Origin of the sequence: Clostridium ljungdahlii DSM 13528 (assembly GCF_000143685.1) — a bacterium.
Taxonomy (GTDB): Bacteria; Bacillota; Clostridia; order Clostridiales; family Clostridiaceae; genus Clostridium_B; species Clostridium_B ljungdahlii.
Genome location: NC_014328.1, coordinates 3459073 through 3516743, shown reverse-complemented (window position 1 = coordinate 3516743; position 57671 = coordinate 3459073). Strand labels below are relative to the sequence as shown.

Annotated in this window: 64 protein-coding genes, 1 tRNA gene, 1 pseudogene and 2 riboswitches (2 of these 68 only partly in view); of the genes and pseudogenes, 53 read left to right on the top strand and 13 right to left on the bottom strand. The window is 30.7% G+C overall.

Annotated features, from left to right (window positions below):
• Nucleotides 1-385, bottom strand: the 5' portion of a protein-coding gene (gene alr / locus CLJU_RS15830) for an alanine racemase (protein WP_013239842.1). 782 nt of this gene lie to the left of the window's left edge; only the first 385 of its 1167 coding nucleotides appear in the window; the start codon lies at nt 383-385; its stop codon lies beyond the left edge, outside the window.
• Between the two features lie 165 nt (nt 386-550).
• The gene (locus CLJU_RS15825) at nt 551-1441 is read right to left on the bottom strand and encodes a D-alanine--D-alanine ligase (RefSeq protein ID WP_013239841.1); all 891 of its coding nucleotides are present in this window, start codon (nt 1439-1441) and stop codon (nt 551-553) included.
• 249 nt (nt 1442-1690) lie between these two features.
• Nucleotides 1691-1798, top strand: a riboswitch (SAM riboswitch).
• Between the two features lie 135 nt (nt 1799-1933).
• On the opposite strand from CLJU_RS15825, the gene CLJU_RS15820 reads away from it, so the two are divergent.
• Together CLJU_RS15820 and CLJU_RS15815 are read left to right on the top strand one after the other, a co-directional pair.
• Nucleotides 1934-2755 (top strand): MetQ/NlpA family ABC transporter substrate-binding protein, encoded by an 822-nt coding sequence (locus tag CLJU_RS15820; RefSeq protein WP_013239840.1) that lies wholly within the window; start codon nt 1934-1936, stop codon nt 2753-2755.
• A 523-nt stretch (nt 2756-3278) separates the two neighbouring features.
• Nucleotides 3279-4310 carry a phosphatase domain-containing putative toxin gene (locus CLJU_RS15815; RefSeq protein WP_013239839.1) on the top strand — a complete coding sequence of 344 codons (1032 nt, stop codon included), beginning with the start codon at nt 3279-3281 and terminating at the stop codon, nt 4308-4310.
• A 165-nt stretch (nt 4311-4475) separates the two neighbouring features.
• On the opposite strand, the gene CLJU_RS15810 is transcribed toward CLJU_RS15815, so the two are convergent.
• Together CLJU_RS15810 and CLJU_RS15805 are read right to left on the bottom strand one after the other, a co-directional pair.
• Nucleotides 4476-6635 carry a YhgE/Pip domain-containing protein gene (locus CLJU_RS15810; protein WP_013239838.1) on the bottom strand — a complete coding sequence of 720 codons (2160 nt, stop codon included), beginning with the start codon at nt 6633-6635 and terminating at the stop codon, nt 4476-4478.
• Nucleotides 6636-6686: 51 nt separating this feature from the next.
• On the bottom strand, nt 6687-8849 hold the full coding sequence (locus CLJU_RS15805; protein ID WP_013239837.1) for a YhgE/Pip domain-containing protein: 2163 nt from the start codon (nt 8847-8849) through the stop codon (nt 6687-6689).
• Between the two features lie 204 nt (nt 8850-9053).
• Between CLJU_RS15805 and pdxR the strand changes: the two genes are divergently transcribed.
• The 26 genes from pdxR to CLJU_RS15675 all read left to right on the top strand — a co-directional run bounded on the left by pdxR (nt 9054) and on the right by CLJU_RS15675 (nt 33764).
• The gene (gene pdxR, locus CLJU_RS15800; RefSeq protein ID WP_013239836.1) at nt 9054-10502 is read left to right on the top strand and encodes a MocR-like pyridoxine biosynthesis transcription factor PdxR; all 1449 of its coding nucleotides are present in this window, start codon (nt 9054-9056) and stop codon (nt 10500-10502) included.
• Nucleotides 10502-11050, top strand: a complete 549-nt coding sequence (locus CLJU_RS15795; RefSeq protein ID WP_013239835.1) for an NUDIX domain-containing protein — start codon at nt 10502-10504, stop codon at nt 11048-11050. Before pdxR ends, CLJU_RS15795 begins: the two co-directional genes overlap by 1 nt.
• Before the next feature lie 99 nt (nt 11051-11149).
• Nucleotides 11150-11956 (top strand): energy-coupling factor transporter transmembrane component T, encoded by an 807-nt coding sequence (locus tag CLJU_RS15790; protein ID WP_013239834.1) that lies wholly within the window; start codon nt 11150-11152, stop codon nt 11954-11956.
• The gene (locus CLJU_RS15785) at nt 11953-12678 is read left to right on the top strand and encodes an energy-coupling factor ABC transporter ATP-binding protein (protein ID WP_013239833.1); all 726 of its coding nucleotides are present in this window, start codon (nt 11953-11955) and stop codon (nt 12676-12678) included. Before CLJU_RS15790 ends, CLJU_RS15785 begins: the two co-directional genes overlap by 4 nt.
• A gap of 111 nt (nt 12679-12789) precedes the next feature.
• Nucleotides 12790-12962, top strand: a riboswitch (cobalamin riboswitch).
• Nucleotides 12963-13138: 176 nt separating this feature from the next.
• Entirely contained in the window at nt 13139-14656 is a 1518-nt protein-coding gene (locus CLJU_RS15780; RefSeq protein ID WP_013239832.1) for a cobyric acid synthase, read from the top strand.
• Nucleotides 14657-14706: 50 nt separating this feature from the next.
• Nucleotides 14707-15660 carry an adenosylcobinamide-phosphate synthase CbiB gene (gene cbiB, locus CLJU_RS15775; protein ID WP_041705543.1) on the top strand — a complete coding sequence of 318 codons (954 nt, stop codon included), beginning with the start codon at nt 14707-14709 and terminating at the stop codon, nt 15658-15660.
• A gap of 32 nt (nt 15661-15692) precedes the next feature.
• Complete coding sequence (locus CLJU_RS15770; RefSeq protein WP_013239830.1) at nt 15693-16931, top strand: pyridoxal phosphate-dependent aminotransferase; 1239 nt, start codon at nt 15693-15695, stop codon at nt 16929-16931.
• A gap of 21 nt (nt 16932-16952) precedes the next feature.
• Complete coding sequence (locus tag CLJU_RS15765; protein WP_013239829.1) at nt 16953-17615, top strand: NAD(P)-dependent oxidoreductase; 663 nt, start codon at nt 16953-16955, stop codon at nt 17613-17615.
• On the top strand, nt 17612-18484 hold the full coding sequence (gene hemC / locus CLJU_RS15760) for a hydroxymethylbilane synthase (protein WP_013239828.1): 873 nt from the start codon (nt 17612-17614) through the stop codon (nt 18482-18484). The genes CLJU_RS15765 and hemC overlap by 4 nt, the downstream gene beginning before the upstream one ends.
• A gap of 10 nt (nt 18485-18494) precedes the next feature.
• Nucleotides 18495-19955: a uroporphyrinogen-III C-methyltransferase gene (cobA, locus tag CLJU_RS15755; RefSeq protein WP_013239827.1), complete on the top strand. Its 1461-nt coding sequence runs from the start codon at nt 18495-18497 to the stop codon at nt 19953-19955.
• 5 nt (nt 19956-19960) lie between these two features.
• Nucleotides 19961-20935 carry a porphobilinogen synthase gene (hemB, locus tag CLJU_RS15750; protein ID WP_013239826.1) on the top strand — a complete coding sequence of 325 codons (975 nt, stop codon included), beginning with the start codon at nt 19961-19963 and terminating at the stop codon, nt 20933-20935.
• A gap of 23 nt (nt 20936-20958) precedes the next feature.
• Nucleotides 20959-22293 (top strand): cobyrinic acid a,c-diamide synthase CobB, encoded by a 1335-nt coding sequence (locus CLJU_RS15745; RefSeq protein WP_013239825.1) that lies wholly within the window; start codon nt 20959-20961, stop codon nt 22291-22293.
• 90 nt (nt 22294-22383) lie between these two features.
• Nucleotides 22384-23460, top strand: coding sequence for a nicotinate-nucleotide--dimethylbenzimidazole phosphoribosyltransferase (gene cobT / locus CLJU_RS15740; protein WP_013239824.1), 1077 nt, complete (start codon nt 22384-22386; stop codon nt 23458-23460).
• A gap of 38 nt (nt 23461-23498) precedes the next feature.
• Nucleotides 23499-24119, top strand: a complete 621-nt coding sequence (locus tag CLJU_RS15735) for a precorrin-8X methylmutase (protein ID WP_013239823.1) — start codon at nt 23499-23501, stop codon at nt 24117-24119.
• 25 nt (nt 24120-24144) lie between these two features.
• Nucleotides 24145-25227, top strand: coding sequence for a cobalt-precorrin-5B (C(1))-methyltransferase CbiD (cbiD, locus tag CLJU_RS15730; protein ID WP_013239822.1), 1083 nt, complete (start codon nt 24145-24147; stop codon nt 25225-25227).
• Between the two features lie 22 nt (nt 25228-25249).
• Nucleotides 25250-25867 carry a precorrin-6y C5,15-methyltransferase (decarboxylating) subunit CbiE gene (cbiE, locus tag CLJU_RS15725; RefSeq protein WP_013239821.1) on the top strand — a complete coding sequence of 206 codons (618 nt, stop codon included), beginning with the start codon at nt 25250-25252 and terminating at the stop codon, nt 25865-25867.
• Nucleotides 25868-25884: 17 nt separating this feature from the next.
• Nucleotides 25885-26451: a precorrin-6Y C5,15-methyltransferase (decarboxylating) subunit CbiT gene (cbiT, locus tag CLJU_RS15720; RefSeq protein WP_013239820.1), complete on the top strand. Its 567-nt coding sequence runs from the start codon at nt 25885-25887 to the stop codon at nt 26449-26451.
• Between the two features lie 179 nt (nt 26452-26630).
• Nucleotides 26631-27296, top strand: coding sequence for a cobalt-factor II C(20)-methyltransferase (locus CLJU_RS15715; protein ID WP_041705537.1), 666 nt, complete (start codon nt 26631-26633; stop codon nt 27294-27296).
• Nucleotides 27297-27308: 12 nt separating this feature from the next.
• A complete protein-coding gene (gene cobM, locus CLJU_RS15710; protein WP_013239818.1) occupies nt 27309-28085 on the top strand; it encodes a precorrin-4 C(11)-methyltransferase in 777 nt (258 codons plus the stop codon).
• Nucleotides 28066-29070 (top strand): cobalt-precorrin 5A hydrolase, encoded by a 1005-nt coding sequence (gene cbiG / locus CLJU_RS15705; RefSeq protein ID WP_013239817.1) that lies wholly within the window; start codon nt 28066-28068, stop codon nt 29068-29070. Before cobM ends, cbiG begins: the two co-directional genes overlap by 20 nt.
• A gap of 58 nt (nt 29071-29128) precedes the next feature.
• Nucleotides 29129-29851 carry a precorrin-3B C(17)-methyltransferase gene (cobJ, locus tag CLJU_RS15700; RefSeq protein WP_013239816.1) on the top strand — a complete coding sequence of 241 codons (723 nt, stop codon included), beginning with the start codon at nt 29129-29131 and terminating at the stop codon, nt 29849-29851.
• Between the two features lie 37 nt (nt 29852-29888).
• Nucleotides 29889-30710, top strand: a complete 822-nt coding sequence (locus CLJU_RS15695) for a sirohydrochlorin cobaltochelatase (protein WP_013239815.1) — start codon at nt 29889-29891, stop codon at nt 30708-30710.
• Between the two features lie 12 nt (nt 30711-30722).
• On the top strand, nt 30723-31499 hold the full coding sequence (locus tag CLJU_RS15690; RefSeq protein WP_013239814.1) for a cobalt-precorrin-6A reductase: 777 nt from the start codon (nt 30723-30725) through the stop codon (nt 31497-31499).
• A 12-nt stretch (nt 31500-31511) separates the two neighbouring features.
• Nucleotides 31512-32369 carry a GHMP family kinase ATP-binding protein gene (locus tag CLJU_RS15685; protein WP_013239813.1) on the top strand — a complete coding sequence of 286 codons (858 nt, stop codon included), beginning with the start codon at nt 31512-31514 and terminating at the stop codon, nt 32367-32369.
• Nucleotides 32370-32504: 135 nt separating this feature from the next.
• Complete coding sequence (gene cobO / locus CLJU_RS15680; protein WP_013239812.1) at nt 32505-33020, top strand: cob(I)yrinic acid a,c-diamide adenosyltransferase; 516 nt, start codon at nt 32505-32507, stop codon at nt 33018-33020.
• Nucleotides 33021-33467: 447 nt separating this feature from the next.
• A complete protein-coding gene (locus CLJU_RS15675; protein ID WP_013239811.1) occupies nt 33468-33764 on the top strand; it encodes a DUF2325 domain-containing protein in 297 nt (98 codons plus the stop codon).
• Nucleotides 33765-33827: 63 nt separating this feature from the next.
• Here the strand turns inward: CLJU_RS15675 and CLJU_RS15670 are convergent, their stop codons facing one another.
• The 3 genes and pseudogenes from CLJU_RS15670 to CLJU_RS23365 form a co-directional block, all read right to left on the bottom strand.
• Nucleotides 33828-34622 carry a metal ABC transporter permease gene (locus CLJU_RS15670; RefSeq protein ID WP_013239810.1) on the bottom strand — a complete coding sequence of 265 codons (795 nt, stop codon included), beginning with the start codon at nt 34620-34622 and terminating at the stop codon, nt 33828-33830.
• A gap of 19 nt (nt 34623-34641) precedes the next feature.
• On the bottom strand, nt 34642-35304 hold the full coding sequence (locus CLJU_RS15665) for a metal ABC transporter ATP-binding protein (RefSeq protein WP_013239809.1): 663 nt from the start codon (nt 35302-35304) through the stop codon (nt 34642-34644).
• A 267-nt stretch (nt 35305-35571) separates the two neighbouring features.
• Nucleotides 35572-36943, bottom strand: a pseudogene (locus CLJU_RS23365) (ISNCY family transposase).
• Nucleotides 36944-37157: 214 nt separating this feature from the next.
• On the opposite strand from CLJU_RS23365, the gene CLJU_RS15655 reads away from it, so the two are divergent.
• A tRNA-Glu gene (locus CLJU_RS15655) sits at nt 37158-37232 on the top strand.
• Between the two features lie 86 nt (nt 37233-37318).
• Here CLJU_RS15655 and CLJU_RS15650 read toward each other — a convergent pair.
• The 3 genes from CLJU_RS15650 to CLJU_RS23055 form a co-directional block, all read right to left on the bottom strand.
• The gene (locus CLJU_RS15650) at nt 37319-38500 is read right to left on the bottom strand and encodes a tyrosine-type recombinase/integrase (protein ID WP_013239805.1); all 1182 of its coding nucleotides are present in this window, start codon (nt 38498-38500) and stop codon (nt 37319-37321) included.
• Between the two features lie 125 nt (nt 38501-38625).
• Nucleotides 38626-39084, bottom strand: a complete 459-nt coding sequence (locus tag CLJU_RS15645; protein ID WP_013239804.1) for an ImmA/IrrE family metallo-endopeptidase — start codon at nt 39082-39084, stop codon at nt 38626-38628.
• Between the two features lie 25 nt (nt 39085-39109).
• Nucleotides 39110-39496, bottom strand: coding sequence for a helix-turn-helix domain-containing protein (locus CLJU_RS23055; RefSeq protein ID WP_013239803.1), 387 nt, complete (start codon nt 39494-39496; stop codon nt 39110-39112).
• A gap of 158 nt (nt 39497-39654) precedes the next feature.
• On the opposite strand from CLJU_RS23055, the gene CLJU_RS15635 reads away from it, so the two are divergent.
• The 15 genes from CLJU_RS15635 to CLJU_RS15565 all read left to right on the top strand — a co-directional run bounded on the left by CLJU_RS15635 (nt 39655) and on the right by CLJU_RS15565 (nt 49132).
• Entirely contained in the window at nt 39655-39885 is a 231-nt protein-coding gene (locus CLJU_RS15635; RefSeq protein WP_013239802.1) for a helix-turn-helix transcriptional regulator, read from the top strand.
• 59 nt (nt 39886-39944) lie between these two features.
• Nucleotides 39945-40463, top strand: coding sequence for a putative PII-like signaling protein (locus CLJU_RS15630; protein WP_013239801.1), 519 nt, complete (start codon nt 39945-39947; stop codon nt 40461-40463).
• Entirely contained in the window at nt 40441-40722 is a 282-nt protein-coding gene (locus CLJU_RS15625; RefSeq protein WP_013239800.1) for an excisionase family DNA-binding protein, read from the top strand. The genes CLJU_RS15630 and CLJU_RS15625 overlap by 23 nt, the downstream gene beginning before the upstream one ends.
• Before the next feature lie 49 nt (nt 40723-40771).
• Nucleotides 40772-41170: a hypothetical protein gene (locus CLJU_RS15620; RefSeq protein WP_013239799.1), complete on the top strand. Its 399-nt coding sequence runs from the start codon at nt 40772-40774 to the stop codon at nt 41168-41170.
• Nucleotides 41163-41375 (top strand): hypothetical protein, encoded by a 213-nt coding sequence (locus CLJU_RS15615; protein WP_013239798.1) that lies wholly within the window; start codon nt 41163-41165, stop codon nt 41373-41375. Before CLJU_RS15620 ends, CLJU_RS15615 begins: the two co-directional genes overlap by 8 nt.
• Before the next feature lie 15 nt (nt 41376-41390).
• A complete protein-coding gene (locus tag CLJU_RS15610; RefSeq protein ID WP_013239797.1) occupies nt 41391-41573 on the top strand; it encodes a hypothetical protein in 183 nt (60 codons plus the stop codon).
• Between the two features lie 15 nt (nt 41574-41588).
• Nucleotides 41589-41822 (top strand): hypothetical protein, encoded by a 234-nt coding sequence (locus CLJU_RS15605; RefSeq protein ID WP_013239796.1) that lies wholly within the window; start codon nt 41589-41591, stop codon nt 41820-41822.
• 54 nt (nt 41823-41876) lie between these two features.
• A complete protein-coding gene (locus CLJU_RS15600; protein WP_013239795.1) occupies nt 41877-43862 on the top strand; it encodes an AAA family ATPase in 1986 nt (661 codons plus the stop codon).
• A 26-nt stretch (nt 43863-43888) separates the two neighbouring features.
• On the top strand, nt 43889-44842 hold the full coding sequence (locus tag CLJU_RS15595; RefSeq protein WP_013239794.1) for a recombinase RecT: 954 nt from the start codon (nt 43889-43891) through the stop codon (nt 44840-44842).
• Nucleotides 44842-45570 carry an MBL fold metallo-hydrolase gene (locus CLJU_RS15590; RefSeq protein ID WP_013239793.1) on the top strand — a complete coding sequence of 243 codons (729 nt, stop codon included), beginning with the start codon at nt 44842-44844 and terminating at the stop codon, nt 45568-45570. The genes CLJU_RS15595 and CLJU_RS15590 overlap by 1 nt, the downstream gene beginning before the upstream one ends.
• A gap of 12 nt (nt 45571-45582) precedes the next feature.
• Nucleotides 45583-46539: a phage replisome organizer N-terminal domain-containing protein gene (locus CLJU_RS21795; RefSeq protein ID WP_013239792.1), complete on the top strand. Its 957-nt coding sequence runs from the start codon at nt 45583-45585 to the stop codon at nt 46537-46539.
• 43 nt (nt 46540-46582) lie between these two features.
• Nucleotides 46583-46993: a hypothetical protein gene (locus CLJU_RS15580; RefSeq protein ID WP_013239791.1), complete on the top strand. Its 411-nt coding sequence runs from the start codon at nt 46583-46585 to the stop codon at nt 46991-46993.
• A gap of 146 nt (nt 46994-47139) precedes the next feature.
• Nucleotides 47140-47556 carry a DUF1064 domain-containing protein gene (locus CLJU_RS15575; protein ID WP_013239790.1) on the top strand — a complete coding sequence of 139 codons (417 nt, stop codon included), beginning with the start codon at nt 47140-47142 and terminating at the stop codon, nt 47554-47556.
• Entirely contained in the window at nt 47549-48190 is a 642-nt protein-coding gene (locus CLJU_RS15570; RefSeq protein WP_013239789.1) for a putative metallopeptidase, read from the top strand. The genes CLJU_RS15575 and CLJU_RS15570 overlap by 8 nt, the downstream gene beginning before the upstream one ends.
• Before the next feature lie 249 nt (nt 48191-48439).
• Nucleotides 48440-49132, top strand: coding sequence for a hypothetical protein (locus CLJU_RS15565; protein WP_013239788.1), 693 nt, complete (start codon nt 48440-48442; stop codon nt 49130-49132).
• A 452-nt stretch (nt 49133-49584) separates the two neighbouring features.
• Here CLJU_RS15565 and CLJU_RS15560 read toward each other — a convergent pair whose 3' ends face one another.
• Both CLJU_RS15560 and CLJU_RS15555 read right to left on the bottom strand, forming a co-directional pair.
• Nucleotides 49585-49926 carry a hypothetical protein gene (locus CLJU_RS15560; protein ID WP_013239787.1) on the bottom strand — a complete coding sequence of 114 codons (342 nt, stop codon included), beginning with the start codon at nt 49924-49926 and terminating at the stop codon, nt 49585-49587.
• A gap of 2 nt (nt 49927-49928) precedes the next feature.
• Nucleotides 49929-50144, bottom strand: a complete 216-nt coding sequence (locus CLJU_RS15555) for a helix-turn-helix transcriptional regulator (RefSeq protein WP_013239786.1) — start codon at nt 50142-50144, stop codon at nt 49929-49931.
• 269 nt (nt 50145-50413) lie between these two features.
• On the opposite strand from CLJU_RS15555, the gene CLJU_RS22650 reads away from it, so the two are divergent.
• The 9 genes from CLJU_RS22650 (at nt 50414) to CLJU_RS15515 (ending at nt 57169) form a co-directional block, all read left to right on the top strand.
• Nucleotides 50414-50557, top strand: coding sequence for a hypothetical protein (locus tag CLJU_RS22650; RefSeq protein ID WP_013239785.1), 144 nt, complete (start codon nt 50414-50416; stop codon nt 50555-50557).
• Complete coding sequence (locus CLJU_RS22395; RefSeq protein ID WP_063562579.1) at nt 50532-50780, top strand: hypothetical protein; 249 nt, start codon at nt 50532-50534, stop codon at nt 50778-50780. The genes CLJU_RS22650 and CLJU_RS22395 overlap by 26 nt, the downstream gene beginning before the upstream one ends.
• Nucleotides 50781-50804: 24 nt before the next feature.
• Nucleotides 50805-51341 carry a hypothetical protein gene (locus tag CLJU_RS15550; RefSeq protein WP_013239784.1) on the top strand — a complete coding sequence of 179 codons (537 nt, stop codon included), beginning with the start codon at nt 50805-50807 and terminating at the stop codon, nt 51339-51341.
• 95 nt (nt 51342-51436) lie between these two features.
• A complete protein-coding gene (locus CLJU_RS15545; RefSeq protein WP_013239783.1) occupies nt 51437-52210 on the top strand; it encodes a DUF5986 family protein in 774 nt (257 codons plus the stop codon).
• A gap of 26 nt (nt 52211-52236) precedes the next feature.
• Nucleotides 52237-53442 (top strand): XRE family transcriptional regulator, encoded by a 1206-nt coding sequence (locus CLJU_RS15540; protein ID WP_013239782.1) that lies wholly within the window; start codon nt 52237-52239, stop codon nt 53440-53442.
• A gap of 25 nt (nt 53443-53467) precedes the next feature.
• Entirely contained in the window at nt 53468-54133 is a 666-nt protein-coding gene (locus CLJU_RS15535; RefSeq protein WP_013239781.1) for a hypothetical protein, read from the top strand.
• A 614-nt stretch (nt 54134-54747) separates the two neighbouring features.
• Nucleotides 54748-54948, top strand: a complete 201-nt coding sequence (locus CLJU_RS21445) for a Com family DNA-binding transcriptional regulator (protein WP_013239780.1) — start codon at nt 54748-54750, stop codon at nt 54946-54948.
• A 218-nt stretch (nt 54949-55166) separates the two neighbouring features.
• Complete coding sequence (locus CLJU_RS21440) at nt 55167-56345, top strand: cohesin domain-containing protein (protein ID WP_013239779.1); 1179 nt, start codon at nt 55167-55169, stop codon at nt 56343-56345.
• A 29-nt stretch (nt 56346-56374) separates the two neighbouring features.
• Nucleotides 56375-57169, top strand: coding sequence for a hypothetical protein (locus CLJU_RS15515; protein ID WP_013239778.1), 795 nt, complete (start codon nt 56375-56377; stop codon nt 57167-57169).
• A 180-nt stretch (nt 57170-57349) separates the two neighbouring features.
• On the opposite strand, the gene CLJU_RS15510 is transcribed toward CLJU_RS15515, so the two are convergent.
• Nucleotides 57350-57671, bottom strand: partial view of a type II toxin-antitoxin system HicB family antitoxin gene (locus CLJU_RS15510; RefSeq protein WP_013239777.1) — the 3' portion only. Its footprint extends 80 nt past the window's final position; only the last 322 of its 402 coding nucleotides appear in the window; the start codon falls outside the window, past its right edge; its stop codon occupies nt 57350-57352.

Here is a 57671-nt window from a genome sequence, read left to right as displayed (position 1 = left end):
CGTGTATTTTTGCAGTTTTCCATTTATTTTTAGCTACTTTTGATAATTTACTTGCATATTCATAAGAAGGCACCACTGGCTCTACATTATAATCTATTATGTCATTCAAAAAAGTATCTGGGACTATGCCAAGTATCATTATGGGAGCTTTAATTCCATTTTCTCTAAGTTCTATTGCTTCATCTAACTCAGATACGGCCAATCTATTTACTCCATTTTCTAATAAAACTTGTGATACTTCTAAAGCTCCATGGCCATAGGCATTAGCTTTAACAACACCTATCAGTCCTTTATTATTACCAACTTTCAGCTTTATTTGACGTATATTATATACAAGATTGTCTAAATTAATTTCTTCCCATACAGGTCTGTAATCTTTAAACAAAACACATTCTCCTTTCGATATTGATAGATATTATCCACTCAACAATAATGTATAATTAAAAATTAAGAGTTAAGAATTAATAGTTATAGATGATTATTAATTCTTAACTTAAATATAATTTTCAATTAGTAAAAATTTATTGATGTCTATGAATGTAATTTCAAATTAGAGTGAATATTGAATTACTTTATCCAATAGTTGGGTAAAGGACATATCAATTCCACGAGCACTCTTAGGAAATAGGCTATTTTTTGTAAGGCCTGGTAAAGTGTTTAGTTCAAGTACATAAGGAATACCATTTTCAACTATTATATCTACCCTTGCATAACTTTTGCATTTGAGAACTTCCCAGCATTGAACACATATTTTTTCAACTTTTTCCTGAAGGGATTTTTCAAGTTCTACAACTATTTCATCAGAACCACCATCTGCATATTTTGCAGTATAGTCAAAGAATTCTGCATTAGGCTTTATTGCAATTACAGGAAGAGTTTTACCTTTTAACATACAGCATGTTATTTCATCTCCCTGTATATATTTTTCAATAACAACTTCAGTGTCATAATCTAGAGCTAACTTTACATTATTTTCAATATCTTCTTTTTTCTTAACTATATTAGTAGCAACACTTGAACCACCACAGTTAGGTTTTACAACTACAGGATAGCCTATTTCATCCAATTTATCATAATCAATTTCTTCTATAGATTTAACACAAATCCATTTGGCAGTATTTATGTCTGCAGATTTTAACACTTTTTTACTCATGTCTTTGTCCATGCAAATGGCACTTGTCAAAGGTCCGCATCCTGAGTAAGGTATATCCATGGTTTCAAGTACTGATTGTATAGTACCATCTTCACCAAATTTACCGTGAAGTGCAATAAAGGCAAAATCTATATCTTTTACTTTTTCAAGAACATCTCTCTTTTTATCTATAACAATGGGTACAACTTCATATTTATTTTTATCTAAGCAGTTTACTATTTCTTTACCTGAATTTAGTGAAACCTCTCTTTCAGAAGATATTCCACCCATTATAACTCCTATTTTCATGTTAATTCCTCCACTGAACTTGTTATTTAATATTTTTCAATTACTATGTCTAATATTTATTTTATACATTTTCCATATAAAATAAAGAACCACAGGATAACTAGTTTATCCTAAATGTGGCTTTATGGATAGGGAAGAATATTAAGTTAAAAGTAAAGTAAAAAATCTTTGAGAACAGAAAATGTTACTGTTGACATCTTTAAATTTCGCTGTTATAATGTAAATCACAAGTTAACAAAATTTAATATTAACTTATCAAGAGAGGTGGAGGGACTGGCCCTATGAAGCCCGGCAACCAATGCTATTTTTAATAGTATAGTGGTGCTAATTCCTGCAGCATAAGCTGGAAGATGAGAGGATCATTGAGATTTTTAGCTCGAGGTTGTTCCTCGAGCTTTATTTGATTTTGAATTGAAAATATGATATGAAAATTTTATATCTCAGCTTAATGCTTAGAAATTGTCTATTATTTTATAATTGGAGGGAATCAAAATGAAAAAATTAATTACAGTTATTTTATCGTTAACATTGATCTTGGCATTAGCTGGATGTGGTGCGCAAAGCAGTACAAGTTCTTCAAGCAGTAGTAAAGGTGATGACAAAAAAGTAATAAAAGTAGGGGCATCTCCACAGCCTCATGCCGAAATACTAGAAAAGGTAAAACCTATACTAAAGAAACAAGGATACGATTTACAAATAGTTCAGTTTACAGATTATGTAACACCTAATAAGGCTTTGGATTCAGGAGATATAGATGCAAACTTTTTTCAACATATTCCATATTTAAATGAATTCAATAAAAAGAATAATACAAATTTAGATTATGTAGCAAAAGTACATCTTGAACCTATGGGGGTTTATTCTAATAAAATCAAGAGTTTAAAAGACTTGAAAAATGGTGCTGAAATTGCAATACCAAATGATCCTACAAATGGCGCAAGAGCATTAAAGTTATTGGCTCATGAAGGAATTATAAAAGTAAAGAGTGGAGATCTTATTTCAAAATTAGATATAACTGAAAACAAGAAAAACTTAAAATTCCAGGAACTCGATGCACCACAACTCCCAAGAACTTTAACAGAAGTAGATGCGGCAGTTATAAATACAAACTATGCACTTCAAGCAAAGTTAAATCCACTTAAAGATGCTATTGCCATAGAATCTAAGGATTCACCTTATGCTAATGTAATTGCTGTTAAAAAAGAAAATAAAGACAAACCTTATATTAAGGCATTAGCAAAGGCTGTTAACGATCCATCAATTAAGAAGTTTATACAGGAAAAATATAATGGAAGCATAGTTCCAGCATTTTAGAAAATAAAGTTGTAAGTAAAAAGTTGACATATACAGCGGAGTATGTTGCTAAATTTCACTACTATAAAAAAATTTTAAAATGTAGCTTCAATTTTGGCAGCATATTCACATTGTATAAGTTCAAATTTTACTTAAAAATACTATATATAGTAATCTAACTTGAAATAAGCTTATACGTATAGATATTTTTACAATAAATAGGCGCATTTAAATATTTTCTACTAAGATTTGCCAAAATATTTAATCGTGCTTGTGGTTGTAAAAATGTCAGAAGTGTAAGTTTATTTTTTAGTTATGAATAATACATATTTTGGATTTTTAGTTTAGGATTTGTTAGAGTAAATTATTTATGTTGAATAATTTTCATATAATAATTAATATTTAATTGATAAATGTGTCTTTATATCCAGTAATAAAAAACATTAATTCTATAACAAAATTATAAAACTGGTAGAAATAATTAAGAACAATATGAGTTAATATCATACAATATAATGTGAAGAACTTTTATGGAGAATTATGTATGAAACAAAATAAAATAATTTCAAATGACTCCACAAATTACAATTTAGTTGAGGATAGTTTTAAACATAACTGTTATGGCTGGTATGCTTATTTGTATAAATATTTGTATCTTTGTTGTTATTTACACTGTTGTCCATATAAAGTACCTGCTTATTGGAATCCATTTTTTTATAAATATGGCTTGCATATGAATGATGGAATGATACAAGAACGCTATTATGAACCTCCAAATAATGATATGCACCTTGTTATAAATTCTAATAATATAAAAAAGTTATCTAAACACTTTCGGAAAACTACTGATTTAACTAATTTTAAAGGTAATAAAGTTATAAACTTAAATGGATTAGCTAATTTAAATATATCTGGCAGTTCCCAATTCTCTGAAAATAGTCTTATATTAATTAAACAATCCCTAGGTGATGCTATGCCAATAATTATAGTTGACTTAAGACAAGAATCACATGGATTTATTAACGGTATAGTGATAAGTTGGTCAGGTAACAGAAACAAAGCTAATAAAGGCTTGACTAAAGAAGAAGTTTTATTTGATGAAAATACGAGATTACAAAGCATCTTATTAAACAAACCACTATATATTGGTGATAAAATATTAATACCGAAAAAAGTTGAAGATGAAGAAAAATTAGTTCAAAGCTATGGTATGTCATATATGCGTATACCAGTAACAGATAAAGAAAAGCCTACTAATGACATGGTTGATTATTTTATAAAATTCGTTAAGTCATTGTCAAAAAATACTTGGCTACATTTTCATTGTAAAGGTGGAGTAGGAAGAACAGGTACTTTTATGGTAATGTATGATATAATGAAAAACGCTAAAAATGTTAGTCTCCAAAATATAATGGATAGACAGGTCTTACTAGGAGGAAAAAACTTACTTAGAGATGAACTATACCTAATGAACCGATCCAAACAAAGAGCTAAATTAATAGAAAGATTTTATATATATTGTGTTGAAAATGATGACAACTTTAAAACTACATGGTCACAATGGATTAGAACTTAGTGGTATATTCTAAAAAACAGGCAGTCCAAATTTAAGATGAAATTGGACTGCCTGCTGATGATAGACAAAATAAGAATATTGTGTGTTAATTGTCTTATTATAAAGATAGTATTGGAAATAGCTTGTTTTTATAGTAAAAGTCTGCTTGATATATTGTTGGTATTACTATAAACCTGATTCTTTGAATTGACTTTCTGCTTTATCAGTTAATTTGTGAAGAGGCTTTTTTAAGACAGAAATAATCAAAAATGCACCTGCAAAAGCCATTAAAGTGAGGAAATCCTTATACACATTACTCCAAATAGGTCCTGCTATAGCTTCCCTGAATCCATTTATAGCATATGTAAAAGGCCAAAGAGGTTCTAGTACTCCAAATATTTGAGGCAAGGTTTTTACAGGATAAAGTCCTCCTGCCCCTGCAATTTGAAAGACCATTATTATAACTGCAGCGGCTTTTCCAATGTTACCCATAATAGATACTAATGTAACTATAATAATAGTGAAAGTAAAGCTGCAGGTAAATGCAAATCCCATCATAAGCCATAAATTTTCTGGCTTTATCCCTACTATATATATGTCTCCTAAAGTTATAATGGTAGTTTGTATAATTGATATTATTAAAAATAGAAGTAATTTGGCAAAGTATTTATGTAACAATTTCACATTTTCTCCACTTTCGAGATCTTTACATTTTAGTGTTAGCATGGAGCATAACAACAAAGCTCCCACCCATATTGCAAGAGTAGTATAAAAAGGCGTTATTCCATATCCAAAAAGACCTGAATTATATAGTTCAACATTTTTCAATTCAATAGGTGATGATATAAAATCTGATATTTTATTAGGATCTTTTTCCATTATATTTATTATTGAAGTTAAGTTTTCATCGTTTAAGTCCTTCATTTTATCACTTAATTTGTTTAAGTTATTTTGAATATCTATTAGCTTTTTACTTAACCTATCTCTTTGATTAACTAAATTTTTACTGCTTGATATTCCTGAGTTTGCCATAAGATTTAATTCGGGTACCAATTGCCCAGTTGCATTAAGTATTGAATCAATACTATCTAAATTGGATGTCAATGTGTCTGATAATAAATTCATGGATTCATATGTTCCTGAATAAAAGATATTTGATATATTGCTTATATCTTCTGATGATTCACTACTTAATGATGAAAGTTCATATATAACTTGATTAATACTATCTTGTGAAGAGTTGCTATTTATTAAATTCTTTAACTCAGCCAAATAATTGTTTTCAGTGCTTAACGAATTTCTTAGGGACTTCAATGAGTTTATAAGATCACTTGTTATATTAGTATTTATAAATCCATTTATCTCATTTAGAATTTTAATATCAGTATCTATACTATCTATTAAAGAATTATTCAAATTACTCATATTTTCTATAATACTTGCAGCTGAACTTTTGCCAGCATCCATATTATTTATATTTTGCAGGCTGTTAAGCAAAAGTTGAACTTGATTTTCTTTTGATTCAATTTCATTTATATCTTTATTCAAATCACTTTGCATAGAATTTAGAGATTCTTTGGTAGATAAAGTCAGTGTTCTACTTTGTTCTACAATATTATGAAGACTAGTTATCTCTTTGGACAATTTTGGCAAATCTGTTTGAACTCCACTTAGATATTGCTGCAGACTTTTGGAGTTGGAATTTTCCTGTGACATATTACCTTTTATATCATTTAAGGTAGATATTGCTTGAGGTAAAGCATCCTTTAATTGTAAAATTTGAGGCTTGTCTGTTTCAAGCTTTTTACCTGTAGAGTTTAGCATTTTAAGAGCTTCCATGTTTACGGATTTTGTAAGAGAACTTTTTATAGTATCTGCTAAGGAATCTTTAGCTGAATCTGTAATTTTAGTGGCTATTCCATTTAGCTTTTCATTAGATTTATAGATTATACTAGGCTTTTCAGGTGATGCTGTAATTAAAGTGGAAAGTTTGCTGGAAAAGTCAGCAGGTATCTCTATAAGTGAATAATATTTTCCTGAATTAAGATTATAATTTCCCTGCCAGTCATCTATAAAAATCCAATTTATAGAATTATTTTTCTTTAAATTTTTAACTATTTCATTTCCAACATTTAAATTTTTACCGTTAATAGTTGTACCGCTGTCATTGTTTACTACACCTATAGGCATTCTATTTGTATTGGCATAAGGATTCCATGAGGCTTTAATGCTAATCCAAGCATAAAGAGATGGAAGGACGCACAATAATAAAATTAAAGCAAGCACTGATGGAGTTTTTATTATATTTTTAAAATCTCTTTTTAATAGTTTGAATATTACCTTCAATGTATTTCCTCCTAAAATTAATATTGTTTTAGGCATTTTCTTTCAAATGCTTTAATCTCCTATACCAGATTGTGAAAGCTTGGCTCTAAACTTATAGATTTTATTTTGCAAAGGTTTCTTTAAAAATATACCTAATAGTATAAAACACATTGAAATTAAAATCATAAACGTAAAATCCATAACTACAGTACTTATAAGAGGTCCTGCGATAGCTTCTCTGAATCCACTTACTGAATAGGTAAATGGAAATAAAGGCTGCATTATTCTAAAAATAAGTGAATCAAGCTGTATTGGATAGGTTGCTCCACTTCCTGCTATTTGAGTTATAAGCCAAACAATGGATATAGCCTTCCCCAAGTTACCAAACATAGAAACAAGGGTGTATGTTATTACAGTAAAAGTAAAAGATGAAACTAGAGCTACCATTATCATTAAAAATGTATTTACCATTTGGACATTTAGCAAAAGTTTATCCCCAATAGCAACTATAAATCCCTGTGCTAATGCAAAAACTATAAAGGTACTCATTTTACCAAGATACCTTTCTTTAAAGCTCAATCTTTCATCACCTTTAAATCTATCTGCATCTGTTTTAAAAATGGATACAAGAATAATAGATCCAATCCAGATTGAAAGTGTAGTATAAGCTGGAGCCATGGAAGATCCAAAGTTTGAAATAGTGTATATATTTTGTTCCTTCACATTAAATGGGCTTGATGCAAGGCTACCCATAAAATCAGGGTTATTTTGCAATATGGTGATTATCTGTATTATGTCATTATTAGTTACTAGTTTAAGTTTATCTGCTAAATTGTTAATAATATCCTTAAATTCCAATAATCTGTTGTTTAGTTTGCTGGATGAATTTGCTGTCAGCTCACTTCCGTTTATTAACGCATCTAAGGAATTATCTCCATGGGAAGTAAGATCTTGTATAGATTTTAAAACAGAAGAAGCTTTATCTGTGGACTCAACAAGTTCAGCCGCCGTGGAATTTAAGCTTTTTCTTACCTGCCCATTGTATGCATTGGTTTCATCTATTAATTGCTGATTTAAATTTGCAGTGTCATTTGTTATTGAATTAATCAAATCCCTATTTATTTCATTTGAACTTTCAAGTTGTTTTTGGATATCGTTTATTTTCTTTTTCTCTGTATTTAATGAATCCCTAGTATTTTTTAATGAATTTATAAGTTCTGATGTACTGTCATCGTTTTTAAAATTATTAAATTTTTCAAGAATGTTAATGGTTGAATTGATTTTATTATATAATATATCTATCTCATAATTGATTTTAGTTACAGTGGTATCTATATTTGAATACTTGGAATTTGAAACTACTGAATTAAAATTTAAGATCGAATTTTGAATCCTATATATATCAGTCTTTGAGGTATTTAAATTAAATGCAATGTTATCAAAGGTATTGTTCATGGAAGACTGAAGGGATAGCACAGATGAATTGTTTGTGTCATTACCATTTTCTAAAGTAGTTATTCTTGAATTTATCATAGGAATACCTGATTTAATTTGAGAAAGCGTTGAATTAAAATCATTTGAATCATCACTTATGCCTCCAAGAACATCTGTTATAACATCCATATTGTCACTTAATTTTATTATTGCATCCTTCAAATTTATAATGTTTTGTTTATCATTTTCTGCATTTTTACCAAAAATGTTCAAAGAAAAAAATATAGTTTGATTTACTGTATATATAAAATTTGATTTTATTTGTTCTGCTAGCGTGTTTCTTGCTGCATCAGTTATTTTAAGAGCTACAGGACTATTTTTTGTATTCACTTTATAAATGATCTCAGCTTTTTTAGGAGTATTTGATGTTATGCTTGTAATATTCCTTGAGAAATCTTCTGGAATCTTTATCATGGCATAGTATGTACCATCTATGATACCCATATCCGCGTTTCTAGCGTTTACAAATTTCCAGCCTATTTTATGGTTATCTTTTAATTTTTCTACGATTTCATTTCCTGTATTTAAATTTTTTCCGTTAAAGTTCGTACCCTTGTCCTCATTAACTATGGCTACAGGAATGCTGCTTGTATTTCCATAAGGATCCCAACATGCTTTTATATTGACCCATGCATAGAGAGATGGAAGTATGCATACACCTGCAACAATCAACATTGTCATTTTATTTTTAACAATACTTTTCATATCTCTTTTAAAAACTTGTATAATATTTCTTAGCATATATGAATCCTCCTAAAATAAATATCTAAAATAAATATATGGAAAATTATTCTCAATAATGAAATTATATAATATTTAAATATTAACTGACTAGTCAGTATTATTGAAACATTTTTTTTACTATATGTCAATAACTTATTTATTAATATTATTCTTTATTTATTAGTAAAATTGTGCAAGAATATATTTGAGGTGAAACTTGTTATGTTTTCGGAACTTAAGATAAATAAAGATAGGCTTGTATATATACAGCTAAAAGATTATATTAAAGATATGATACTTAAGGGTATGCTTAGAAGTGGAGAAAAACTTCCTTCCACAAGAGAGATGGCTTCAATGCTAAAAATAAGCAGAAATAGTGTAATGTATGCTTATGAATTTTTGCAAGATGAAGGATTTGTATACATGAAAAAAGGAAGGGGTACCTTTGTATCGGATGTAAAAGTAGATTTTCAGGAAAAGTGGAGTATAGATTGGGAAGACAAAATAAATCAATATGGCAAACTTTCCGAAAGATTAGATATAATAAAACATGAAGCAAAATGGGAAAAAGGAATGATATCCTTTAAAAGTATAGCTCCTGATGAAAAACTTTTTAATGTAGATGAATTTAAAAAAGCTTTTTTAAATCGTATGTCTATAGAAGGAGAAAAAGTGTTGAATTATGGGTATGCTAAAGGTTATAGGCCCCTTATTCAATATTTACTTAAATATATGGAAAGTAAAGGAGTTTGTACAAAGGAAAAGGATATACTTATAACAAATGGATTTACCGAAGGATTTGATTTAATATTATCTTGTCTTACGGAAAGAGGAGATAATATACTTTGTGAAAATCCAACTCATAATACTGCAATTAAAATTATGAAACTACATGGACTCAATATAACTGGAGTAAAAGTTGAAAAAGACGGAGTATGTTTAAAAGATCTTAGTGAAGAGCTGAAAAAAAATAAATTTAAGATATCATATTTTATTCCATCCTATCAAAATCCTACAGGTATTGTCATGCCTCCTGAAAATAGGGTGAAGTTATATAACATACTTAAAAGTTATAGTGTACCTATAATTGAAGATGGATTTAATGAAGAGCTTAGGTATTCAGGAACTCATGTATCACCTATAGCTGCTTTTAGCGGTAGTGGAAATAGTATTATATATATAGGAAGCTTTTCAAAGGTATTATTTCCTGGAATAAGGATAGGATGGATACTCGCGGATGAAGTACTTATAAACTATTTAGAGAGTTGCAAAAGGGCTAGGAATATTCACACTTCTTCTCTGGATCAGGCAATTTTTTATGATTACTTAAATCAAGGCAATTTTGAAAAGTACATAAAGAAAGCTCGAAGAGTATATAAGGAAAAATATGAATTCACCTTAAAGTGTGCAAGAGAGAATATACCTTGTGAAGAGATATTTGGTGAGGGGGGAATGCATATATTTATAAAGCTAAGGAATATAAGTTCCAGAAAGCTTTTAGAAAGATGCTGCAAGAGAGGAGTAATATTTACTCCTGGTGATGTATTTTATGTAAATGATGAGGGATATGATACTTTTAGGCTTGGATTTTCAAGAGTCAGTGAAGAAGATATAAAAAAAGGAATTATGATAATAGGCCAGGAGGCTAAAAAAATAGGAGGATGGACTTGATGAAAAGAATATCGGAAAAAACACTGTATAAAGGAAAGTGGATTCAATTACAGGAAATAACTTATACAGGAAAAAATAATGAGGAGTTAAAGTGGGAAAGAATAAAGAGAACCAATACTACAAATACAGTAGTAATAGTTGGCAAACTCGTACCATCTAATAAGTATATATTTATCAAACAATACAGAGCTGCTATAGATAAATACGTTATTGGATTTCCAGCAGGTCTTGTGGAAGGGGATAATATAGGCGAAAATGCACTACGAGAATTGGAGGAGGAAACTGGATATAAGGGAGAAGTAAAGTCAATGAGCCCTATGCTTTATTCAAATCCTGCACTTTTAACGGATAAGGTTACGTTAGCAAGGGTTGATATATATGAAGATTTAATGGAAAATCAAATTCCCATACAAAAGCTGGAGCCAGAGGAAGATATACAGGTAATTGCACTTCACAGAGAAGAACTTAAAGACTTTTTGATTAAAGAACAGGCAAGGGGAACTGCTATAGGAATGGGTGTATGGTATGTTTTTTATGGATTAAGCTAAGAATAATGTTTTTGTATTTAGTTGAATAATAACTGTTAGTATGATATATTTTTAACAAGGAAGCAGAAAAATTAAAAATTAGAATTGAGGGTGTAATTTATGGAGGATTGGCTTTTAAAAAAGGATGAATACGTTCCCAAAGAAGATAAAGACAAATTTATAGATAAAAGTATATTTTCTATATTACATCTATTATCTCTTATCAAAAGGAACAATAAAGTAAATAATAGCTTTATATATAATTTAAATCCTATGTTAAAACTTTCCTTTACTATTTTAAATATATTATTTTTATCGTTGTCTAAAAATTTTACTTATGTAATGCTTGTAGATGTTTATTTTCTACTAATTTTAAGTTTTTTGGATGTTCAAGATATAAAAAAAATACTGCTTTTAAGCATTTCTATTCCATTTTTTACATTTATAATGCTCATACCTTCCATACTTATGGGGAACATTAGAAATAGTGAAATGCTTTTACTAAAAGTAGCTGGTACTATAATTTCAATAAATGTTTTATCTTATACAACTAAATGGCATGATATAACTAAGGCGCTAAAGATGTTTTTTATACCAGACATATTTATTTTGGTATTTGACATAACTTTAAAATACATTTATATATTAGGTGAATTTTCTTTGGACATGTTTTATGCACTAAAGCTTAGATCTATAGGAAGAAATAGTAAAAAGTATTCTTCTATTTCAAAGATAATTGGCAGTTTATTTTTAAAATCAAAAGAAATGGGAGATGAAATGTATTGTGCTATGGAATGTAGGGGATTTACAGGAGAATATGTGTCTCACAAAAAATTTAAATTTAAGTTTTTTGATCTAATATATTTAATAGTTAATGTACTTATCATAACTATGTATTTTTACATATCTAGGGTGGGATTAAGATGATAAAAATTGAGAATGCTTTTTTTAAATATAAAAATAATGAAGTATTAAAAGATATAAATGTAACTATAGAACAAGGAGAATCCATAGCGCTTATAGGTGCAAATGGAAGTGGTAAATCTACCTTTTTAAAATTATTAAATGGAGTGGTATTTCCCACAAAGGGAAATTACTATTTTGATGATGTGAAAATATGTAAAAATGAATTGGAAAAAGGTAACTTCTCAAAGAAGTTCCATAAAAAAGTAGGATTTGTATTCCAAAACTCCGATGCACAACTTTTTTGCTCTAGTGTATACGAGGAAATTGCTTTTGGACCAAGGCAAATGGGAATGGATGAAGATGAAGTAAATAAAAGGGTAAATGACTGTCTAGAACTTTTAAATGTGAAGGATTTAGAAAACAGGGAGCCTTATAACATAAGTGGGGGAGAAAAAAAGAGAGTGGCTATAGCTGCTGTACTTGCATTAAATCCTGAAGTTTTGGTTTTAGATGAGCCTATGAGTGGAATAGACCCTAAGGGAAAGAAATTCTTAAATGATCTTTTTATCAAATTAAATAAAGCAGGAAAAACTATAATATGTTCAACACATGATTTTGAATATGTTAATGGACTTTTTAAACGAGTTCTTGTATTTTCTGAAGATCACCATATAATAAGGGATGACGCTTACAACAAAGTAATGGAGGATACTGAGTTTTTAGTGAAATATAATATCAAATAGTGTTATTAACTGTAAAACTTTAGAATTCCATGAAATTTTTATTTACTTTATGTAATATATTGGATATTTCAAGTTGACATAAAACTCTAATTATAATAAACTTAGAGTATAAATTAAATAGAAAATTCAGGTGCCTTTATAGGTGAAAAGGGAATACGGTTAAACTCCGTAGCAGCCCCCGCTACTGTATGTGATGATGAACTTTAGTTACCACTCGTAAAAGAGGAAGGTTAAAGTAAATATGAATCATAAGCCAGGAGACCTGCCTGATTGTTATTATATGCTTTCGGAGGGAGAGAAACTTTTAGTGTGGTTAACCTCAGCTTAAGCTGAGGTTTTTATGTTAAAGGCAGTTAGCTTTCTAAAGCTTACTGCCTTTTGGCTTTAATATAGATATGTGTGTATTAATTAAAATTAAACTTTTTATTATATTTAGGAAGTTTTGGGAGGAGTAATTGTTATGGCAAAAATTATGATTCAGGGAACTGGTTCTTCTGTAGGAAAAAGTATAATTGTTTCAGCCCTTTGTAGAATATTTAAACAAGATGGTTATTCAGTATGTCCTTTTAAATCTCAAAATATGTCATTGAACTCATATATAACATTAGATGGCAAAGAGATGGGACGGGCTCAGGTACTTCAGGCTTATGCAGCTGGATTGCAGCCGGAAGCATATATGAACCCTATATTGTTAAAACCAACTTCAGATAAGAAATGCCAAATAATAGTTAACGGAAAAGTGTATGGTAACAGCACTGCTATGCAATATCATAATATGAAGCTGGAATTTAGGGATATGCTTAAAGAACACTTTGAAAAGATGGAGAAGAAATTTGACATAATAGTAATGGAAGGAGCAGGAAGTCCTGCAGAAATAAATTTAAGAGATAGAGACATTGTAAATATGGGTATGGCAGAATCAGTAGATGCACCAGTACTTTTAGCAGGAGACATAGACAAAGGAGGAGTATTTGCATCCATTGCAGGAACAATGCTGCTTTTTACAGAAGAGGAGAAAAAAAGAGTAAAGGGTACTATAATAAATAAATTTAGAGGAGATAAAGATATACTGGAGCCGGGGCTTAAGATGCTTGAGGATATAGTAAAGGTACCTTGTCTTGGTGTCATACCTCATTTTAGATTGGCACTTGAGGATGAAGATGGAGCTGTAGAATTCAATAAAAGAGTTACAGCACCTATTGATATAGCCGTAATAAAGCTGCCTCATATATCTAATTTTACAGATTTAGATGCGCTTAAGAGCGAAGAAGACGTTTCCGTAAGATTTATAACATCTGTAGAAGAGTTTGGAAATCCAGATTTAGTCATTATTCCAGGAAGTAAAAATACTATAGAAGATCTACTTAAAATTAGACAGTGCGGCCTTGAGGATCGAATAAAAGAATATAGTAAAACTGGACTTGTCATAGGACTATGCGGTGGATATCAAATGCTTGGTAAAGTCATAGAAGATCCTTATGGAGTGGAGACAGATGTAGGAAAAGTAGAGGGTATAGGACTTTTAGACATAGAAACTATATTTGAAAAAGAAAAGGTTACAACTAGAGTAAATGCAAAAAGTAAAATTGACTTTCCAATAAAAAAGGATGGCGAATCTTTAACTAATAGAAAATTGGATGTATACGGATATGAAATACATATGGGAATATGCAAATATGGAAAAGATGCAAGACCATTGTTTAATATAACTGATAAAAATGGTGAAAAGGTTGACACAGAAGATGGTGCCATAAATATGTCAGGAAATGTAATTGGATCTTATATACATGGAGTTTTCGATGGAATTGATTTTAGAGAATTTATTGTAAATAAGATAAGAGAAAATAAAGGATTAGGTTATAAAAAATCTAAGACATATGAAAATCTTAGAGAAGGAGAATTGGATAAGTTAGCAAGCATAGTGCGAAAGAATTTAGATATAGATAAGATATACAATATTATGGGAATTAAAAGATAGTAATTAAATTTAGAAAAGAGGGGTTAAATTTGTCCAGTTCTTTTGTATTTATGAATTTAATAGATATTGTGATAGCAGTTGTAATTGATTGGATAATAGGAGATCCCTATTGGTTTCCCCATCCCGTTATATATATAGGAAAGCTTATATCTTATTTAGATAAAAAGGGAAGAAAGCTTTGCAAAAAAGAGGAGAGCTTAAAAGCATTTGGTGGATTAATTGTTTTCCTTGTTGCATTTGTTAGTTTTATTGTGCCTTTTGCAGTACTGCTGCTTTTAAGAAAAAATGTTATTTTATACAATATAGTAAATACATTTATTATTTGGACGACTATTTCTGCTAAATGCCTTGCTGTAGAGGCAAAGAAAGTATACTATGCCCTTAAAAAGGAAGATATTGAAGATGCAAGAACCAAGCTTTCTTATATAGTTGGAAGGGATACATCCTCTTTAAGCAGTCAGGAAATAATAAGGGCAGATGTGGAAACTGTGGCGGAAAATACTTCCGATGGAGTAATAGCACCACTTATATATGCAGCTATTTTTGGAGCACCACTTGCTATGCTCTATAAGGGAATAAATACTATGGATTCCATGCTTGGATATATGAATGAAAAGTATAGATACATAGGATTTTTTCCTGCAAAGGTAGATGACGTATTTAATTTTATACCTTCTAGAATTACAGGGGTACTTATGTGTATATCCGCTTTTGTAGTAAAAGGAAATCCTTTTAAGTCTTTTAAAATAATGATAAGGGACAGGAAAAACCACAAGAGTCCTAATTGTGCTTATCCTGAGGCAGCAGCAGCTGGAGCTATGAGAATACAGCTTGGTGGCACAAATGTTTATTTTGGTCAAGTAGTTTATAAACCTACTATAGGGGATAGACTTATGGAACTAAGTTTTAAACACATAGGACAGTGCATAATAATTATGTATTTTACCGAAATACTTTTTATGATTTTATGTGGAATAGTTATAATTGGATTACCCAGAGCGTAATTTAGAAAATCAATGATATAGGATGTGTTATTATGGAACATGGTGGAGATATATATACAGAGGGACTTTTAAAGGGAAGAAAGCTTTTGGATTTCAGTTCGAATATAAATCCACTAGGAGTACCTTTAAGTTTCAAAGAAAATATAGAAAAAGCATTAAAAGATGTAGAAAAGTATCCTGATGTGGAGTATAGACAACTTAAAAATTCAATAAAAGAGTATATAAATTTTTCATTAAATTACTTTTATCCGATGACTACCTGCTCTAATACTCCCACTTCTTCAAGTGGGAGCAAAGAGCAGCTACGTCCCTGGATAACGATTTCTAAGTATCAGGTGAAGTCAAAAACTCCATCTGATGCCAAGAACTCTGTTTACATTGAAGAAGAAAAAATATCAAGCAGCATGGAAGATACGAACATTGTATTAGGTAATGGAGCTGCAGAGATAATAGATCTTGTAATCAGCTGTTTTAAAAGCATCTGTATTGTAGTACCTTCTTTTATAGAATATGAAAAAAATGCAGCAGAATGGAACTGCCAAATAATACATTCACATTTGAAAGAGAATATGGAGTATGATTATAAAGATATCGGACAAAAAATAACAAAGTCAGAAGCATTAATTATTGGTAATCCAAATAACCCAAATGGCGGTGTAATAGATAAAGATAAGTTTAAAGAAATACTTGATTACTGCGAGGAAAATCATAAAACAATAATTATAGATGAAGCTTTTGTGGAGTTTACAGGAAAAAGAGGATGTTCTTTTTTAAGGGAATCGCAGAAATATAAATGTGTATTTTTAATCAGAGCTCTTACTAAATTTTTTGCACTGCCGGGAATAAGAATGGGATATGGTCTTTGTAAAAATGAAAATTTAATAAAAAGTATAAAATCCAAACAAAATCCATGGAACATAAACTCTTTTGCAGAAACAGCAGCTGAGAGTGTACTTAAAGATAAGAAATACATAGAAGAGTCCATTTGTTGGATAGAAAAAGAAAGAAAATTTATGTTAGATGAGTTAAAAGAGATACCTTTGTTTGAAAAAGTGTATGATAGCTACAGCAATTTTGTATTATGTAAAATGAAATATGAAGATTGTCAGAAGCTATATGGTAGATGTTTAAAAGAAGATGTTCTCATAAGAAGATGCAATAATTTTAAGGAACTTGATAGTAAATTTATAAGATTAGCGGTAAAAGATAGGTGGAGAAATGAAAGAATACTACAGGTGTTAAAAAAAATAAGTAAAGATGTAACTACTTAAGTTTTAAGGGGAGAAGAAGAGATGAAGGTAAACAACTTAGAAAATAATAATATGCTTTTGTCGCTGCTATCTCCTAAAATAAAAGTGATTATATTAGGGGGAGGACATGCAGCTTACATTAAATCAAAAACCTTTTCAAAAAAAGGATGCCAGGTTTATATATTGTCTAAAAAGTTTATGGATGATTTTGAAAATATAGGGAGCCTCCCTAATGTAAATATAATTAATGCAGAGTATGAAAAGAAGTATATAGAAGACAAGCACCTTGTAGTAATAGCTACAGATGATGTGAAAGTAAACTACAGCATAGCAGAGGATTGCAGAAAGCTATGTAAAATATATATAGATGCAACTAAGCCTGAAAATGGAAATTGCATTACACCCTGCCAGAGAAATACTAAAAATGTTTCAATTGGGATAAATACAAAAGGAGTATCACCTGTAACTTCTGTATTTATTGCAAATAAGCTGGTAGATTATATAAAAGACTATGATGAATTTGTAGAATTTACTTCTCATATAAGAAACAGCATTTGCAGTATAGATGATAAGAAAAAAATTATGAAGTTTATATGTACAGATGACTTTTACTTTTTTTATAAAAAGGGAAAGGCCCTAGATGTAATAAATATGTTTTTTACAACAGCAAATTTAAGGATAACACAGGATGGTGATAACATTTGAATTTTAAAATTGCAACTAGAAAGAGCAAATTAGCCCAGACTCAAACTGAAATAGTAATGGATATACTACAAAAAGATTATAATGCAAAGTGTGAAAAAGTGCTTATAGAAACAATGGGAGACAAGAGACTTGACATAGCCCTAAATAAAATAGGTGGAAAAGGTCTTTTCTTAAAGGAAATTGAGCTGGCACTTCTTAAAGATGAAGCAGATGCAGCAGTTCACAGTATGAAAGATGTACCTTTTGATGTGCCGGAAGATTTTGAAATAGCTGCTATTATGCAGAGAGAAGATGTAAGGGATGCCTTTGTATCTAAAGATAAAGTACCTTTTGATGAACTTCCTAAAGGAGCTAAAATTGGGACAAGCAGCAATAGAAGGGCAGAGCAGTTAAAGATATTAAGGCCGGATATAGAAATAGCTCCTATAAGGGGAAATATACAGACTAGAATAAGTAAAATAGAAAGCCAAAATTTAGATGGCATAGTTTTGGCAGCTGCAGGAATTAAAAGGTCTCACTTAGAGGAACTAGTTACTGAGTATTTTAAGGTGGAAGATATGGTACCTGCAATTGGACAAGGAGCTCTTGGTATAGAAACAAAAAAAGACAGTAAAAATAAGAGCTTTTTCAGTAAATTAGACGATGAAAATACAAGAATTTGTGTAGAAGCTGAAAGAAGCTTTATGAGGACATTAAATGGAGATTGTCATTCCACCATAGGTGCCTATGCAAAAATAGATAAAGATACTATAAATATCATGGGAATGTTCATGGTAGGAAATAAACTTATAAAAAAAGATGTAACAGGGAACAAGGAAGATTATATGGTTTTAGGTGAAAAACTTGCAAAAATGATATTGAAAGCTTAAGGAGGATACTATGGGAAAAGTTTATCTTATTGGTGCAGGACCTGGAGATGAGGAACTTATAACTTTAAAGGCAGTGAGAAAATTAAGTGAATGTACTGCAGTTATGTATGACAGGTTGGCAGGCCCTGGAATTTTAAAATATGTAAATGAGGACTGTGAAATATATTACTGTGGTAAGGAACCAGGATGCCATTATAAAAATCAAGATGAAATAAATAACATGTTAGTTGAACTTGCTAAAAAGGGACATGTAGTAGGAAGAATTAAAGGCGGAGATCCCTATGTATTTGGAAGAGGAGGAGAAGAAGCGCTGGCTCTTTTAAAAGAAAATATAGAGTTTGAGGTCATACCGGGAATAACTTCTCCAATATCAGCCTTAAATTATGCAGGAATACCTGTAACTCATAGAAAGGTAGCTCGAAGCTTTCATATCTTTACAGGAAAGACTGCTGAAAAGCTGGATATAAATTGGGAAGCTGCAGCTAAAATAGGAGGAACACTGATTTTCCTAATGGGATTTAGAAACTTGGAAGTAATATGCAGCAAGCTTAAGGAAAATGGCATGGATGAAAATACTCCTTGTGCCGTAGTTATGAGGGGAACTACTTCAAAGCAGAAAAAAGTTGTAGGAAAAATAAAAGACATAAAAGAAAAAGCTGAAGAGGCAGGACTAACTTCTCCCTGCATAATAGTTATAGGAGATGTTATAAAATTCAATGAGCAGCTTGATTGGTATGAGAAAAAGCCTCTCTTTGGAAAAAATGTATGTATCACAAGGTCAAAGGCTCAGTCACGTGAAATGAGAGAAAAACTTCTTGATTTAGGAGCTCAGGTTACTGAGATACATTCCATAGAAATAAAATATACTTCAGAAAATATCAAAGAATATTTAGATAAATTGCTGGAGTATGATTATATTATTTTCACCAGCGTAAATGGGGTGAACAGCTTTTTTGAACGACTTCTAACCGAAAATTATGATATTAGAAATATAAAAGGAAAATTTGCAGCTATAGGCCCTGCCACAGAAAGAGCTATAAAAAGTAAGGGAATTATACCTGAAATAGTAGCAGAAAAGTTTGTAGCTGAAAGTCTCCACGATAAAATGAAAGGTTTCATAAAAAAAGGAGACAAGGTATTTATTCCAAGATCTAAAAATGCAAGACCTTATTTGGCAGAAGCCTTGAGAGAAGAAGGCTGCATAGTAGATGAATGTTATACTTATGAGACAGTAGCTGGAAGCTTAACTGATAAAAATTGTTTCAATGACGTAGATACAGTTATTTTTACAAGTCCAACTACAGTTAGAAACATGATAGAACTTGTAGGGCTTTCTGCTATAAAGGAAAAACAGGTAATTTCTATAGGACCTATAACAGGTAAAGAGCTGAAAAAGCATGATATAGATTATGAAATGTCTGAAGAATATACTACAGACGGAGTTATAAAACAACTATTAGAAGGGAAGTAAAAAATATGTTTAGAAGACACAGAAGACTTAGAAAGAATCCAATTATAAGAGATATGGTTAGGGAAACTGTACTCAATCCAAGCGATTTTATTTACCCATTATTTGTGGTAGAAGGAGAAAATATTAAAGAAGAAATATCTTCACTGGACAATAATTACCACTATTCTATTGACAGTCTTCCTGAAGTTGTAAAAGAAATTAAGGATGCAGGAGTAAAAAGTGTAATTTTATTTGGAATTCCAGATCATAAAGATGAGGTGGCAACTTCAGCTTTTGAGGAAAATGGAATAATTCAAAAGGCAGTTAGAAAACTAAAAGAATTAGACCCAGAACTTTATATAATTACAGACGTATGCATGTGTGAGTATACAAGCCACGGCCACTGTGGAATACTCAATGGACATGAAGTAGACAATGATGAAACACTTAAATATATAGCTAAAATAGCACTTTCTCATGCACAAGCTGGAGCAGATATGGTAGCACCATCGGATATGATGGATGGAAGAGTTGAGGCTATTAGAAATATATTAGATGAAAATGGATTTAAAAACGTAGCCATAATGGCTTACAGTGCCAAATACTGTTCTGCATTTTATGGACCTTTTAGAGATGCAGCGGATTCAGCACCTAAATTTGGTGACAGAAAGGGTTATCAGATGGATCCAGCCAATGTAAGAGAAGCTATGCTGGAAATAGAAGATGATATAAAAGAAGGGGCAGACATAATAATGGTAAAACCAGCTCTTCCTTATCTAGATGTAGTGAGACTTGCCAGAGATAAATTTGACTTGCCGGTAGCTGCTTATAATGTAAGTGGAGAATTTGCCATGGTTAAGGCAGCAGCTAAAGCTGGTCTTATAGATGAAAAAGCTATAGTAAAGGAAATGTTAACTTGTATAAAGAGGGCAGGAGCAGGAATGATAATTACTTATTATGCTCTTGACATATGCAGATGGATTAAAGAAGATTTTAAGTAAAAAATGAAATAGGGTGATGGGTATTGAAAAGTATTATTGTATCATCAAACAGCAGTGGAGGTGGAAAGACTACAGTAACTATTGGACTTATGAAAGCACTTATGAAAAAAGGCTATAAAGTTCAAGGTTATAAAGTGGGACCGGATTATATAGATCCCGCATTTCACAGAAGCATAACTGGAACTAGTTCTAGAAATTTGGATTTATACCTTATGGGAGAAGAGGGAGTAAAGGCCTCTTTCAGTAGAGGAAAAGGAGAACTAGGAATAATTGAAGGTGTTATGGGATTATATGACGGCAAGGGAATAGACAGCAAGTATTCTACAGCTAATATAGCTGAGGTACTGGACCTGCCTGTGGTACTTGTTATGAGTCCTAAGTCTCAAAGTACTACTTTATGTGCTGAAATAAATGGAATAGTGAACTTTGAAAATTTAAATATAGCAGGAGTGATATTTAATAATATAGGAGATAGCTACTACAAACTTTTGAAAGCTGCTGTAGAAAAAAATTGCAATATAAAAGTATTTGGATACATTCCAAAGGATGAAAGGCTTTCACTTAAAAGCAGACATTTAGGACTTGTCCAAAGCAGTGAAGTAGGTGACTTAAACGAAAAAATAGACCTATGCAGTGAACTTATTTTAAAAAATGTGGATGTTGAAATGCTGCTTAGATGCTTTAAGGAAAACAAGAACTTTAAGGATGACTACCATATTGAAAATAGGAAGATAAGGACAGCGGTAGCTTACGATAAAGCCTTCAGCTTTTACTATAAGGAAAATATAGAATTTTTAGAGGAACTAGGTGAAACTATATTTTTTAGTCCCCTTGAAGATAAAAAATTACCTTCTAATATAGACTTTTTGTACATAGGAGGCGGATATCCTGAAGTTTTTATAGAGGAGCTTAGCAGCAATATATCTATGATGGAAAGTATAAAAACAGAATTAAAATCAGGACTTAGATGCTATGCTGAATGCGGAGGACTTATGTATCTGACAGAAGGCATGGAAAATGTAGATAAAAGTGCTGTCTTTGACACAGTTGGATTTTTTAAAGGAAAGGCTCACATGACTTCGAGATTACAAAACTTTGGATATGCCAAGATAGAAGTAGCTAAGGAAAATAACATTTTACCTTTAGGACTTAAAGTGAATTGTCATGAATTTCATAAATCCTATATAGATTCAGAAGAAGAAAAAATTTATAACGTGACTAAAGATACTTACGATGGAAAAATAAAAAAGTGGAACTGCGGGTACGTTAAGAACAATACTTTAGGAGCTTATGCTCACATTCATTTCTTTGGAAACTTAGATATGTTACAAAAAATTTCAGGGGCATCAAAAAAATAAAAAAATGCGTTACTATTTTTGTGCTTTTAGTGTCTTATATAGTAAAGGGTCAATTTAATAATTTTAAAAGTAAATTGAGGGGTATGTATTATGAGTTTACTTGAAGAAACTTTAAAGTGTATAGAGGGAAAAGATGAAGAGGCTGTAAAAGAGGCATGGGAAAGATTGGACAGCTTGACAAAACCTATAGGAAGCCTTGGAAAACTTGAAGAAATAGCTGCCAAAATGGCAGGAATTACAGGAAAAATACATAATAAAATACATAAAAAAAATATAGTTATTATGTGTTCTGATAATGGAGTAGTAGAAGAAGGTGTAAGTAACTGTCCTAAAGATCTTACAGTAACAGTTACTAAAAATTTTGCAAGAGGCATAACAGGAGTTTGTGTGCTTTCAGATTTTGCTAAGTCGGATATAACTGTAGTAGATGTAGGAGTGGATTATGACTTTAAAGAGCCTGGAATAATAAATAAAAAAGTGGCTTACGGCACTAAAAATATGGCTAAAGGACCTGCTATGACTAGAGAAGAATGCATAAAGGCCATTGAAGCGGGTATAGAGTCAGTAGATGATCTTGTAAAAAAAGGATATGACCTTTTTGGAACAGGCGAAATGGGTGTAGGTAATACTGCCACTAGTTCTGCAATTTTAAGTGCAATTACAGGTTTACCAGTAGACCTTACAGTTGGAAAAGGTTCTGGAATTACAGATGAACAACTTAAAAGTAAAAAGAAAGCTGTACAAGCTGCTATTGATGTAAATAAACCAGATCCAAAAGATATTATTGATGTATTGTCAAAAGTAGGTGGATTTGATATAGCAGGAATGTGTGGGTGTTTTTTAGGAGCAGCTAAAAATAGGGTACCTATTGTAATTGATGGATTTATATCTTCAGCAGCTGCCTTATGTGCTTTTAAATTAAATAAAAAGGTAGGAGATTATTTATTTCCTTCTCATCTTTCTGCAGAACCAGCTATAAGCTATGTAATGAGGGAACTGGGATTAAAGCCTATGTTAAATTTAGATATGAGACTTGGAGAAGGTTCAGGATGTCCTTTAGAATTTTCAGTAATAGAGGCTGCACTTTATACTATGGACAATATGGCAACTTTTGAAGAAGCAGATGTAAAAAATTCAGATAAATTTATAGATATAAGGGAAAAGTAGTTTTTAACTTCATATAAGGAAATGGAGAATAGATTATTATGGATTATATAAAATCACCTATGGGAATAGAGAAAAGAAGTTTTGAAATAATAGGAGAAGAAATGGGAGAATGTAATTTTCCTGAAAGAGAACTTTCTATAGTAAAGAGGGTAATACATACTACAGGAGATTTTCAATATAAAGATATACTATATATAAGAGAAGGAGCTGTAGACAGTGCCCTGGAACTTTTAAAAAAAGGGGTGACCATATATACAGATACAAATATGGCTGCAGCAGGAATAAATAAAAAGGCTCTTGCAAAGCTCAACTGTAAAGTAGAATGTTTTGTAAGTAGAAGTGAAATAGCAGATATAGCTAAAGAAAAAGAAATAACTCGTTCTATGGCAGCTGTAGAAAAAGCTGTAGAAGAAGGAGTGGAGTTTTTTGTATTTGGAAATGCCCCTACAGCACTTTATAAATTAAAGGAGCTTACTTTAGCCGGAAAGGCAAAGCCTAAATTTATAGTAGGAGCACCAGTAGGATTTGTAGGAGCTGCAGATTCTAAAGAGGAAATAGAAAAACTTGATGTACCTATGATAACTATAAGGGGAAGAAAAGGCGGCAGCAACATAGCAGCTGCTATAGTAAATGCACTTATGTATATGATAACTAGATAATTTAGCACTTTTGGGTGGTGATATTGTGCTTGACATGTATGTAAATTGTGATGGAAAAAGACTTAGATGTGGATATACTACAGGTTCTTGTGCAACAGCAGCTGCAAAGGCAGCTTGCAATATGCTGTATTTTAAAACTGACTTAAAAGAAGTAAAAATAGACACTCCAAAGGGTATTGAACTTGTGATACCTATTGAAAAAGTAAGGCATGGAAAAGATTTTGTAGAATGCTGTGTTTTAAAAGATGGTGGAGACGACATAGACATAACAAATGGCATAGAGATATGGGCAAGAGCAAAGAAAATATCTAAAGAATATAGATTAAAAGGCGGCATAGGTGTTGGAATAGTTAAAGGTGAAGGACTATATGTGAAAAAAGGTGAAGCTGCTATAAACCCTGTGCCTAGAAAGATGATTGAAAAAGAAGTAAAAGAAGTACTTCCTGAAAACTCAGGTGTAGAAATAACTATATTTGTACCTGAAGGTGAAAAAATAGCAAAAAAGACATTTAACCCAAGGCTCAATATAGTAGGAGGAATTTCTATACTTGGAACAAGTGGAATTGTAATGCCAATGTCTGAGGAAGCACTTAAGCAGTCTGTGGAACTTGAGATAAATCAAAAGATAGCTAAAGGGTGCAAAGATCTTATACTTCTCTTTGGAAACATGGGAGAAAATATGGCAGCTAGTTTGAGGCTGGATAAAAACAAGATGGTTATAATGTCTAACTATGTTGGCTTTGCACTGGGATGCTGCATGAACAAAAATATAAAGAAAGTACTTGTAATTGGACATATAGGTAAGATGAGTAAAATTGCTTCAGGATGTTTTAACACCCACAGCAGGGTATCAGATGTAAGACTTGAGACAATGGCACTGGAACTTGCTTTAATGGGAGAAGACTTGCAACTTGTAAAAAAAGTGTATAATGAAAAAACTACAGAAGGAGCTGTAGAACTTCTAGGAGATGGATATGACAAGCTTTATGAAAATATAGGTATTAAGGTAAAAAATAGAATAGAACAGTACACCTATAATTCAATCGAAGCAGATGTTATAATGTATTCAATGAAAAGAGGAGTGCTCTACAGCAGTCTTTCTAAGTAAAATTTTAATAGTAGGTGTGGTTATGAATACAAAGGTTTTTATAGTAGGCATAGGACCTGGAAATAAAGATTACATACTTCCAAAGGCTGCAGTTGTAATGAAACGTTCGCAGGCTATATTGGGTTTTGAAAGAGCAGTAGATAGTTTGGACTTTATAGAAGGCAATAAGATAAAGGTAAGAAAGTTAACGGATATACTTGATATTTTGCAATCTGGAAAATATGAAAGCGTATCTGTTACAGCTTCTGGAGATCCACTTTACTATGGTATAACGGAGTATTTAAAAAAGAATTATGATGGTGACATAGAAGTTATTCCAGGTATAAGCTCTTTTCAATATATGATGGCAAAAGTAAAACTTAGCTGGCAGGGATCTTTTTTAGGAAGTCTCCACGGCAGAGAGGAAGATTTTTTAGGCATAGTAAAGGAAAATCGTATTTCTATATGGTTTACGGATAAAAAACATTCACCAGATTATCTGTGCAGCATTCTAGAAGAAAATGCTGTAGATGCAGTAGTGCATGTAGGAGAAAATCTTTCTTACGAGGATGAGAAAATCACTTCAGGAAGTGCTGCAGAGCTAAAAGATAAAGACTTTGGAGGTCTTTGTGTAGTTGTAATTCAAAATAAAACTCTATAAAAGTGGGAGAAATTTTTATGAGATATATAAAAGATGATGAATTTATAAGAGGAAACTGTCCCATGACAAAAGAGGAAATTAGAATACTTAGCATTGCAAAACTTGGAATTGAGCCAGATTTTAGAGTGCTGGATGTAGGTGCTGGAACAGGTTCTGTAAGTGTACAGATGGCTAAGATATGCTCTAAGGGACAGGTAGTTGCGGTTGAAAAAAATGAAGAAGCACTTTCTGTAATTGAAAAAAATATAGATAAATTCAATGTAAACAATTTAACAGTTGTAAAAGGAGAAGCACTTGAGGTAGAGGAAAGCATAGAACCTTATTTTGATGCTGTATTTATAGGCGGCAGCGGAGGAAATATAGAGGAAATAGTAAAAAGATATGGTGCAAAGCTAAAAGGACATGGGAAAATGGTGCTTAATTTTATAACTTTAAATAATTTGTATAAAGCCCTTGATACTCTAAAAAGTATGAAATGTGAAGTAGAATGTATACAAGTATCAATAAATAAGACCAGGGCGAACAGTTATATGATGACTTCTAATAACAGTATATTTATAGTAAGTGCAATTCGTAATTTATAATTTGTTAAAGAACAAATAACAGATAATGATGATTTTCCTCCTAACGTCAGAAAACATTGAAATTATAGATTTGATGAGGTACGAAGGAAGTCATAATTATTTGAACTTTGATATTTGGACTTTAAACTTTATATTAAGCAGTGAGGATGTGAAAACTTATGGAAAAAGATACCTTAAAGATGGGTACTCTCTATGGTATAGGAGTTGGGCCTGGAGATGAAGAATTACTGACGCTAAAAGCTGTAAATGTAATAAAGAAATGTGAGGTAATAGTTGCACCTTCAGCAAAAGATGGAGATAGAAGCATAGCTTTTGATACAGCTAAAAATTTTGTAGATGAAAATAAAGAAGTTATAATAAAACACTTTCCAATGGGTGGAAAAGAGCAGGAAGGAAAGATATTTGAAGCTTTTAAGACTATAGAGGAAAGATTAAATGAGGGTAAAAATGTGGCATTTTTGACTATAGGTGACCCTTTTGTATACAGTACCTATATATATCTTTTAGATCACATTAAAAACAAGGGGTATAAAACAGAAACTGTACCTGGAATAACATCGTTTTGTGCTGCTGCAAGTTTAGCAGGACAGAGTATTGTTATAGGAGATGAAAGGGTTTTGATTCTTCCTGCATCTCAGGTAGATAAGATAACAGATGAGAAGTTTGTAGTAATAATGAAAGTATATAGAAAAGAAGAAAATGTATTAAATGTATTAGAAGAAAAAGGATTCAAGTACATATGTGTAAAGAGAGCTTATAGAGAAGGACAGGAAGTACTTAAAAATAGAGAAGATATACTAAAAAGCAGAGATTATATGTCTCTTATAATAGCCCAAAGAGATTAAAGGAGGAAGAACATGACAAATAAAGTTTACTTTATAGGAGCAGGACCAGGAAATGCTGATTTAATAACAGTTAAGGGAAGAGATATACTAAAAACTGCAGATGTGGTTATATATGCAGGTTCACTCGTAAGCAAAGATCATTTAGAATACTGTAGGGTTGGAGTAAAAGTATACAATTCTGCTTCCATGACCTTAAATGAAGTTATCGATGTTATAAAAAAGTATCATGGAGAAGGAAAGAAAATAGTTAGACTGCATACAGGAGATCCAACCATATATGGGGCTATAAGAGAACAGATGGATGAACTAGACAAGCTTGGAATAGATTATGAAGTTGTTCCAGGAGTAAGTTCTTTTACGGCTGCAGCAGCTGCTATAAACAGAGAATTTACCCTTCCAAGTATAAGCCAAACTATAATTCTCACAAGAGTAGAGGGAAGAACTCCCGTACCAGAGAAAGAAAATTTGGAAAGATTAGCTTCTGTAGGAGCTTCTATGGCACTGTTTTTGTCTGTAAGTATGATAGACAAGGTAGTGGAAAAATTAAAGAAAGGCTATGGAAGAAATGTGCCTATAGCAGTTATTCAAAAAGCTACCTGGGAAGATGAAAAGTGTGTTATAGGAACTTTAGATGATATCGTAGAAAAAGTAAAGAAGGAAAATATAACAAAAACAGCGCAGATACTTGTAGGAGATTTTATCAATTGCAAATATGATAAGAGCCTTTTGTACGATGAAAATTTTACACATATGTTCAGAAAGGCAAAAAATGAAAATAGCGGTAATTAGCGTTACAACTGCAGGAGATAAAATAAGTGATAAGATAAAAAAGCATTTTCCTGTAGATCTTTATTCTAAAAATAATATGGAAGGTTTTAAACTTAAGGATGCAGCGGAAACTGCCATGTCAAATTACAAGGCAGTTGTATTTATAAGTTCTACAGGTATAGCTGTAAGAGCCATAGCAAGCTTTATAAAATCAAAAGATAAGGATCCTGCAGTAGTTGTCATAGATAGTTCCTGTAAATTTGTAATTAGCCTTTTAAGCGGCCATTTAGGTGGAGCAAATGAGCTTACATGCCAATTGGCAAGTATCCTCAAAGCTGTTCCTGTAATAACTACAGCTACAGATAATATTGGGGTAAAGGCACCGGATGTCTTTGCAAAAGAAAATGGATTCATTATAAATGATTTAAAAGATGCTAAATACATAGCTGCCCTTTTGGTGGAAGGCAAAAAAGTAGGATTTATAGATGAAGATAAATTGCTGGATGTTCCTAAAGGTTACAGCATCAATTTAGATAATATACAAGGACTTTTGTGTGTTACAAATAAGTGTAAAGCCTTTGGTGATGAGAATTTTAAAAATATAAAAACACTAAAACTCATAAGAAAGAATGTTGTGCTGGGAGTTGGCTGCAGGAAAAATTTTGATTCGAAGCAGATGATAGAAACAGTTAAAAAGCTGCTTTTAGATTACAATATAGATGAGAGAGCTGTAAGGTATATTTCTACTGTAGAAATAAAGGCAAAGGAAGAAGCCATATTAAAACTTGCAGAATATTTCAAATGTGATTTAAAAATCTATTCTATAGAAGATATAAGAAGAGTACATCACAACTATAAAGGCAGTGACTTTGTTGAAAAAACAATAGGCGTAAGGGCAGTGTGTGAGCCTTGCACAGAACTTACGGGAGCATCTTTAATTACAGATAAAATAAAGGCAAATGGAATGACCTTGTGTATAGGTGAAGTACATAAAAACAAATGTTGATTTAAAAATTGTGAATTGTGCACTGTGAATTGTGCATTAAATAAAGGATGTGTGTAAAATGGGTAAACTTTATGTAGTAGGAATTGGACCAGGTGGATATGAAAATATGACTTTACGTGCTGTAAAGGTAATAGAAAATAGTGAAATAATTGTAGGATATACTAATTATATAGAGATGATAAAAGACCTAATTAAAAATAAAGAGGTAATCTCAACAGGCATGAGAGCTGAAGTGGAAAGATGCAAAAAAGCACTTGAACTTTCAAAAGACCACGTAGTTTCCATAGTGAGTACAGGTGACCCAGGAATATATGGTATGGCAGGGCTCATCTTGGAAATGAGAAAAGATGAAGACGTAGAAGTGATTCCAGGACTTACAGCTTCCTCTGCAGCAGCTTCTATAGTTGGAGCACCTCTTATGCACGATAACTGTAACATAAGTTTAAGTGACCTTATGACTCCTTATGAGCTTATAAAAAAGAGAATTGAACTTGCAGCTTCTGGAGATTTTGTAATATCACTTTATAATCCTAAAAGTAAGGGTAGACCACACTATTTAAAAGAATGTATTGATATTGTGAAAAAATACAGGAAAGGCAATACACCTGTAGCTGTAGTTAAAAATGCACTTAGAGAAGGTCAGGAGCATAAGCTTTTTACACTTGATTCTTTTGATGACAGCGTAGTTGACATGATGTCCGTAGTTATAATAGGAAACAGTAACAGTTATATAAAAGATGGGATATTTATAACTCCACGTGGTTACAAAATTCCAGAATAGAATAAAAAACTATTCTTAAAAGAGGTGATAAGATTTGATGGAAGCAAAAAGAGGAATACTTGTGGTAAGTTTTGGTACAAGCATATTGGGAACACTTAAAAACTGTATTGAAGATACGGAAGATGAAATTAAAAATGAATTTAAGGAATATGCAGTTAGAAGAGCTTTTACCTCCGGAATAATAATCAAGAAATTAAAAAATCAAAAGAAAATTTATATAGATACGGTGCCTGAAGCCCTGGATAAAATGAGAGATGAAGGCTTTAGAGAAGTTTATGTTCAGCCTCTACATATAATGCCAGGAGATGAATATGACAAGGTAGTTCGCTGTATAGATGAATATCAAGGGTCCTTTAGTAAACTGGTTCTAGGCCGCCCTGTACTTTATAGACAAAGTGATTATGTAATAGCTGCCAGGGCATTAGAAAAGCAGCTTCCACCTCTTAGCCAAAATGAAGCTGTAGTGTTAATGGGACATGGCTCTTCCCATCCAAGTAATTCTAGTTATGCTCTTTTTCAATATGTATTAGATGATTTGAAAATAAGAAATACTTTTGTAGCTACTGTAGAGGGGTATCCTGCAATTGATAATATAATACCTAAGCTGAAAGAAAATAATATTGAGAAAGTAACATTAATGCCTTTTATGTTAGTAGCAGGAGATCATGCTACAAATGACATGGCAGGTGAAGACAATGATTCATGGAAACAAATACTTAAATCTAAAGGATTTGAAATAAACACATATCTTCATGGACTTGGGGAAAACAAGGCTTTTCAGGAGATATATGTGCAGCACATTAGGGATTGTATAGAAGGCAATCCTCTTATGGATGAAAAGATGAAAGTTAAAATGTAAGGAGATTTTCATATGATAGGATTAATTCTTGGAACTTCTGAAGGTAGAAAAATACTCTCTTTGCTAAATGAATTTACTTCTGATATATTTGTATCTACAGCCACGGAATATGGTGGAGAGCTTCTTAAAGAATATAAATATGCTTATATGAACAACAAACCCCTTGATCTTAATGATCTTATAAGTGAATTAAGGGAAAAAGGTGTAAAAGTATTAGTGGATGCCTCACATCCTTATGCAGTTGAAGTTACAAAAAATGTAATTAAGGCATGCAATGAGTTAAACATAGAGTATATAAGATATGAGAGACCCTCCTGTATAGAAGAATTTAAAAGTGAGGATAAAGTTGTAGAAGTAAAGGATTATGATGAGCTTAAATTGAAACTTAAGGATATAAATGGAACTATACTAAATACTACAGGAAGTAGGAGTTTGGATAAAGTACTGGGAATGGGTCTTAATAATAGAATAATTTATAGAGTTTTGCCTTCTGTTAAAGTTATAAATGAATGTTATGATAAAAATATAGATTTAGCAGATATAATTGCTTTAAAAGGGCCTATAAGTTATGAACTAAATTGTGCCTTTATAAAAGATTATGAAGCTGAAGCCATGCTGCTTAAAGACAGCGGTAGGGAAGGTGGAACTTATGAAAAAATAAGAGCCTGTCTGGATTGTGGAATATATGCGTTTATAATTGGAAGAAAGAAAATGGATTATAATAATATTAATGTTTTTTACAATGTAAATGAACTTGTGAAATATATAAAGACAATAAAAAATTTGTAAAGGGTGTATTTTATGGAGACTTCAACAATTTATCCTGGAAGTTTTGGAGAAATACTTCAGGGAAAAATAGAAAATAGAGATCTTTTATTGTCTTGTCCAGTAAATATTTATACTAAAGTTAAACTTATAGAATGTAATAATCCCATAAGGAAAAGGTACCTAAAAAAGTCTTCTAGTTTTTTATATAATATTCTTAAATCCTGGGGATATGAAAAGTATTTTGATAGCATAGATATAGAAATAAACTCCGAGATTCCATATGGAAAGGGACTTGCCAGCAGTACGGCAGATCTTTGTGGAGTTTATTATTGTCTTATTAATATGTTTAATAAAAAATTCAATGAGGCAGAACTTGTGAAAAACTGTATAGATATCGAACCTACGGATAGTATAGTGTTCAATAAGATGACTTTATTTGATTATAAAAGTGGTAATTATAAATTTACAATAGGAGATTACTTATCTTATAATATACTTGCTTTCGAAGGAGATAAAACAGTAGATACAGTTGAATTTAATCACAAAAAATTACCTAATTTATGTGATGTTAAAGAATTAATTCCAATACTTAAAGAAGCAGTGAAAGAAAAAGATTTACATAAGCTTGCTTATGTCTCAACTGAAAGTATAGTGAAAAATCAGAAAAGACTTTATTATGATTTTTTAAACTTAGTGATGGACATAAAAGAAAAAACTTCAGGTCTTGGAATAATAGGTGCACATAGTGGAAATGTTTTAGGAATAATATATGATGATGCAGAAAAGTTTAAATTTGAAGAAAAGTTCTTAAGAGGATTAAATTTCAAAAATATAAAGATATATAAAGTAAAAGCTTTAAATGAAATTTCACTGCCAGTTGAATGTATTTAGTTTGATTACGTGATGGGAAAAATTCTATTTACAATAAATATTGACATAATAAATGCATACTAATAAACTTAAAGTAAGAGAAGAATTCAGGCATTTCAAATATGATAATTATTATAAGGAAGAGGGTTGTTTGTTATGGATAAAGGATACATTCAAGTTTATACTGGAAACGGTAAAGGTAAGACTACGGCTTCACTAGGGTTATCTCTCAGAGCTGTATGTGCTGGTAAAAAAGTATTTTTTGGTCAGTTTGTTAAAGGAATGGAATACAGCGAACTGAAAGCAAAAGAGTATTTACCTAATTTTACATTAGAACAGTTTGGAAGAAATTGTTTTATATGCGGTAAACCAAGCAAAGCTGATATAGAAGCAGCCAAAACTGGACTTAAAAAAATTGAAGAGATAGTTACAAAGGGAGACTATGATGTAGTAGTATTGGATGAAATAAATATAGCTATATTTTATGAACTATTTACAGTAGATGAGGTTTTGAAAATTTTAGATAAAAAACAGGAAAAGACTGAAGTAATACTAACTGGAAGATATGCAGATAAGAGAATAATAGAAAGAGCAGATTTAGTTACAGAAATGAAGGAAATAAAGCATTATTATACTGAAGGTGTCCCAGCAAGAGTTGGAATAGAGAATTAACTTATAGAGTTTCTAAATGAAAAATCAACTTATACAGGTCATGTAATGACAAATTTTAGTACCATAAAAACTTTTGATAAGTCTAGAGCTCGGTATTTTGAAAATCTAAGAACCTTAGCTAAACTCGTACCTCAAATATATCTAAACTCCTAAGATTTTCTAAAATACCTCGCTAAGACTTATGGAAAAGTTTTTAAAGGTGCTTTCAATTTTGTAATTACATTTTATGTATAAGTTTAAATTTTAGTTAGAAGCTCTATATAAAGTTTACAAAGCAATAGCATTTTTAAGCTCATCAATTAAAACTATTTGATGAGCAATTTTTTACAGCTTTTAACTTGTAAAGTTTTTAGCTTAGTCGCAATATAAGGTTTACAAAATAGTGATATCAGTTTATAATTGATTATGAGAATTAATATCGATTATAAACTGAGGAGAAATTAATTTATGAGTATTTTAGTAGTAGGGGGAGACCGACTTGGGAATATAGAAGATAAATTGAGAGAAAAGGGATTTAATGAAATTGGCCATGTTACAGGAAGAAAAAAAGGTGATAGAAAAATAAAAATTCACGAAAATACAGATTTGGTATTGGTGCTTATAGATTATATAGGACATAATATGGCTAATATAATAAAGGAAAGATCCAGAAGAAATAATGTAGAAGTAATGTTTTGCAAACGTTCCTGGCCAAGTATAAGAAAGAATATAGAAAAGTATACTACAAGAATAGTAAACCAATGAGCTTAAGATATGTATAAGTATTTAAATTTATAAATACCTAAACATATCTGAGAACAGAGAAAGCTATTTATTGAATAACCTTTTACCTATAATAACAACTAAAAGCAACACAACTGAAGTAATTGCTATAGTACCACCAGGGGCACTGTTTATATAATAGGATAAAAATAATCCAATCATTATGTCTAGAAATCCAAATATTATTGAGAATAAAAATGTAATTTTAAATCCTTTGTGAAGTTGAAGGGCTGCAGCCACGGGCATAGCTATCATGGATGAAATTACAAGAATCCCAAGAATTCGTATAGAAACAGAAATTGTAGCACCTACCAAAAGGGCAAATATGTAATTTATAAGCTTTACTTTTATTTTGCACACTTTTGCTCCATTTTCATCAAAGGTTATATACAATAGTTCATTATGTAAAAGAGTTAAAGTTATAACAGAAATTATGCTTAATATAACTACTGTGTAAATGTCATTTTCAGATACAGTAAGTATACTTCCAAAAAGAAAGGAGTTTACATCTGCATTGGCTTTTCCAGTACTTATAAGTACAATGGCAATACCAACAGATAATGTAAGGACTATAACAAGTATTAATTCAGCATATTTCTTATAATAATCTCGTAAAAACTCTATTACGAGTCCTGCAATGGAAGTAAATATAAAAGCAGTTAGTATTGGATTGAATCCAAAAACTAGACCTATTGCAACTCCAGCGAGGGATGAATGAGATAGGGTATCTCCAATCATAGAATATCTTTTTAAGACTAAAAATATGCCTACAGCAGGACAAAGTATAGATATAAATATACCTGCAATAATTGCATTTTGCATAAAACCGTATTGTAACATCATTTTCCTCCAGTAAAATTTAATTAAAATCAGATAGATTATGTACTTGTTTGTATTCTTCAACAGTATACATTTTTAAATTGCCATCCTTCATGGTACAGATATGGGTAGAGTTTTCCAGAGCAGCTTTTAAGTTGTGTTCTACAGCTAGAACCGTTATGGATTGGTGTCTATTTAAATGTTTTATTATACTGTATATTTCTTTTTGACTTGGAACGTCTATTCCAGTAGAAGGTTCATCAAATATTAGGAGTTTAGGGTAGCCAATGAGAGCTCTTGCTATGAATATTTTTTGACGCTGGCCACCAGAAAGATTCCCTATCAGTTTATTTTTAAAATCACTCATTCCAACAGAACCAAGACATATATTTGCAGATTTTTTATTTTTTATTTTTAAAATTTTACTATGACATCTCATTAGTTCTGAAACTGTAATTGGAAATTCAGAATTAAAATTATCTACTATTTGAGGTACATATCCAATTTTTTCAGCTGCTACGTGTATACTGCCACTTAAAGGATTTAACAGTCCCAAAATCAATTTTACAAGGGTGGTTTTAGCGCTTCCGTTTTCACCTAAAATTGAAACATAGTCTCCGTCTTGAATATTCAAGTTTACTTTATTTATTAAATAAGGACATTTACCTGTGTAGGAAAATGTCAGATCTTTAATTTCTATCATTAATGAGTTCCTCCATTTATATTAAATGTACACGATAGGTGCAGTACATATAAGACCGACATATACTATTATATAACTAGTTGCGAACTAGTTGCAACTAAAAATATTAATTAATTTCTAATTTAATCTTTAATGGTTTTAGTTGTGCATTTCAAATGAAGGCTATCTAGAGTATAGCTTTTAGAAAAAAATATTGAATAAAAAAGGTGTGTAAACTAATTTTGAAAATGTCCCAAAAAGTTTTAAGTTAAAGAGTTTTTTAGTTTTTTAAGCTATGTTTTCTTTTTGTCTATGGGCTTGCTTATTGCAATAATGTTCAAATGAAGCCTGCTTCCATGGATGGCTCATCGGTGGTATGTAGTGTTTCTTTGGAGTTTTTGAAGTCTTTGCAAGATCAAAATTTTTTGATGAAGGAACATGTTCTGGAAGCAATTCAAGTGCATAAACCTTTTCGTTTACACAAAAATATAGATCATTGTTAAATGCCTTTATTACTATACCGCAGGTGCCTTTATGGTAATATACTGGGTGACCATTAGCATCTACTGGAAGATAATATCCTTTATTGTATTTTACACAACTCCCATTGTCTACTTTCCTACTAGCAAGTACACCAAGAATTAAGTTAATTTTTTCAATATCAGGTTGCACTTCGAATACAGATTTGATATTATCAATAGGTAAAGCAAATTGAGCATTGAATTTTTTTATGTAGGAGTTTAAAAATTCATTTGCCTGCTCAATTGTGCTTATACCAGCCAAACGCAATTCGATTGGAAGTCTTGATTGCAGTGTTTGGAACATTCGTTCCACGCGTCCCTTGGCTTGGGGGACACTGCTTGTTTTAATCTCGATTCCTAGCTGTTTGTGGGCATAACCGAATTGAGTAAAAGTATCCTCTTCAATAGAAGGGGATTTTTCTTGTTATACTCAAAAACTGTACGCCTATCGGTGTAAAACATATAAGGAATACCATAGGTTTTCAGTATTTGCTCAAGTACATGGTAATAGCCATTCAGTGTTTCTTGAGCATCGAAATAGGCACCTACAATATCACCTGTGGCATCATCTACAGCTATATGGAGCTGACTTTTTTCTCTACCAAACCAAGGGTGAAGAGAAGCATCCATCTGAAGCATTTCTCCAAAGTAGGCACATCTCGGACGCCTAGGATGGGCATCTTCGATAGCAAGAATAGAACTTTGAATAACTCTAGCTTGCTTTTTTGACTTTGTAGATTTTTGCATATCTTTAGTTTAGTGTGTAGAGCTTCCTTAGAAGTACGTTTTGCTTTAGGAGACAGGATAAATTCCTGTAAAAGAATGGAACGTATAGTGTTTGATGAAACTTTGATTCCTTCAAATTCTTCTAAGAGCTCTGAAAAATGAGTTAAATTGGTGTCTTTATATTTTGTTCGATATAGGTCAACAATAGTATGTTTTGTAGAATCATCTAAAGCATGGACAGGCTTTCTACCACGATTTCCATGTATAAAAAAGGCTTTTCCATGCTTTTTGTACCCTTTAATCATTCTGTTAATGTGCCTAACAGTACAATTAATCTGTACAGCAGCTCTTTGCTTCTTACCATTGCTCTCTACTAATTTCTTGATTATGTTATACTTTGCATTCTCATTCATTGTTAAAACTACCTTTCTGATTTTGTCCACCTCACTTCTTAGTCATGAGGTTTTATTATACTATAAACTTATTTATTTGGGACATAATCAAATGCGGTATACTAAGACATTATCACAATTCAATCATATAATATTAAATAAAAAGTGAAAAAAGTGTTGACTAATTGTTAAGCAGGATATATAATATTAAATGTTGATTGCGAAAATTAAATATGGTCCCTTGGTCAAGCGGTTAAGACGTCACCCTCTCACGGTGAAATCAGGAGTTCGATTCTCCTAGGGACTACCAAAGATGAAAGAATGGCTTAACTACAATGGTTAAGCCATTCTTGTTTTTTGATTTAAGGTGTGCTTTTTTAAAATTTTACACCATTTTTACACCATAGTTTTAATATCAGCTAAAATGTCTGCTGATTTCTCTTTTTCTTTTTTTAAAACATGAGTATAAATATTGGCAGTTATTTCAATACTGCTGTGACCTAATAGCATAGAAATAGTTTTTAAAGGTATATTATTTTCAAATTGCTTAGTAGCATACGTATGCCTTAAAGCATGAAATTTTTTGTGAGGAATGTTTAAGGACCTTAAGAATTTTGACCATGTCTTGTCCAAATTTCCAGCATTAATTAAATTACCTTGTTCACTTAGAAATATGTAGTCCAAGTTGTCTTTGCAGTAGCTACTACCAGCTTTTAGTTTTTCTGATTTTTTAATTTTAATTGAAGCTTTGATTATTTCTACTAATGATGCTGGGAGTGGAATTGTTCTTTTAGAGTTTTTGCTTTTGGGTTCTTGAACTATAGTTTGTTTACTTCTTTTATTGTTATCATCAAAAATTGTAGTAGTTGCCACAGTTCTTCTAATATGGATTTCTTTTAACTTATAGTCAATGTCATTTTCTTTTAAGCCAATTATTTCTCCACGCCTCATTCCTGTTGATAAAGAAAATAGAGCAATGTATTTAATTTTAGAGTTTTCAGCTTTAATGATTTTTGTTAGATCTTCATTATTAAATACAGGTATATGCCTTTCAGATACTTTATCTGAGTTTTCTTTTGGAATAGCAACCTTTTTGCCACTACATGGGTTCTTGAGAATATACCCACAGTCAACCGCATAATTTAAAAATTGTTTTAAAAATTTATTTACATAGTTAATTTGATTGCTGCTTTTACCTTGTCTAAATAGCTTATTATAATATCTCTGTATTTGTATTGATTCCAATTTATCTAAACTCATACATCCTATAGGAGAATTTTCTATGTAATTTCTATATAATCCTTCATATCTTGCAAATGTAGTTGGTTTTATATTACCAGACATTTTTACAACTTCAAATAGCCAACTTTTTAATGTTTGTGCAAGCCACATATTTTTTGCATCTTTTAAACCAGCATTCATTTTATTTATGTAGTCTAGTTTCTTTTTTTCAGCTTCTTTTCTGCTTTTACCAACAAATTGTTTCCTAATTCTTTTCCCATCAGCATCCATACCAATATCATAGTTTATTCTATAATATTTTTTTCCATTAGAAGTAAAGTTTGTTTTTGTTGCCATTTAAGTACCTCCTTGACAGAACTTTTGTTCGATATAAAATTAAAAAATATATAGGAGACACTGCTCCTGATAAAATCTTTACTTATGCATTTTTTTCCTTTGAGTTAATATTAAAATCAATTCTTTTAGAACATTTTCGCAATAAATAGCGTTGGTTCAAAATAAATAATGTAATTATCTATTTTATAATGTACACCATATTTTTCTTTATAATGTTGGATAGCTTGTTCCAAAAATTTTTCTGTGACATTTAAATATTCAGCTAAATCATGTTTGCTTCTAATACCTTTTTCAAAAGCATTTATTAATTGTACAATTCCTACTAGTTTTTCGTATCCCCAATTTCTAGCCATTTTTTCTTGTTTTATTTTGTTTATATTTTTCTTGCCGAGGATCTCTCCAGAAGTTTTATGGTGATGGCCTAATTCTTCGGCAAGAACACATACCTTTTCTTTGGTTGTTTTTATGTCTTTAGATACAGCTATAGTATTATCTGCATACAATCCCTTATGTTTTCCTATGTTCATCTCAAAGACATCTATACCTTGTGATTCTACTTCCTCAAGAAGTTCGTCATATGTCATAGAATCCCTCCGTATCGAAAATAAGTTATTTGTCTTTATTCTTCCTTTTTTGAACAACAAATTCTATAAAATTTTTTATATCTTCAACATCATCATCTGTTATATCTTCACCATCAAAATGTGCTGCCAATGTTCTTATTTTATTTTCTTTCACTAATTTTGATATCTTTTCTTCTGGCGTATCTTCTTTAGAATCAGGAAAGGTTTTATCATCTGAATTCCCAAGTAAGTAATCTACTGACACATTGAAGTACTTGGCTAATTGGTTAATAAAATCCACATTAGGGGTTCTTAAATTATTTTCATATCTTGATAAAGTTGATTTTGTTGTATTCAAAGCTTTTGCTAGGTTTTCTAATGTTATATTTTTTTCACGTCTTAATTCTTTCATTCTTTGAGTGAAAGTTGCCATAATAACACCTCTTTAAAACAATAATATCATTTAGTTGCCAATAATGACAACTTAGTTGCCAAAAATAAAATATTTTTATTAAAATTAATTGACAAGTTGCCAAACGTATAATATAATAAAGTTACCAAATAGGTAACAAATGAAATGAGGTGAAATAAATGGCACGAAAGGTTAATTTTAAATTAAAAGGACTGAGGATGGAATATAATTTAAAACAAGCTGATTTGGCAAAGAAAATTGGTATATCAGAATCTACTTACAACAGGAAAGAAAATGGTATTACCGATTTCTCAGAAACTGAAATACGAAAAATTAGCCAAATATTTAAACGAGATCCGGCATTCATATTTTTTTACGATATTTTTTTTGATAATAAAGTTGCCAAATAGACAACAAATGCAATGCTTAACTTATGCATTGATTTTAACAGTAAAAGGAAGTGAGATAAATGCCAAGAAAAGCTACGAAGGCAGCAGATAACGTATATTATAAGGCACGAATTAAAGCTGCTAATAATAATGACAAATTAAACAGTAGGGAAGGAGCTGCAGAAGTAATTGGAATTGATAGGACAAGGCTTGCACGAATAGAGCTTGATAGTATCTGTGCATATCCAGAAGAAATTTTAATGATGGCTGATATTTATAATGCTCCTGAATTAGAAAATTATTTTTGTTGTGAGCAGTGTCCTATAGGAAAACATAGTGTTCCACACATTGAAGTTTTAGAAATGGACAGAATTACAATTCAAATTGTATCTTCACTAGAAAACATTGATGAGGTTAAAAAGGAGTTATTAGATATTACAGAGGATGGAATTATTACAGAAGATGAAAAACCAAAGCTAGATCATGTTGTTAAAACATTAGACAAAATTGAAAAAGAATCTCGTGAATTAAAACTTTGGGTTCAGAAAAGTTTTGGAGAGAAAGGAGAGTTTAATTATGGAAATGTCGCAAAACATTAATTTTAAAGAAACAATTAAAGATGCTATAAAGGAAGCTCTGGAAGAGGTTTCAAATGAAAAAGGAACTGATGAAAAAGCAACTTTAACTATAGATAGTTGTGTTAAATATAGTGGGATTGGTCGTGACAAGATTTTGGAACTAGCTCATAATCCTAATTCAGATTTTCCTAGATTTAAGGTTGGTTCGAAGTTTCTTATTAATAGAACAATGTTTGATGAATGGCTTGATAAGATTTCAAAAGAAAAAAGAGTTTTATAGAAGGTTGTATATATTAAAACCAATTAGATATTAAAGGAGGAAAAAACGTATGCAAGAGTACACGTTAAAACAGACAATAGACAAGCTCGAAAGAAATCCAAATTTAAAATTTCAATTTGTTAGTGAGGAATCTTATAGGACGGATGAAGGACAAGTAATTGCATTAGATGGGGATGGCAGAATTGTAAATCAAGAAGGTGAGCCTATATTATCAAACTTCAGTATTAGAAGTAGATTCAGGCTTGTAGATGAACATGTGGATGTAATGGATGCTCTTAAAGCGTTTGAGAATGGAAAAGTAATTTATTGCCTATATGAAAGTAAAAGATACTCATATAATCCAGGCGTTAGTTCTAGTTCCAAGTTAATGGACGATGATTACAATGCAATTTCAGCAGAAGAAATTTTACATGGTAAGTGGTTTATAGAGGAAGTGAAAAGTGTTTAATATAGAGGCGGCAAAAGGGTACAGCAAATTGGATGATAAAGACGAAGAACTTTTTAAAAGGTTTTGTAAGAAATTTTATAAGTCTTGGGAGCATCCAGAGGATCATGCACCAACTTTCGTAAAAAGAATGGGCAGTAAGTATCTTAAAGTTATTTTAAGTGATGGTGACTGGCTGCATATTTTAAAAGATGGAAGCTGGTATTAAAGGAAGGAGGAAAAAATGATGATAAAACAATTATTTGAGAATGGAGGCATTGAAGTAACAGACCAAGAGTTTAAGGAAGTTTTAAAAATAACTACGGATGATATAAGAGAAAATCGTGTCAAGTTTGGTAAAAGGACAAGTTTAAATCAGATGGTTGCTATTGCAAGAATAAGTTTTAAAGTTCTGACAAGTGTTTGAAAGGAAGGTGAATCAATGAATGTACTTGAAAGAAAAATATCTGAAGTGCAGCATCTAGTACAAGATGAAAACTATGGATATAAGGAGGCTGTAGACAAGGTCAAATATGATATTGATGGTGATGAACTCTATGACATGAGAACAGGGCAAACCATATGTCAAGATATTACTACTGCTACAGATGAACAGGTAAGAGATTTATTACAAATAAAAAAGGCCCTCTGCCAAAGGACCAAAAGAAATTTATAAATCTATTCCTATTCTATATGAGAATGGGGAAAAAATCAAATTGGAGGTTTACAGATGTCAAATAGAATTGTTTTAAAAGGATTGTATCTTAAGAATTTTAAAGGAATTAAAGAGTTAGATATAGATTTTGAGAATACAACAAATATATACGGAGATAACGGTACGGGTAAAACTACTGTGTTTGATGCATTTGCATGGCTGCTGTTTGATAAGGATAGTCAGAATATAAGTAAATTTGATGTGCAGCCACTAGATAAGAGTAATAATATAATCCACAGGATTGATACAGAAGTTACTGGGTCACTTGAAATAGATGGAGTTAAAACAGTTTTGAGAAAGATTTTAAAAGAAAAATGGGTTAAGCCTAAAGGGAAACCTGAGTCAGAGCTTAAAGGTGTAACTACTACTTATTACATTGATGATGTACCTAAAAAACAGGGTGAATATAAGGAAAAAATAAACAGTATTATTCCAGAAGATATATTCAAATTAGTAACTAATCCTTTATATTTTTCAACCAACATGAAATGGCAGGACAGAAAGAAAATACTTATGGATATTATAGGTGAACTTACGGATGAAAATGTTATTGATTCTAAAAAGGATTTGAAACCTCTGAAAGATCTATTAGGAAACAAGAGTATAGAAGAACTTAAAAAAAGTATAAACGCGTCAAGAAAAAAATTGATTAAAGATAGAGAATCGATCCAGCCTAGAATTGATGAATTAAACATGGCTGTAAAGGATGATATTAATTTTCAACAATTAGAGGTTAAGAAACAAGAAATAGTTTCAAAGATAAATAATATAGAAGAGCAGCTTATAGATAAATCTAAAATAAATGATGAAGTGTTTAAGAAAAAAGATAAGTTATATGGTTTTAAATCCAAACTTAAGGATATTGAAAGAGATGAACTTCGGAAATCCGGAAGTGGTAAAGACAAAATAGCAGAGGAATTATACAGTATTACTGGTGAAATAGCTGATATTAAATTTCATGTCAAATCAATTGAATCTGAAAAAAATAATAACCTTAATTTAATAAAAACGCTTGAAACTGATGTTAAAAATTTAAGGAAAGAGTGGTATGAGGAAAACAATAAATCATTTGAACTTCCGGAAGATGCTCGCATATGTCCTTTGTGTAAAAGGCCTTTTGATGATGAAGATGTTGAAAAACACAAACAGGAATTAGAAGAAAATTTTAAACAAAATAAATCAAAAGTTCTTAAAGAGATAACTAGAAAGGGCAGTAATAAGGCAGATGAAATTGAGAAGCATAAGAAAAAGATATCTGAAAATGAATCTGAATTAGAAGGATTACTTAAAAAATTAGATGATTTTAATAATAAAAAGGATGAATTACAAAGTAAATTTGATAATTTTAAGGCAGTTGTTGATCTTAATAGTAATAAAGAATATCAGAATACATTAAAGCAGATAGAAGCACTTGAAACTGAGTTATCTAGGCCAATAGAAAAAGATTCACAAGTTGATATATTGAAGGAGAAAAAGCAGAATTTACAGATGGAACTTGAACATATCAATCAAGATTTAAAATATGAAGAAATTAATGATAGAACAAATGCAAGGATTAAAGAACTTCAGGATAAGGAAAAGGCTCTAGCACAGCAAATTGCGGACCTTGAAAAGCAAGATTTTATGTGTGATGAATTTATAAAAACTAAAGTTAAACTTATGGAATCAAGTATAAATTCTAAGTTTAAATATGTTAAGTTTAGGTTCTTTAAAGCCCAAGTTAACGGAGGGATTGAAGAGGATTGTGAGCCTCTTATAGATGGGGTTCCGTTCTCAACAAACTTGAACTCAGGTGCCAGAATTAATGCTGGAATAGATATTATAAATACACTATCAAATCATTATGAAATTAAAGCTCCTATATTTATAGATAACAGGGAAAGCACCACAAGGCTTATAGATACAGAAAGTCAAATAATTAATTTGGTTGTAAGTGGTATGGATAAGAAATTAAGAGTTGAGAATAGTTCGGAAGTAGAAGAAACAGAATTAGCAGGTTGATAAATTCAAAGAAAGGGTGATACGAAATGACAAGTGAAAATACAGCTTTAACTTTGGCTAAGGAAGATGCTTTAAACCAAGTAACAACGAAGATTAATGAATTAAGAAAAAATAATGAGATAGTTTTCCCCAAAAATTATTCTGTAGCTAATGCACTTAATAGTGCATGGCTGCAGCTCCAAGAGGTCAAAGATAAGAATGATAAACCTGCACTTGAAGTATGTACTAAGAACTCAATTATAGGTTCATTATATGATATGTGTCTACAGGGATTAACACCTGCTAAGAAGCAATGTTATTTTGTAGTATACGGAAAACAGCTACAGCTTATGAGAAGCTATATGGGGACTGTAGCAGTAACTAAAAGATTAGAAGGAGTCAAGGATATAAAAGCTTACTGTATATATGAAGGTGATGAATTTGAAGAAACATATGATTTGGATACAGCAACGCTAAACATTAGCAAATTTAATCCTAAGTTTGAAAATATAGATATTAATAAAATCAAAGGTGCGTTTGCAGTAGTAATTGGAGAGAACGGTCCTATTCATACTGAGGTAATGAACATTAATCAGATACAAAAGGCATGGGGACAAGGTATTGCTTATAAGACAGGAAAATCAAAAGCTCATAATAATTTTACTGATGAAATGGCGAAGAAAACAGTAATAAACAGGGCTTGTAAGATGTATGCAAACACTTCAGATGATAGCGACCTTTTAATTGAAGCTTTTAATAACACGGATAAAGCCTATGATGAAAAAGATATGGTAGGCAATGTTGAATACGAGGTTAAAGAAGAAATAAAAGACAACGCTAATAAAAAGAAAATAGATGTTGAGGTACGTGAAAATCAGGATCAGAACAGTAAAGATAAATCTAAAAACATAATTGATGTTAAGCCTAAAGATGTACAGTCAGATGAAGACAGTAATAAAGATAGCTTAGAGAAGACTGAAGTGGAAGGACCAGGGTTTTGATGAAACTTAAAGTGCTAGGGAGTGGTAGCAGTGGTAACTGCTATTTACTCCAAAATAAAGATGAAACTTTGATTATTGAATGTGGATTATCTTACAAGACTATTTTAAAAGGCTTAAATTTTGATTTAAGAAATGTTGTGGGGTGTTTGATTAGTCACGAACATAAAGACCACAGTAAAGCAGTAAATGATGTATTAAACAATGCAATAGATGTTTATACAAGTGAGGAAACATTGAAAGCAATAAATATTAAAAACTATAGGGCAAAAATAATTAGAGCCGAGGAACAATTTAATATAGGTCAATTTACAATATTACCTATAAAGACTCAGCATGATGCAGCAGATCCTTTAGGATTTTTAATATATCATAGTGATTTTGGAAAAATGTTATTTATTACTGACAGCTATTATTGTCAATACAAGTTTTCAGGGCTTAATCACATTATGATCGAATGTAACTACAGCATGGATATTTTAAATAGGAATATTGAAGCTGGATTGGTACATTCTGTGTTGGCCAATAGGTTGTTAAAATCACATTTCAGTTTTGATAATGTTAAAGAATTTTTAAAGGTTACAGACTTAAGTAAAACTAAGGAAATAGTTTTATTGCATTTAAGCAATGACAACAGTAATGAGGATCAATTTAGAGAAGAAATTGAAAAGTTAACTGGAAAGCCAGTATATATTGCAGATAAAGAGTTAAAGATCGATTTATTTAGCTAAGGAGGCATGAGCATGGCAGAAATTAAGTGGATTAAGATAACAACAAATATGTTTGATGATGAAAAAATTAAATTAATAGACGCAATGCCTGAGAGGGACACTATATTTTATATCTGGATGCGCCTTTTAGTACAGGCAGGAAAAACAAATGCAGGAGGATATATATTTCTTTCAGAGGATGTTCCATATACTGATGAAATGCTTTCAACAATATTTAACAGACCTCTTAATTCTGTAAGGCTTGCCTTAGATACTTTGAAAAAATTTGGAATGATTCAAAGGTCTGAAAATGATGATTTGAAAATAACTAACTGGGAGAAGCATCAAAATGTTGAGGGTATGGATAAGGTTAGAGAACAGACTAGAAAAAGAGTAGCAAAACATAGAGCTAAAAAGAAAGAATTAGAAGAAGGCAAAAATGAAAATGAAGAAAATAAAAACGAAGATAATGTTACAGAAAAAAAAGATAACGTAAATGTAACGTTACCTAACGGTATAGATATAGAAGGAGAAGTAGATATAGATAATACTACTACTACTCCTACTACTATAGAAAATGTACCTGTGGATAATGTGCATAATGTGGATAACTCTGATTACATGGAATTTTTTAATAATAATTTTGGTCATCTTATAACGCCTTTTGAAACTGAGGTTTTAGAGAGTTATGTGAAAGATGGTATGGAGCCTGCAGCAATTAAATTAGCATTACAGGAAGCAGTAGAAGCTAACGTAAGGGATATTAGATACGTTAAAAAGGTATTGAATAGATGGCTGAATAATCAGCTAAAAACTGTTAAAGCGGTTATTGCTGATAAGAAAAGTTTTAAATATAGCAGGAAACAGAAACTTGAAAAAAGATATGACAATTCAAGTAAAAAAAGCACATTTAACTTTAAAGGTCGCGGTTACAGCAGTCAGGAAATAAAAGACATTGAGAAAAAACTTCTAGGTTGGGAGGATGGTTAAAAAGTGAAACTTAAGAATTTCATAGGGGGTGATAGTAATACCAGTGTTGTTTGAAAGGACAAAAGCAAGAAATGATTTTGTGAAAGCTAACTGGGGTATCATGAGACAAAAAGATATTGCAGCTAAATTAGGCTGCAGTCCAACGCTTGTAAACATGATTGGATACGAAATGGATTTGGTGAAATCACGTAAATCGTCAGCAGAGGTAAGAAGCCAATATTGTTCTATTGAAAATGTTAGAAAGATGGCTAAGTTATTTAAAATGGGCCAAAAGATAAAGTTAAAAATAAGATTTACTCATGGAGCTTATATAAACATAGGGTGCAATAAATATAGAACTGTGAGGGGCACTGTTGCAGATAAAACAGAATGGCTTGTGGTAGTACAAAGAGAAAATAGCAGAGAAAGTTTTAAGTATATTGATTTCTGTGTTGGAGATGTGCAGGTAATATGATCCATAAATAACAGCAGAATTTAATCGAAAATAGGGCAAATTTTAGAGATAAGTGTACAAACAGTATAAATATATTCTTTGAAATTAGAATCGATTAAAACATAGTGTATGTGAGTTTTAGAATACTATCAAAGTAGGTGAAAATCATGAAAAGCAAATATAATGCCAGAAAAATAACTGTAGATGGGATCAGGTTTGATTCAAAAGATGAAGCCAGATATTATGAGTATTTGAAAAAGCTTAAGGCGAAAGGGTTAATAGAGAATTTTGAGTTGCAGCCTAAGTTTACTCTGATACCAGCTTTTGTATACAAGGGTGAAAAAGAAAGGCCGGCAACATATACGTTAGATTTTTTAATCTATAACATAGATGGTACGGAGATATATGTTGATGTTAAAGGAGACAGTACACCACAGGGGGAGCTTAAATTCAAGATGCTTAAACATCTTCATCCTGATATGGATTTTAGGTGGATTTCAAGAAGTTTGAAATATAGTGAAAGTGGATGGATTGATTTTAAGGAACTCAAGAAAAAGAGAAGGGAGAGTAAGAAAAATGCCTAGAATAAAAATTATTGATGATAAGACCAATGCAACAGTAAAGGAAATAGATTGTATCGGATATAATCTGCAGTATGTTCAAGCCACTGGAAACGGCCAGATACAAAAGATAAGAAAATTAAATAATGGCAAGTATGATCTTAAGCATTGGATAAAGAATGAGTTTTATACCCCTTTAGCTCAGAAGATAAAAGATAAGTTTAAAGAGAAGGTTCCTGAGTTTACAAATGTGAATGTAAATAAAATCTTATTTGTTGAGGATACGGACTATGTTGGAGATGAAGTAAAACGAAGTGATGAAGTAATGTGGATCCGGAAAGCTCCAAAACAATTAACTCTTATTACAGGCTATGAATTTATAATCGAGAGTAGAGAGTTTTGGATGGAAAGAATTTCTGAAGAACAGGTAATTGCTTTAATTTACAGTTGCTTAAGACAGATAGATGGAAATAAACTTAATACTCCGGATGTAGTAGGGTGGAAAGAAGTAATAGGAACATTAGGATATGGATGGGAGACCACAATGAGTCCGATACCTAATATACTTGATGGGTTTAACGAGGATGATTTTAAGATGCTTAAAAAAGCAGATAAGCAGATTAGTATGTTTGACCATAGAAGGGCAGAAGGAGAATGAATTACGAAAGTAAATGGTGAAATACGTTTGAATTAATGCGCAAAATGATATTTAGATGAATTAATCAATAAATCTAAATATATAAATGTTCTTTGAAAATTGAATAATGCAGTAAATTTATAGAATAATACTATTTTACGTTTATTAAAAAAGTATGCAATATTTGACATATAAGCATATTATAATTATCATAAAGTTAAAACATAGTTTATTATGAATTAAAGTTTTCTTTATGGGAGGGTATATCAAATGAAAAAAATAGAAAAACAATCAAGTAAATTAATTTTAATTATAATAACATTTGTATTTGTTATTATGGGTAGTAAAGTGTATGCATTACAAATTACAGATAACAGAGTAGTAGATAAAAACAAAGATTGGATTGTAAAGTTCTCAGATAATATCTGTTTAGATGATTTAACTAAAAATGCAATAGCAATAAAAGACATAAGTGGTAATTCATTAAATTTAAACATTAGCTTGTGTGACGATGGCAAAAGTATTTTAATTGCTCATCCATATGATGGATATACACCTGGAGCTTATACCTTATATTTAGGAAGCAATATACATTCATTAAGCGATAAAAAATTAAAAAAACAACAAGTTTTACATTTTGGAGTGCCAAGTTTACCTATTGAGGAGAGTAATGTTGACAAAGTAATATTATATGGGAAAAGTGGAGAAAAGGATATACCTAAAGATGAGCAAGTAAAGATTATAGAATTATTAAATAGTATAAAAGTATATGATTATTTTGATTATGCAGCTGCTTTACATTCATGGCCATCACCTATGTCTGCAATAGAGGTATATACAAAAAATAATAATAATAATATTGAAATTACCAATGGAGGATCTAAGGATGGTATTTGTATAAACTATGAATATTATGCTAAACAACCAGAATTAAAACAAATATTAAACGAACGTTGCAAGTAAACTGAGTTTTATAATTTAAAATTCACACCATCTATCTTGCTTTTTATAATTATTAAGAAATGTAATATTTTATAAAACACTGTATTATTCAAGTTTGAATTTTATAGTGCTTTTTTTATTCGTAAATCAAATAGTAGGTGCACCAGAGGTGCAGCTGTTGAAAAAAATAAGATATGACCATTTAAATTTAAAGTATGAACAGTTATCTTTGAAAATGTGCTATATAAGGAAATTAATCTAGTGTTAGAGGGGATAAAATTAACTAACATTATAATATGAAGTCTAGTTAATACTTTCAACAGAGTTTACTCAAAGACAATTATTATAAAAAATAATAACCCTAAATATTATTTTAGAGTTATTAATACTTTACCTTTGCAGTGATTTAAGATTTAATTTGAAAAAGGTTGTGAAGATTCTATATTTAGTAAACACAGTCATAAAAACAATGATTATTTTGCATAGAAAAATGTTATTAAGAATGCAATAAATGCTGTAAACACTGCAATAACAATAAAACTACGAGCAGAAGAATGATAAGAAATAACCTTATTTTTAATTTGATAAGCTGTTGATATTAAACCTCCAATTATCACAATTAATATTAGGTCAAAGTTTGATTCTATAAGTGAATTGCTTAGGTTCAATCCTCTTATAAATATATCTAAGAGGGTTGCAAACATCATAAATCTACAAGCGTAAGCATCTCCTTGATACACAACACTTTTTGTTCTTTCGTCTATAATGCCGTAAATAGAAGTATTTTTACCTTGTTTGTTGTTTTTTCTAAACATTTTTATTCCTCCTCCAAATAAAATAAATCTTCAAACTTTTTTTGTAAACATTTTGCAAGGATTAATGCTAATTTAGCAGTTGGACAGTATTGACCAGTTTCTATAGAACTTATTGTTTGACGGCTTACGCCTGCCATAGTTGCAAGTTGTTGTTGCGAAATGTTAAGTTCAGCACGTGCAACTTTTAATCGATTATTTAAATTAGTTTTATCATCCAAGAAAACACCTCCAGTAATTGAATGGTATCATATACAAATGGTTATGTCAAGTTTACTTTGCAATATGACAAGTACACTTGTTTACAATTTGTTTTATTTTATGACACAATACAATAGTTACAGGAATGAAGGTTTTAGTCACACCTGGAGTTTCTTATTTAATGACAACCGAAAAAAATATCTTTCACACAGCAAAAGATGGCCAGGTTTATGTTAAAGAAATTTAATACGCAATACGGTATTTTTATGTATCAAAGGGAGATGGAAATATGATAATGACTGAGTTTTACAGGCAAAAATTAGCACAGATAAATAGAGATATTCAGGATGCGGAAATAGAAAGAGATTTTAAGAAAGTAGCTAAGTTACAGGCTGAAAAAGCTGACATTGAAAAGAGAATTAAAGAAAAATAAAAACCAGGGATTTGATATCCCTGGCAAAAAAATTAATCAAAGAAGGCTACTGATGTTTTACATAATAATAGTATGTGCAGAATTGAATTATTTATACATGAGGTTAAGGAGTGGTGCTGTGAAAGTGTTAATGGAATTTGCAGGTTTATACATTGCATCCATGGTGGCATTTGTAGGAATAATAGTTGTGGGTGTACATGTATTTAAAACTAAATGTAAGTAATAAATGTTTTGAGGAGGGAACGCAGTGTTGGGCAAAGAAACATTTAAAAATGTAGAAGGAAAGTTGTATGGATATTTTAGAGATTTGAATGAGATAAGCATTCTTGAAATCGAATGTAAGGGCCTTGAGGATCAAGAAGAAAGTATTAAATTGGATATAAAACACTGTAATGTAAGTGTTGTTCCGGATATGCATATGAGTCCTAGTTTTGATGAAAGAGTTCAGACAAGTTCTACAGGGGAAAGTGTAGCAGAGAAAGGAATAATAAGAGAAATTGAAAAGCTTGAGGATGAACTTGAATATGTTGAAAGAAAGATCCGTGGGAACAAGAAAAGAATAAGGCAATTAAAGAGAAATACAGATGGGTTGAAAAAAGTGCTGACGATCCCTCCAATGTCAAAAGAAATGATGGACTTTATTATTTATAAATACAAGTTAAATAAAAGTGTTGATTGGATAGCCAATAAAATGTACGGAGGAGTTAGAAGTACAGGTTACAGGAGGCGTAGAGAGATTTTGAAAAATATAGCTCAATGGGCAGATGTATATGCTCACCAATAGACAACTTTAATTATTAATCAATTTGCATTGGTTTACTTGACTAATTTTAAATATATGGTATGATTACTATATATTTTCTAGGAGAGTGAGTTAATATGTTAAATGTTAATATTCCAGAAAAGTTATTGGATGAGAAATATATAAAGCTAATTATAAAGGCTATTAATGATTCAAGAGGCCAGTTACATGAACATTTATTAAATAGAGGATTTAAAACTAATAATGGAAGATATCAAGATAGATGGAACTATTTATTTGATGATGTAGAACAAAATTTTAAAAATACTGGATTTAAATGTTATATAGTAAATAGAGGCCCTCTATGGAGTTTTGTAGCACTTTTTGATATAAATTCAAAAACTGTCTATATAATATTTAGAAAGAGTACATTTTTAAATATAAATAAAAATAAGGAATTAAATCATTATGCAAGAATGTTTAATTCAATAAATTTAAGAAATATATATCCTAAGGAACCGATAGCTGTTCAAGGATCGTTTCTAGAAAAGAATATAACCTTGTCTAGTTTGTACAGTTATATAAATAAACAATTAGATGATATGATAGGTGAAATACAAAGAGATGCTAATTTATGCGTAAATGTGTTATTTGAAGAAAATAATAATAGACTCACTTCTATATCCGGAAATATAGCAAGTTATAATCTTGAAATTAAAAAATCATGTAATTGGAATGAGTTTATTGCACCTACAATTGAAGAAATTATTGATACTGAAGGTATTATTGAAAATAATGAAGATAAATTGCCACCAATTGATTTGAAAATTAGAAAAAGAAAATCAAAGGATGAGAAGAAAGATGGTATTGTTGATGAAAAAGGTAAAAATAATAAAAAGGGTAAAAATTAGTTGCATTTAGGAGGCTAGCATGAAAAATGTTAAATGGTAATAAAGAGGATGTAGGTAAAAAAATAAATAGAAAATTTAATGGAGAAAGGCTCAAGTCTGCCAGAAAATATAGAGGGAAAACTATAAAAGATCTAGCTGAGGATATAGGAGTATCAAAGCAGGCTATTTCCCAATTTGAAAATGGCAAATCAACTCCATTATTCGAAACATTAATAAAAATTGTAGATAAACTTAAATTTCCAAGAGAATATTTTTATGAAAAAGATAAAGTGAATATACAGTTAGGAAATACCTATTTTAGGGCATTAAGCAAACTGACAAAAAAAGAAGAAAATATTCAAAAAGAAAAAACTAAATTCATAGGAAAGATTTTTAACTTCTTGAATGAATATATAGAATTTCCTGAGCTAAATTTGCCTGATTTTGAAGAAGATATGGAAATAGAAGACATGGCTATGGGACTTAGAGATTATTGGAAACTAGGTGAGGAACCTATTAAGGATATGGTATACCTTCTTGAGAAAAATGGCATAATAATTACTTCTATGAATACTAATACTGATACCATAGATGCATATAGTCAGCAGCAGAATATAAATGGAGTGAAGCGCTTTATAGTAGTATTAGGAAATGATAAATACTCAGCCGTAAGAAGACAGTTTAGTTTGGCACATGAACTTGGGCACATAATAATGCATGACGGATTTTTAGATATAGAAGATTTAACTAGAGAAGAGATTAGAAATATGGAAAATGAAGCTCATGCTTTTGCATCAGCATTTCTTTTACCTAAGAATGGATTTACTAGAGATGCAAGTATGTATCCGACGGATTTGAATTACTACAAGCAGTTAAAGAAAAAATGGAGGACTTCAATTTCTGCGATGCTAGTTAGAGCAAATCATTTAGAAATACTTACTAACAGTTCATATCAAGTTGCAATGAAAAAAATGAGTAAACTAGGTTGGAGAAAACGTGAACCACTAGATGATACGTTAATTATGAGCAAACCAACTGTTTTGAATAGAGCAGTAGATATTTTAATAGATAATGATATTTTGGATATTAAAGGGATATTATCAGAAATGTCTAATATGGGGTTAACGCTAAGTCCAGAAGAAATTGAAAATCTATTAGGATTAAAAAAAGGAAAACTGAAAATTAATGAAAGTATAGATAGCAAAGTTATAAAAATGTCGATAAAAAATACTGAACAATTTAGCTATAAATAAAAATTGGAGTGTGACTTTAGCATAAATGAAAAAAACATTTCATGATATTTTTATGTATATATACAAAATTATTAGTTATATGTATAAACATTTTGTTCAAATATTTTTTATTGGTGGAATAATAATTCTCTTAATCAATTATACAAATAATTATTTGTTTAAGAGAATTATAGGGGGCCTTTTTGCTTGCTATATTTTAATATTTATTGCAATGCTTTATTTTAAAAATGATAAACTTTATTTTTTTAAACATATAGACAAAAGAAGTGATACACCAGAAAAGTTATTTAGACATCATTCATTTTATGGATATATTTATGGAGTGGTAATATTTTCTACAATTATTACTATTTTGCTTTCTGCGGTTATAGATTATTTAATCTATGGTGTATTTGGTATAAGAATTGAGCTGTTAAATGCACTTAATTTATTTTATTTTGTAAGCACAATATTTACTATATTATGGATAATGTATTTAGTATCATTTGATATTGTATCTATAGCAAAAGCAAAAGTAATAGTGACGTTTTGGATTGCTTTTATGGGAACAATATCCATAGTTGTAATTATTAAATTATCTTATTTTGAACAAATATTTAAATCTATTATTGCATATCAAGGAATAGCTTATATTTGGTTACAATATTTTCTTGAAAAAATGGAGTATGATGAGAAAAAAGATAAAAAGTAAAATTTTAATACAAAATTATTGGACAAAAATAAGACAAATTTGAAACAAAAATAGGACACATTCGGAACAAAATTCATGTAAAAGTGGTATATACTATATATAGTCGATTATGGCTAAAATGAAACATCAGGGATTACGCTGGTGGAAATATTTCTTTGGTAAACCTGTGGCTCCAGGGTTAAATGGGGCTACCAATACGGGAAACCGTAAATAAAATTTAATATTATATATTGTATAAACGAAGGTAAGTACTGGCTAAAGCTGGTGCTTATCTTAATATTATTTACAAAATATTAAAAAGTAAATAAGTATTTTACTTATATGACATTAAATTGTAACAAACGTTTTGTATACTTATAATGTCCTAAAGAAATTAAAGACCATCTGTGTCTACGGTTGCAGGGCACATTAAACTTAAATGCAACCACCACAAAAAAGCATATAGATTAGATCCCCTTTATTATAGTGTGAGATAGGTATCTGTCATTTAGGATACCTATTTTGCGTTATAAAAAAATATTAGGTAATTATAATAATTGAGCCCCCAGAGAGCCGTATGTAGAAATAGAATTCTATGTGCGGCTCCTTTTTTTATTTATAAGGAGTTGAGTTGAATGAGTAAGATAAGATGCAAAAGTTGTGGTAAGTTACTTATGGAAGCAGAGGGTAATGCAAGCATAGAAATAAAATGCCCTAGGTGTAGGAAGATAAATAAATATTTCATAAAAGAAAGAAATATAAGTCATAATGAGTTTGAGAAAATGATGGGGAGCAGGAGTTACAAGAGGGTTAGAGGTGCTTTAAGACAGAAGTAATATAAGTTAACAAATACAATACGTGTAAATAAAAAATTTTTATCTTAAAGCAAATTAAATTTTAATTTTCTAAAATTTACATAAATTCTATTATATGTATTATTATAAGAGAATTTGTATTACAATTTTTGTTGATATGACTAGGGTTGTGGGTTTAAAATAGTTTTTAGAAGTTGTTTACAAATTGTTAAAAATTATTTTAATAGGGGGACATACAGATGAAAAAGTTTTATAAACACTTAGGTATTGTATTTGTAATGGCTTTTGCTGTTATTATAGGATGCTTTAGTAATAATGTTTTTGCTGCAGATGATGGAGTTATAGGAACTAGTAATTTAAATGGTACTGCTGAAAATAATGCTAAATTGGGTGATGTATTGAGTAATCCTGAGAAGGGGTGGAAAAGATATGACGATACTAATAGTGATATTAGTTATTTAGGACAAGGATGGCAAAAATATAATACACCTCCTAGTTATAATTCAACAGAAACCATATGCAGAAATCTTAATACTAGCATTAAATTTAATTTTTTCGGTTCGAAGTTAAGATATATTTATGCTGCTGGGCCTCAAGGCGCTGATAATGTAACAGTAAAAATAGATGGTATTGTTGATAATACGATTTTTACAAGAAGAGATATACTTACCTATAAAATTTTACTATATGAAAAAGTAGGATTAGAAAAAAAATCACATACTGTTGAAATAATTGATAATTCTTCTACACCAATAAATTATTTTGGACTTGATGCAATAGATATAGATGAAGATGGATATTTAATAGATCCTTCAGTATCACAAGGGACAGTTTTGAATATAGAACCTGAAAAAACCAAAATAAAGAAGACTGAAACTGTATCAGCTAATTTAACTATTGATAATATAAAGGATATAGCCGCAGAAGATGTGAGAATAAAATATGATAGTACTAAATTGCAATTCTTAGGTGCAGATGAAGTAGATGGAATGAAGCTAGTAAAAAGTGATGGCAAAGATGGAGAATTGAGATTTATAGTTGCAAGTAAAGGATCAGCTAATGTAGTCAATGCTAAAAAGACACTACTAAAGTTAAATTTCAAAGGAATAGCTGCAGGAGATGCTTTAGTTGATGTTACAAAAGGTAGGGTTTCAGATGGTATTACTACAGAGGAAGATTTAACAGATGAACAATGTGGACAGGCCACAATAACTATAGAAGATAGTACATTAAAGGATGTAAATAATAGTGGAGAATTTACACTTTTGGATTTAGCCATTGATGGTAGACATTATGGGGAAGCTCCTACGTCACTTCCACAATATAATACAGATATAGTTGGAGATGGCGCTATTGATGATGCTAACTTACTTAAAATAGGAGAATATATGCTTGCAAATCCAAATTACAAATTTTAATAGATGAAGATAGGCTATAGGAGGAGAATATGAAAAAGTTATTAGTAAAAATATTTATAGTATTTAGTATGGCATTATTATTTGGATTGTTACCAAATAGTAATGCACAGGCTGCTACAGTAGGACAACAACTAACTGCACCTGAAAGTGGATGGCAAAGGTTTGATGACACAAATACTAATATAACTTATGACAGTACTTTTGTTCTGGGGAGTTCTACAACCTCATTAAATTATTTAAGTACAGAACATAATTCATCTGCTGTTAATAGCAAAATTAGATTTAATTTTACAGGGAATAAATTGAGAATTATAAATAGGCAGCATCCAAATAGATCAAAAAATATAGAAATATCTATAGATGGAATATCTTATGGAAATGTTATTGAGAATAGTACAAATGACATACCTTTTGTAATTTGTTTTGAAAATTCTAATTTATCAAATAAAGAGCATTATGTAGAAATTGTTAATTTGGAAGATGGATATCAAGTTTTGGACGCAATAGATATAGATTCGACGGGAAAATTAAAACCATATAATGAAAATCCGCAGGGTACAACGCCAACAAATCCAACAGATAACATTGGCAATGCTATTTTAAATTTGACAATGACTAATGGAAATGTAAAATCATATACAGTAAGTATGAGTAAATTAAATGACTTTATTAGTTGGTATAATAACAGATCTTCAGGAAGCAATGGAAGTCCATATTATGCGTTTGATAAAACTGATAGTAGTCAACCATTTTCAAAGAAAACTGAATATGTTGTATTTGATAAAATATCGTCTTTTGAAGTGGATGAATATACAAAACAATGATGACTAAGGAGCCTTTAGAGGGCTTCTTTTTCAATATAGAGCGAATAGGCAGGATATAATCCAAAGATAGTGAAAGAAATTTAAAAATATGTATTGTATAAACGGAAAATAAACACTAGGTATACTAGTGCTTATTTTTTGTGTAGTGAAATATAGAGTGGAATTGTTTATCCACTCTACTTAGTTTTTAATATTAAGCTGCTTTTTTAATGCAGATTGTAAGATTTGAGAAAAGTTAATCTTTTTTTCTTCAGCTATTTTATTTAACCAAGAAGGAATTGTTAAAGTCTTTTTCACTGCCTTATTTGCCATTTCTTCACGTATTAAAGGCATATAAGCCTCTATAGGAACAACAAAACTTCCTGGGTGTGTTTTGATTTTCTCCGGCGGTGTAGGGGTTGGAATTTCATCACCATCATCTTCCATACCATATAAATGAAGTTCTAATGCATCTTTTGCCATTGTAAGAGCTTCAGTTAAAGTATCACCTTCAGTTATGCAT

Excerpts from the sequence above, each read along its gene's own strand:
- CLJU_RS15825 (WP_013239841.1), bottom strand. The coding sequence starts at position 1,441 with ATGAAAATAGGAGTTATAATGGGTGGAATATCTTCTGAAAGAGAGGTT.
- CLJU_RS15820 (WP_013239840.1), top strand. The coding sequence starts at position 1,934 with ATGAAAAAATTAATTACAGTTATTTTATCGTTAACATTGATCTTGGCA.
- CLJU_RS15815 (WP_013239839.1), top strand. The coding sequence starts at position 3,279 with ATGAAACAAAATAAAATAATTTCAAATGACTCCACAAATTACAATTTA.
- CLJU_RS15805 (WP_013239837.1), bottom strand. The coding sequence starts at position 8,849 with ATGCTAAGAAATATTATACAAGTTTTTAAAAGAGATATGAAAAGTATT.
- pdxR (WP_013239836.1), top strand. The coding sequence starts at position 9,054 with ATGTTTTCGGAACTTAAGATAAATAAAGATAGGCTTGTATATATACAG.
- CLJU_RS15795 (WP_013239835.1), top strand. The coding sequence starts at position 10,502 with ATGAAAAGAATATCGGAAAAAACACTGTATAAAGGAAAGTGGATTCAA.
- CLJU_RS15790 (WP_013239834.1), top strand. The coding sequence starts at position 11,150 with ATGGAGGATTGGCTTTTAAAAAAGGATGAATACGTTCCCAAAGAAGAT.
- CLJU_RS15785 (WP_013239833.1), top strand. The coding sequence starts at position 11,953 with ATGATAAAAATTGAGAATGCTTTTTTTAAATATAAAAATAATGAAGTA.
- CLJU_RS15780 (WP_013239832.1), top strand. The coding sequence starts at position 13,139 with ATGGCAAAAATTATGATTCAGGGAACTGGTTCTTCTGTAGGAAAAAGT.
- cbiB (WP_041705543.1), top strand. The coding sequence starts at position 14,707 with ATGAATTTAATAGATATTGTGATAGCAGTTGTAATTGATTGGATAATA.
- CLJU_RS15770 (WP_013239830.1), top strand. The coding sequence starts at position 15,693 with ATGGAACATGGTGGAGATATATATACAGAGGGACTTTTAAAGGGAAGA.
- CLJU_RS15765 (WP_013239829.1), top strand. The coding sequence starts at position 16,953 with ATGAAGGTAAACAACTTAGAAAATAATAATATGCTTTTGTCGCTGCTA.
- cobA (WP_013239827.1), top strand. The coding sequence starts at position 18,495 with ATGGGAAAAGTTTATCTTATTGGTGCAGGACCTGGAGATGAGGAACTT.
- hemB (WP_013239826.1), top strand. The coding sequence starts at position 19,961 with ATGTTTAGAAGACACAGAAGACTTAGAAAGAATCCAATTATAAGAGAT.
- cobT (WP_013239824.1), top strand. The coding sequence starts at position 22,384 with ATGAGTTTACTTGAAGAAACTTTAAAGTGTATAGAGGGAAAAGATGAA.
- CLJU_RS15735 (WP_013239823.1), top strand. The coding sequence starts at position 23,499 with ATGGATTATATAAAATCACCTATGGGAATAGAGAAAAGAAGTTTTGAA.
- cbiE (WP_013239821.1), top strand. The coding sequence starts at position 25,250 with ATGAATACAAAGGTTTTTATAGTAGGCATAGGACCTGGAAATAAAGAT.
- cbiT (WP_013239820.1), top strand. The coding sequence starts at position 25,885 with ATGAGATATATAAAAGATGATGAATTTATAAGAGGAAACTGTCCCATG.
- CLJU_RS15715 (WP_041705537.1), top strand. The coding sequence starts at position 26,631 with ATGGGTACTCTCTATGGTATAGGAGTTGGGCCTGGAGATGAAGAATTA.
- cobM (WP_013239818.1), top strand. The coding sequence starts at position 27,309 with ATGACAAATAAAGTTTACTTTATAGGAGCAGGACCAGGAAATGCTGAT.
- cbiG (WP_013239817.1), top strand. The coding sequence starts at position 28,066 with ATGAAAATAGCGGTAATTAGCGTTACAACTGCAGGAGATAAAATAAGT.
- cobJ (WP_013239816.1), top strand. The coding sequence starts at position 29,129 with ATGGGTAAACTTTATGTAGTAGGAATTGGACCAGGTGGATATGAAAAT.
- CLJU_RS15695 (WP_013239815.1), top strand. The coding sequence starts at position 29,889 with ATGGAAGCAAAAAGAGGAATACTTGTGGTAAGTTTTGGTACAAGCATA.
- CLJU_RS15690 (WP_013239814.1), top strand. The coding sequence starts at position 30,723 with ATGATAGGATTAATTCTTGGAACTTCTGAAGGTAGAAAAATACTCTCT.
- CLJU_RS15685 (WP_013239813.1), top strand. The coding sequence starts at position 31,512 with ATGGAGACTTCAACAATTTATCCTGGAAGTTTTGGAGAAATACTTCAG.
- cobO (WP_013239812.1), top strand. The coding sequence starts at position 32,505 with ATGGATAAAGGATACATTCAAGTTTATACTGGAAACGGTAAAGGTAAG.
- CLJU_RS15675 (WP_013239811.1), top strand. The coding sequence starts at position 33,468 with ATGAGTATTTTAGTAGTAGGGGGAGACCGACTTGGGAATATAGAAGAT.
- CLJU_RS15670 (WP_013239810.1), bottom strand. The coding sequence starts at position 34,622 with ATGTTACAATACGGTTTTATGCAAAATGCAATTATTGCAGGTATATTT.
- CLJU_RS15665 (WP_013239809.1), bottom strand. The coding sequence starts at position 35,304 with ATGATAGAAATTAAAGATCTGACATTTTCCTACACAGGTAAATGTCCT.
- CLJU_RS15650 (WP_013239805.1), bottom strand. The coding sequence starts at position 38,500 with ATGGCAACAAAAACAAACTTTACTTCTAATGGAAAAAAATATTATAGA.
- CLJU_RS15645 (WP_013239804.1), bottom strand. The coding sequence starts at position 39,084 with ATGACATATGACGAACTTCTTGAGGAAGTAGAATCACAAGGTATAGAT.
- CLJU_RS23055 (WP_013239803.1), bottom strand. The coding sequence starts at position 39,496 with ATGGCAACTTTCACTCAAAGAATGAAAGAATTAAGACGTGAAAAAAAT.
- CLJU_RS15635 (WP_013239802.1), top strand. The coding sequence starts at position 39,655 with ATGGCACGAAAGGTTAATTTTAAATTAAAAGGACTGAGGATGGAATAT.
- CLJU_RS15630 (WP_013239801.1), top strand. The coding sequence starts at position 39,945 with ATGCCAAGAAAAGCTACGAAGGCAGCAGATAACGTATATTATAAGGCA.
- CLJU_RS15625 (WP_013239800.1), top strand. The coding sequence starts at position 40,441 with ATGGAAATGTCGCAAAACATTAATTTTAAAGAAACAATTAAAGATGCT.
- CLJU_RS15620 (WP_013239799.1), top strand. The coding sequence starts at position 40,772 with ATGCAAGAGTACACGTTAAAACAGACAATAGACAAGCTCGAAAGAAAT.
- CLJU_RS15610 (WP_013239797.1), top strand. The coding sequence starts at position 41,391 with ATGATGATAAAACAATTATTTGAGAATGGAGGCATTGAAGTAACAGAC.
- CLJU_RS15605 (WP_013239796.1), top strand. The coding sequence starts at position 41,589 with ATGAATGTACTTGAAAGAAAAATATCTGAAGTGCAGCATCTAGTACAA.
- CLJU_RS15600 (WP_013239795.1), top strand. The coding sequence starts at position 41,877 with ATGTCAAATAGAATTGTTTTAAAAGGATTGTATCTTAAGAATTTTAAA.
- CLJU_RS15595 (WP_013239794.1), top strand. The coding sequence starts at position 43,889 with ATGACAAGTGAAAATACAGCTTTAACTTTGGCTAAGGAAGATGCTTTA.
- CLJU_RS15590 (WP_013239793.1), top strand. The coding sequence starts at position 44,842 with ATGAAACTTAAAGTGCTAGGGAGTGGTAGCAGTGGTAACTGCTATTTA.
- CLJU_RS21795 (WP_013239792.1), top strand. The coding sequence starts at position 45,583 with ATGGCAGAAATTAAGTGGATTAAGATAACAACAAATATGTTTGATGAT.
- CLJU_RS15575 (WP_013239790.1), top strand. The coding sequence starts at position 47,140 with ATGAAAAGCAAATATAATGCCAGAAAAATAACTGTAGATGGGATCAGG.
- CLJU_RS15570 (WP_013239789.1), top strand. The coding sequence starts at position 47,549 with ATGCCTAGAATAAAAATTATTGATGATAAGACCAATGCAACAGTAAAG.
- CLJU_RS15565 (WP_013239788.1), top strand. The coding sequence starts at position 48,440 with ATGAAAAAAATAGAAAAACAATCAAGTAAATTAATTTTAATTATAATA.
- CLJU_RS15560 (WP_013239787.1), bottom strand. The coding sequence starts at position 49,926 with ATGTTTAGAAAAAACAACAAACAAGGTAAAAATACTTCTATTTACGGC.
- CLJU_RS22650 (WP_013239785.1), top strand. The coding sequence starts at position 50,414 with ATGATAATGACTGAGTTTTACAGGCAAAAATTAGCACAGATAAATAGA.
- CLJU_RS15545 (WP_013239783.1), top strand. The coding sequence starts at position 51,437 with ATGTTAAATGTTAATATTCCAGAAAAGTTATTGGATGAGAAATATATA.
- CLJU_RS15540 (WP_013239782.1), top strand. The coding sequence starts at position 52,237 with ATGTTAAATGGTAATAAAGAGGATGTAGGTAAAAAAATAAATAGAAAA.
- CLJU_RS15535 (WP_013239781.1), top strand. The coding sequence starts at position 53,468 with ATGAAAAAAACATTTCATGATATTTTTATGTATATATACAAAATTATT.
- CLJU_RS21445 (WP_013239780.1), top strand. The coding sequence starts at position 54,748 with ATGAGTAAGATAAGATGCAAAAGTTGTGGTAAGTTACTTATGGAAGCA.
- CLJU_RS21440 (WP_013239779.1), top strand. The coding sequence starts at position 55,167 with ATGAAAAAGTTTTATAAACACTTAGGTATTGTATTTGTAATGGCTTTT.
- CLJU_RS15515 (WP_013239778.1), top strand. The coding sequence starts at position 56,375 with ATGAAAAAGTTATTAGTAAAAATATTTATAGTATTTAGTATGGCATTA.